Here is a 56,151-nt window from a genome sequence, read left to right as displayed (position 1 = left end):
CCTGCGCGAGGAGATCCAGGAGTTGCTCCCCCGGGCCCTGGAGATCCGGATCGACCCGGAGCTGTTGGCCGCGCCGGGCAGCGGCGCGCGCATCGCGCAGCGGTCGGGGCGCTCGCCCCGGGAGTTGTTCGCCGACTACCTGGACAGCCGGGGTCACGCCGACGAGGGTGTCCGGGAGCTCTTCGACGAGCTTTTCGAGGAGGTCGAGCACTGATGCGTCCGATGCGGTTGGACATGGCCGGCTTCACGGTCTTCCGGGACGAGACCACTGTCGACTTCACCGACGCCGACTTCTTCGCGCTGATCGGCCCCACCGGTTCGGGCAAGTCGACCGTGCTGGACGCGATCTGCTTCGTCCTCTACGGCATGGTGCCCCGCTGGGGTGGCGCCCGGGGGTTGGCGAACGCGCTCGCGCCGTCGGCGACCGAGGCGCGGGTCCGGTTGGTCTTCGAGTCCGGCGGCGCCCGTTACGTGGCGACCCGGGTGGTCCGCCGGGACGGCCGGGGCAACGTGAAGACCGCGAACGCCGGGTTGCAGCTGATGCCGGCCGGTTTCGACGTGACCAAACTGGACACCGGTCTGAGCCCGGACGACCTCGGCGAGGTGGTGGCCGGCACCCCCGCCGAGATGGAGCAGGCGGTGCTGGAGGCGGTCGGGCTGCCGTACGAGCAGTTCACCAGCTGTGTGGTGCTGCCACAGGGGCAGTTCGCCGACTTCCTGCACGCCAAACCGGCGACCCGGCAGCAGATCCTGGTCAACCTGCTGGGCCTCGGCGTCTACGAGGACGTCCAGAAGAAGGCGACGGCGCGCGCCGCGCAGGCGGAGGCCCGGCTGGAGGCGGTCGACCAGGTGCTCGCCGGGTTGACCGGTGTGGACGACGAGGCGTTGGCCGAGGCCGACGCCCGGGTGGAGCGGATGGCCGAGCTGGCGGCGGCGGTGGCCGAGGCGGTGCCGGAGCTGGCGGCGGCCCGGGTCACCGCACGGGAGGCCGCGGCGGCGTTGACCGTGCTGGACGACGAGCTGACAGTGCTGACCGGGGTGCGCGCGCCGGGTGGGGTGACCGCTGTCGCTCGCGCGGTCGCCGCGGCGCGGGCCGACGCCGAGGCGGCGGCGTCCGGGGTGTCGCTGGCCGAGGAGCGGGAGGACAAGCTGCGCGGTGAGCTGGCCGCCGCCGGTGACGAGAGCGCGCTGCGACTGCAACTGCGGGCGTACGACGATCGGGATCGGCTGTCCGGCGAGGCCGACGCGGTCCGGGCGACCGTGCGCGCGGCGAGTGACGAGCACGCCACCGCGGTGGCGGCGCTGGCCGCCGCGCGGGTGGTCGCCGAGCGGGCCGACGCCGAGCTGGAGGCGGCCTTCCGGGCGCACGAGGAGGCGAAGGCCACCGACCTGGCGGTGAGCCTGCGGGTGCACCTGCATGCCGGTGCGGCGTGCCCGGTGTGCGAGCAGCCGGTGGCCGAGGTGCCGGCGGTGCCGGCCGATTCGGCGGTGGCCGCCGCGACGGCGGCGGGCAAGGCGGCGCGGGCCGCTTTCAAGGCCGCGCAGGCGACCGTGCAGGAACGGGACTCGGCGGCGCGGGAGCTGGAGCGGCTGCTGGTGCAGGCGCGAGCCCGCCAGGAGCAGATGGAGGCTCGGCTGGCCGAGCTGGACGGGCAGCTCTCCGGCGCGGCCGAGCCGGCCGTGCTGCGCCGGGAGTTGGCCGAGCACGCCCGGTTGCGGCGCGCGCTGGAGGAGGCGGCGACAGCGGTCCGGGCCGGCCGTGAGGCCGCTCGGCAGGCCCGGGCCGGGGTGGACGCCGCCGAGGAGCGGCTACGGGCGGCGTGGCGGGCCTTCGACACCGCCCGCGACGGGTTGGCCCGGTTCGGCCCTCCGGCGACCGACCGGGACGACGTGGCTGTCGCGTGGGGGGCGCTGACCGGGTGGGCGACCACCGAGGCGGACCTCCGCCGCGCCGAGCGGGCCGGTCGGGCCGACGCCGTCGCGGAGGCCGAGTCGGTGGCCGACGGGGTGCAGCGGGGCATCGCTGGCATCTTCGCCGCCGCCGACGTGCCGGTCGGGGACGACCCGGTGCACGCGGCGACGGTGGCGGTGGAGCGGGCCGACGCCGACCGGCGGCGGCTGCACGAGCGTCGCGAGCAGGCCGGTACGTTGCGCGAGCAGCGGGTGGGCCACGAGCGGGAGGCGCAGGTGGCGCGCGCGCTCGCCGGGCACCTGCGGGCCAACAACTTCGAGCGGTGGTTGCTGGCCGAGGCGTTGGACCTGCTGGTCGACGGCGCGTCGGGGATCCTGCGGGAGCTCTCCTCCGGTCAGTACGAGCTGGTGCACGACAAGGGCGAGTTCGTGGTGGTCGACCACCACGACGCGGGGTTGCGCCGGGGCGTGCGCACCCTCTCCGGCGGTGAGACGTTCCAGGCGTCGCTGGCATTGGCGTTGGCGCTCTCCGAGCAGTTGGCCGGCATGTCGACCACGGCGGCGAGCCTGGAGTCGATCGTCCTGGACGAGGGTTTCGGCACGCTCGACGCCGCCACCCTGGACACGGTGGCGGCGACCCTGGAGAACCTGGCGGCCCGGGGCGATCGGATGGTCGGCGTGGTCACCCACGTGCCGGCGCTGGCCGAGCGGATCCCGGTCCGGTTCGAGGTGCGCAAGGACGCGCGCTCGTCACGCATCGAACGGACCGGCCGGTGAGCGCGAGGAGTGCGGCGCACGGGAGCAGCGCTGTCGCTGGCGAGGGGCCGGCCCGGTGAGCGACGCCGCGTTCTTCGTGGACTCGTGGGATCCGGCGTACGGGGCGTCGTTCGAGGCGTCGACCGCCGGGCCGGCCGCGCCGAGCAGCGCCCAGGTCGACGCGGACGTGGAGTTGCCCGCCGTGGACTGGCGGGCGATCGGGGTACGCCCCGGGGTGCGGGCGCCGGACGTGGTGCTGCTCGTCGACGGGGTCCGGCGCATCGACGCCAGCATCTGGACAGCGGAGGCCGACGGTCTGTCGTTCCCCGGGTTGGCCGCCTCGTACGCGGCCGGGGTGGTCCGGTGTGACCTGGGGCGGGGTGCGGCGCAGTTGGCGGGCACCCGGGTTGGTCGGGGCCTGTTCACCGCGAGCCCGTCGGCGCAGGACGTGGTGGCGGGCGCGATCCGTTACCCGGTGCACCGGGTGGGTGGCACCGGTGAGCTGGCGAAGTTGCCGGCCGCCGTGCAGGGTCCGCTGACCGCGTTGGAGGTGGCGGTGTCCGACGCCGCCCGGGTCGACGGTGACCTGTTGGTGGTGGACGGCCCGCTGCGCAGTCGTCGGCAGTTGCCGCGCACCCTGGGCTACATCAAGACGCAGCACAGTCAGTACCTGGACGCCCGGCTGACCGCTGTGGTGACGGGTATGGCGTCGGGTGAGCGTTCCCCGGTGTTCCGGCTCGGCACCGCCTGGGGCGGTTGGTCGTGGTATTTGCGGCTGCCGGTGGCGACCGGCGCGCCGTGGGCGGGCGTCGTTCGGGTGGAGTGCTCCACCGACCTGCCCGTCGAGGCGGCGATCGAGCTGGCCGACCTGTCGCTGGTGACCCTGCCGCGTTTCGCCTCCACCCCGTACAAGGATCCGCGGGCCCCGCAGAACCTGATCCCGATCGCCGGCCTGGAGCGCCGACTGCGGGCCCTGCTCGGCGATTCCCGGCTGCTGCACCGTGCGTTGACCGCTGCGGCCCACGCCGCCCGATGAGCGCGGACACTGGTTCCGATGGGGCGTAAACGGGCGGGTGACCGTGTGGTCGAGCAGGTGGACACCGGGCTGGCGGAGCTGGTGCCGGATCCGGACCGGGCCGGCTCGTGGACGCTGTTGCTGGACGGCGCGCCGCAGTCGCACGTCGACCTGACCGACCCCACCCACCTCGAGTTCGAGTACGTGCGGCGGTTGGCTGCCGCGGTGGATCTGCTCGCGCCGGCAGGTGAGCCGCTGCGGGTGCTGCATCTTGGTGGCGGCGCGCTGACCCTGCCCCGGTACGTCTCCGCCACCCGACCCGGGTCGACCCAGCGGGTGTCCGAGGTGGACGGTGCGCTTGTCGAGCTGGTCCGTCGGGCGTTGCCGTGGCCGTCGGACGCCCGGTTACGGGTCCGGGTGGAGGACGCCAGGGCGGTGCTGGCGTCCGCCCGGGAGGCCAGCTACGACGTGGTGGTCGCCGACGTGTTCGCCGGTGCGCGTACGCCGGCCCACCTCACGTCGGTGGAGTACGCCGCCGAGGTGGCCCGGGTGCTCCGCCCCGCCGGTTGGTACCTGGCGAACCTGGCCGACGGCCCGCCGTTGCGGCACGCCCGTGGGCAGGTCGCCACGGTCCGTTCGGTGCTGCCGCAGGCCTGTCTGGTCGGGGACGCGGCGGTGCTGCGTGGGCGCCGGTACGGCAATCTGGTGCTGGTCGCCGGGCGGTCCACACCGCCGGTGCCGGAGCTGACCAGACGCGCCGCCGGTGACTGGTTCCCCGGCCGGGTGGTGGCCGGCGACGACCTGGACCGCTTCGTCGGTGGCGCGCAGGTGGTTCGGGACGCGGACGCCACCGGCTCCGATCCGCCACCGCCGGGGCGGTTCTCGGTACGCCGCTGACCGTCCATCCGACAGCGGCGGGGAAGTTTTTTCGTCGTTTGTTGATCCGCTGGGGCTGGCGCTGCGTACCACCGGGCGGCCCATCTCGTGGGCCGGCGTTGGTCACGGACATCCCGGAGGTCTGCATGCACGCGGTGGCGGCCGGTTGGCATGGCGACGCGGTACGCGCTGACTGGTTGTCGGCGCGACCCTCGTCACGGTCGACCTCGTCTGCCCGAGGGGTCGACGCACGGGCGTCGACTCGCCAGAATGGTCCGGTGACGCCGCGACCGGCGCCCGGACGCCATCAGGCGACGACAACCGAGGCCAGCCACTCCGACCAGTTGATCCGTCAGCTCTACGCCGAACACGCCGGCCCGTTGCTGATGTTCGTCATGCGCCTCACCGGGGGGGACCGGCAGCGCGCGGAGGACATCGTCCAGGAGACGCTGCTGCGGGCCTGGCGCAACGCGCACCGGCTGGGCACGCAGGGGCAGGGCTCGTTGCGGCCGTGGTTGGTCACTGTGGCCCGCCGCATCGCCATCGACGAGCACCGCAGCCAGGAGGCCCGGCCGCCGGAGACGTACGACCGGGACCTCACCGCGTTCGCCGAGGCGGACAGCACCGACCGGGTCCTGCGCACGATGACGGTGGCGGACGCGCTGCGTACGCTCAGTCAGTCGCACCGGGAGATTCTGATCTCGACGTACTTCCGGGGGCGGACGGTGCCGGAGGCAGCCGAGGAGTTGGGCCTGCCGCTCGGCACCGCCAAGTCGAGGGTCTACTACGCGCTGCGCGCGCTGCGCACGGCTCTGCAGGAGCGGGGGGTGACAGAATGAGCCGGCCGGACCACATGGACGTCGCGGCGTACGCGCTCGGTGTGCTCGACGAGCAGGACACTGAGCGGTTCGAGGAACATCTCGCCACCTGCTGGGCGTGCGCGGCCGAGTTGGAGACGATGGTGCCGGTCGTCGGGCTGCTCTCCGACATCGACGGCGAGACGATGATGGCGCTGGAACAGACGGCGACCGACCCGGCCCTGCTGGATCGGACGCTCGGCGCGGTCCGGGCCGACCGGCGACGTAGCCGGTTTCGTCACATGCTCGCGACGGCCGCCGCGGTGGTGGTCTTCGGCGGTCTGACCGGGTACGGCTTCGTCAGCGTGACCGGCAACGATCAACCGCCGGGGGTGCTCGCCGAGGCGACGCCGAGCGCGCCCAACGACCCTCCGACGAGCGTGCCGACGGCCGCGCCGAGCGGCCCGGGTGTGGGCGGCACCGAGGTGGAGGGCGACCAGGTCGAGGCGACCGACCCGACCACCGGTGTGCAGACCACTATGTTCCTGGTGACCAAGGACTACGGCACCCGGATCAATTTCAGCCTGCGGAAGCTGCCCGGCCCGCGCATCTGCCGACTGGTGGTCGTACGCAAGAACGCCACCACCGAGGTCATCTCGACCTGGTCGGTGCCGGAGGGCGGCTATGGCACCAACACCCGGCCGCAGGGTCTCGAACTGAGCGCCTCGACGTCGGCTCTACCGAAGGACATCAAGCAGCTCCAGGTGCAGTCGGTGGATGCCAGCGGCGTGGCGAGTCCGCTGGTCACCGTACCCATGTAGGCGCGCCTGCCGCATCGGCGCCGGTCATTGTCACAATGACCGGCGCCGATCTGTCGTTGGGTGAAGGGTCCCTCGCGGGTGCGTACGCATGGCAGCCCGAAACGGTTCAATCGATTTAAGTGAAATTGACCACTGTTACTACTTCAACCTTGACAGCCCAACCGCCGTACCTATGGGTGAACTGTCAAGAATGAGGAGGGCACGTGGCACAGATGAAGCGGACCGTCATCGTCGCGAGCGCGATGGTCGCACTAACGGCCTGCGCTCCCGCGGGTTACGACGGGGCGAACTCGAGCGCGGCTGAGCCGGTCGCCGTCGCCGCGGCCGAGCCCACCGCGACGGTTGAACCTGAGGCCTCGGCTTCCGCGGAGGCACCCGCCGCCGACGCCCCGCCCGCGGACGTCGACCTGACCGAGAAGTTGGTCGGTAAGAGCGTCGCCCGGATGGGCAAGGTGGTCACCGACCAGGACGGCTGGATCCTGTACCGCTTCGACAAGGACACCGCCGACCCGCCGTCGTCGAACTGCGTCGACAAGTGCGCCGAGGTGTGGCCCCCGGCCCTGACCGACGGCAACCCGGAGCTCACCGGCGTCTCGGACGACAAGGTCAGCAGCGTGACCCGGCAGGACGGCACCCGTCAGCTCACCGTCGGCGGCTGGCCGGTCTACCGCTACATCGGTGACAAGAAGCCCGGCCAGTGGAAGGGCCAGGCTGTCGGTGGCACCTGGTTCGTGGTCCAGCCGGACGGCAAGAAGAACCTGAGCTGCCTGCCCAAGGGCACGCCGAAGGCGGTCGCACCGCCGGCGGACAGCGGCTCGAACGACGCCGGCGGCTCGGGCTACTCGTACTGAGCCTGGTCGCCCACGAGGGCACGGTGGTCGGTCGTCGCCGGGGAGGGCGCGACCGGCCACCGCCGTGTCCGGGGTGGGTTCCCCGAACAGAGCGGTACGGCGGTCGCCAGCCCTCACCGTCACCTGGCAGAGTAGCGGGGTGACCGAGACCGGACCCGCCGCGACCAGGGTGCTGCACCCGCCGGTCGGCTACCGGCTGATCGCCTCGGTCCGTGCCCTCACCTTCAGCCCGTACGATCCGTGCGCCCGGGTGGCGGCCGGCACCTTCTGGTGGGCCACCCGCACCCCGGACGGTCCGGCCACGCTCGCGCTGCGACCGGCCGGCGGCGAGTTGCTCGCCGAGGGGTACGGACCCGGCGCCGAGCACGTCCTCGCCCGCGCCGACGCGATCGCCGGGCTGCGCGACGACCTGACCGGCTTCACCGAACTGGCCGCGGCGCACCCGCTGGTCGCCCGGCTGGCCCGGGAGCACCGGGGGCTGCGGATGCCCGCCACCGGGGAGGTCTTCCCCCGACTGCTGCGCGCGGTCTTCGAGCAGAAGGTCACCGGCAAGGAGGCCTACCGGGCGTACTCGGCGATGGTGCGGCACTTCCGGGAGCCGGCTCCCGGCCCGTTGCAGCCGCTGCTCCTTCCGCCCGCGGCAGCCACCGTCGCCGCGGCCCCGTACTGGGTGTTCCACCCGTTCGGGGTGGAGCAGCGCCGAGCCGACACGCTCCGTCGCGCCGCCGCGCTCGCCGACCGCCTGGAGCGCAGCACCGACGCAGCCGACGCCACCCGCCGGCTGACCGCGATTCCCGGCATCGGGCCGTGGACGGCCGCGGAGGTGGTCCGGATCGCGTACGGCGACCCGGACGCGGTCAGCGTCGGCGACTACCACATCCCGAACACGGTGGCCTGGGCGCTCGCCGGCGAACCGAGGGGCGACGACGCCCGGATGATGGCCCTGCTGGAGCCGTTCCGAGGTCACCGGGGCCGGGTGTGTCTGCTGCTGGAGGCGGCCGGCATCCGGGCACCGAAGTACGGCCCGCGCGCCCCGATCCGCTCGTTCGCCCGGTTCTGAGTCGCTGCGGCGCGAGGGTGTTCAGCGCCCCTCGCACAGCCGCCGCAGGGTACGGCCGAGCCACCAGGCGTACGTGTGCTGCACGGCCCTCACCGCCGGGCCGCCGGCACGGGTGAACCAGCGGTCCGGAAGGCTGAACGCGCGGACCTCGAACCAGACCGCGCCGGCGTCGTCGCGGACGACCTCGAACGCCTCCTCACCCCGCTCCGGGTGCCCCGGCAGGGTGCCGTAGCCGAAACCGGCCAGCGTGGGCGAGTCCGCGCTCCAGACCACCTGGCACGGCCCCCAGAGGCGGGCCGGGCCGACTCCGAGGCCGGAGGTCACCAGCACACCGGTGGTGGCCCGCGGCGCGTCGGTGCGGATCCGGACACCGGCGGCGCGGTGCAGCCGCCAGCTCAACACCGCGTCGGCTGCGGTCTCGAAGCAGCCGCCGGGCAACGGATACCGGTGGCGCAGGTGGTGGTACCCGCCGGGCAAGGGCCCGTGCCGGGTCGACCCCACCTCCGGGTACGTCAACTCGGCCACCGTTGCCCCCTCGACCTCGACCGGACAACGGTCAGGGTACGGCCGGTGCGGTCGGGCCGCCCGTCGATGGCAACGGCGGCTGTGGTGTGCTGCCCCGATGAACGCAGAGGCGAGCATCGTTGCGGCCGGTGTCGTGGACGCCGGCGAGATCCTCACCGTCCAGCGCGCCGCGTACCTGACCGAGGCGCAGCACTACAGCGATCCGTTCCTGCCTCCGCTGACCGAGACGGTGGACGAGGTCGCGGCGGTGCTGGCCGGCCCGAGCATCGTGCTCGCGGCCCGGTTGGGGCACCGGCTGGTCGGCTCGGTGCGGGCCCACCTGGACGGGGACACGGCGCACGTCGGCCGCCTCTCGGTCGCCCCGGACCAGCAGGGGCGGGGTGTCGGGGCGCAACTGCTCACCGCCATCGAGCGGGCCTGCGCCGGCCGGGCGGCCCGCTTCACCCTGTTCACCGGAGCGGACAGCGCGCGCAACCTGCGGTTGTACGAGCGGCACGGCTACCGGATCGTGGCGCACCGCACGGACCCGAACGGCATCCCGTTGGCGGTGCTGGAGAAGCCGGCCGTCAGCCCCGCTCGCAGCGACGTCTGAGCCCGTCGGCCTCCATCCGCACGTAGCGACGGAACAGCCCGCCGTACAGCCGGCCGATCAGGCCGGCCAGCGGGCCGGACTGGCTGAAGGCCAACTCGACGCGGGTACGCCCGTCGGGCAGCGCCAGCAGCCGGTGTTCAGCAGTGGTCCGCACACCCGGCGCGTCGGAGACCCAGACGAACTCCCGCCGGTCGGTCAGCTCGGTGACCCGCCAGAGGGCCGGCCGCAGCTTCGGCTGGGTCAGTCGCGCGGTAGCGCCGACGGTCAGCGGCCCCGGCTCGCCCCGCTCGGCCCGGGTCACCGAGTCCGTCCACTCGGGCCAGCGGGGCACGTCGACAAGCACCGCCCAGACCTGCTCGGCGTCCGCGGCGATCTCGGTGTCGGCCTCGAACCGCATGGTGTCCCCTCCCCGGCGACGCCGCTCGGCACCGCCACGGGTGCAGACGAGGCTGCCGAGAGCATTGTGACAGCGCGGTTCACCGCTGTCGGTCCCTCCTCAGTGGAGGCACCCGGAACTTCCGGTCGCCCGTTGCCGCGCGCGGATCAGGCGGCCTCGCGCAGGTCGGCCAGGGTGAGCGGGGTACGCCGCCGCAGCAGCTCCTCCAGCTCCGGCACCGAACTGACCTCGCCGAGCACGTTGCGGCCGCCGCCGAACCGCTCCGGGTAGCGGCGGGTCAGCCGGAAGCGGTAGCGGCCCCGGATCAACTCGACGCTCACCCGCCACCGCCCGCAGCAGCCACAGACCCACTCGGACACCTCGCGAAAGTAGCTCTGACCTGGGGGTATTTGATTCGCCCGGTCGGGACGAGCGGCGCGCGGGGGGACACGCCACCCCGTCGTGCACGGTGATCTGCCTCACGACTGTCGGCACCGTCTGATTGACTGGTCGGCGTGGACCTGCCGATCAACCCGCCGGTCGAGCCGATGCTGGCCAAGAGCGTTCCCAAGCTGCCCACCACGCCCGGGGTGACCTACGAGCCCAAGTGGGACGGGTTCCGGTGCATCGTGTTCCGCGACGGCGACGAGGTCGAACTGGCCAGCCGGGGCGGCAAGTCGATGACCCGCTACTTCCCCGAGGTGGTCGAGCAGGCCCGCCGGCAGCTGCCGCCTCGGTGCGCCGTCGACGGGGAGTTGATCGTGATTCGGCGCGACGGGCCGAGCGGCCAGCCCCGGCTGGATTTCGAGCTGCTGGCCCAGCGCGTCCACCCGGCCGCGTCCCGGGTGAAGATGCTGGCCGAGACCACCCCGGCCGACTTCGTCGCGTTCGACCTGCTGGCGATCGGTGACGAGGCCCTGCTCGACCAGCCCTACCCGCGCCGCCGGGAGCGGCTGGTCGAGGCGCTGGCCGGGGTGCGCCCGCCGGTGCACGTCACCCAGGTCACCACCGACCCGGACACCGCGCGGCGCTGGTTCAACGTCTTCGAGGGCGCCGGGCTGGACGGTTTGATCGTCAAGCCGGCCGACCTGCCGTACGAGCCGGGCAAGCGACTGATGTTCAAGGTCAAGCACGCCCGCACCGCGGACGCGGTGGTCGCCGGCTTCCGCTGGCACAAGTCCGGCCCGGTGGTGGGCTCGCTGCTGCTCGGCCTGTACGACGACGCCGGGGTCCTGCACCACGTGGGCGTGAGCGCGTCGTTCAGCATGGCCCGCCGCGCCGAGTTGCTCGACGAGCTGGCGCCCTATCGGGACATCGCCGGTGAGCACCCGTGGGTGCACGGCGACCACGAGCGTGGCCAACGCATCCCCGGTGGGGTCAGCCGGTGGACCGGCACGAAGAACCTGGAGTGGGAGCCGGTGCGCCCCGAACTCGTCGTCGAGGTGGGCTACGACGCCATGGAGGGCGAACGGTTCCGACACACCGCCCAGTTCGTCCGGTGGCGCCCGGACCGCGACCCCCGATCCTGCCGCTACGACCAGCTCGACCGGCCGATCCGCTTCGACGTGGACCAGGTGCTGCGCGGCGACCCGACGGCCACCGTGGACCGAGCCGCCACCGGCTCGGCGTAGCCTGGCCCGTCGACCCGATTCCGGAGGACCACGTGATCCGCACCGCCGACCAGCCTCGGAGGGCGTCCAGCCGCCGGGGCCGTCGCACTCTGGCCGCCTTCGTCGTCGCCGCGCTGCTCACCGCCGGTTGCACCCTGCCGGCCTTCGCGCCGCGCACCGAGGTGGAGGGCGCGGCCGCCCCGACCGGCAGCGCACCGAACTGGCGGCCCTGCCCGGAGGTGCCCGACGAGTTGGTCGGGCGGAGCGCACCGAACATGCGCTACGAGTGCACCCGGATTCAGGTGCCCCGTGACTGGGGCACCGGCAACGGGGCGAGCGCCGGCCCGGGTGCCGGGCAGACCTTCGAGATCGCCCTGCTGCGCGCCCGGTCCACCAAGCAGCGCGACCGGGTGGGCTCCTTGGTGATCAACCCAGGCGGCCCGGGTGGTTCCGGTGTCGACACCGCCGTCTACCTCTCCTTCGGCGCCCAGTTCGGCGGGCTGCCCGCCTCGATCACCGAGCGCTTCGACATCGTCGGCTTCGACCCACGCGGGGTCTCCCGCTCCAGCCCGGTGAAGTGCATCTCCGACGCCGACCTGGACGCCAGCTTCGGCTTCGACCCGGATCCGGCGAGCCAGTCGGCATTCGACGGCTTCGTCGGTCTGAGCCAGCGGATCGGGCGGGGCTGCGGCGACCGCTACGGCGACCAGTTGCCGCTGTACGGCACCGAACAGGCCGCCCGCGACATGGACGCGGTACGCGCCGCCGTGGGCGACGACAAGCTCACCTACCTGGGCTACTCCTACGGCACCCTGCTCGGTGCCACGTACGCCCAGCTCTACCCCCAGCGCGTGCGGGCGCTGGTGCTCGACGGCGCTGTCGACCCGCAGCAGCGGCTCGTCGAGGGCTCGGAGAGCCAGGCCCGCGGCTTCGAACGGGCCTTCACAAACTTCACCCGCTGGTGCGCGGCGAACGCCGGCCGCTGCCCGATCGCCCCGGACGCCCGCGCCGCTGTCACCTCGGCCATCGACAAGGCCAAGGTCTCCCCGGTACGCGGCGACGACGGGCGGGAGGCCACCGCCGGCTGGGTGTTCTACGCCGTTATCTCCTCGCTCTACACCGAATCCGGCTGGCAGGAGCTGGCCCAGGCGATCGACAAGCTCGCCGAGGGCGACCCGAAGGACGTGTTCCGACTCGCCGACGCGTACGCCGGCCGGGAGGACAACGGGCACTACTCGAACCTGTTCGACGCCAACCTGGCCATCAACTGCGCCGACGAGACGGAGAAGCCGAGCCGGCAGCAGATCCGGCAGTTGCAGTCCGAGTGGCGCGGAAAATACCCGCTGTTCGGGCCGGCGTTGGCGGTCGGCATGCTGAGCTGCGTCGAATGGCCGGGCGGGCGTGACCCCTACCCGACCGGGAAGGCGAACGGCGCACCGCCGATCGTGGTGGTGGGCACCACCGGCGACCCGGCGACGCCGTACGAGCAGACCCCACGGCTCGCGTCGATGCTGGGTGTCGGTCGGGTGCTGACCTGGGAGGGCGAGGGGCACACCGCGTACCCGCAGACGTCCTGCATCACCAACGCTGTCGACGCCTACCTGATCGACCTGACCGTGCCCCCGGAGGGGAAGCGCTGCCCGCCCCGCTGACCGGCTGGGTCGGCGGCGGCGGGGGCAGATCGATCCCCTGCCGGGCGGCAAGCTCCTCCAGCAGCGCCCGCATCCGGCGTACGTCGGCCTTGAGCTGTTCCTGCTCCTCATGCTCGAAGGCGTTGTCGTCGACGATGAGCCGGCTCGCGAAGTGCGCGGTGATCAGCGGGATGACCAGCAGCACCATGGTCGAGATGAGCAGCGCGGCCAATGTGCGGCCCGCCCAGGTGGTCGGTGAGATGTCGCCATATCCGACGGTGGAGGCGGTCACCACAGCCCACCAGACGGCGTCGGCCGGGCTGCGCTGCTCGACCTCCCCGTAGATGATCCCAGCCACCACGATCATCAACAGGTATGAGGTGATCAACGTTCGGGGCGAGTTCGCGAACCACACCAACGCCCGGTATATCCAGCGGAACGGCAGCAGCACTAGCTCCATGCCGCCCCATGCTGCCCGTCGCCCGCAAGCGGCACAGACCCATCCGCCGGTTTCGCTGTGCCAGGATCACCGGCATGACCGACGTGATCTACCGCGAGGCGATCCGGGCAGACCTACCCGCCGTCATCTCCCTGCTGGCCGACGACCTCCTCGGTAAGGCCCGCGATTTCACCGAGGTCGACGAGGCGTACAAGAGGGCGTTCGCGGCCATCGACGCGGACCCGCGCAATCAGCTGATCGTGGCCGAGCAGGCCGGCGAACTGGTCGGCTGCCTGCAGATCACCTACATCCCGGGCCTGGGTCGGCACGGCAGCGAGCGATCCTTGATCGAGTCGGTCCGGGTCCGGTCCGACCGGCGCGGCCAGGGACTGGGCCGGGACCTGATGACCTGGGCGGTCGACCAGGCCCGGCAGCGCGGTTGCGCGCTGGTGCAGCTCACCACCGACAAAACCCGCGAGGACGCGCACCGTTTCTACCTGAGCCTCGGCTTCGTGGCCAGCCACGAGGGCATGAAGCTCGCGCTCTGACCAGCCGCGCTGACGCTCGGGCGGCCTACGCTACTGCTACACACACGCTGTGGAGCTGATGCCGTAAACGAGTCACCCGTCCGGCGATTCGTTCACGACATCAGCTCCACAGCGAGCGCGGACCGCCATCCCCCGTCGCCAGCGCGCCCCGGAGAAAGCCAGCGCACGGCGGGAGCCAGTGCCCGACGTCACCGTTGTCGGAGCTCCGGCCACCGCGGGCACCGTTGAGCGCCCGCCCCTCCGGCGGCGGTCAGCCGTCCACCAGGCGGCCGTCGCGCAGAACCAGCACCCGGTCGGCGAGGTCGATCAGGGCCGGGTCGTGCGTGGCCACCAGGGCCGTCATGCCGCGGGCGTGCACCACCGCGCGCAGCAGATCCATGATGGACCGGCCGGTCTCCGAGTCGAGCTGACCGGTGGGCTCGTCGGCGATGAGCAGGTCCGGCTCGTTGGCCAACGCGCGGGCCACCGCGACCCGCTGCTGCTGCCCGCCGGAGAGTTCGTACGGGCGCTGCGCGGCGTGCCCGCCCAGGCCGACCAGCTCCAGCAGCACCGCGACGCGCTCCTCCCGCTCCGCGGCCGGTACCTGGGCCAGCCGCAACGGCACTCCCACGTTCTCGGCGGCGGAGAGGATCGGCACCAGTCCGAAGGTCTGGAACACGAACCCGACGGTGCCGCGGCGCAGCCGCAGCAGCTCCGCCTCCCCGGCGGAGGTCACCTCGTGCCCGGCCACCACCACCTGGCCGCTGTCGGGTCGGTCCAGCCCGCCGATCAGGTTCAGGAGCGTGGTCTTGCCGGCCCCGGACCGACCCCGGATGGCGACCAACTCGCCCCGGTTGGCGCTGAACGACACGTCCCGCACAGCGTGCACGGCGTGCTCGCCCCGACCGAAGGTCCGGCTCACCCCACTGACCCGGACCACCTCGTCGGGGTGCACCCCGGGCGCACCGCCGAACCCGGCCGCGCCGGTCACCACCATGTTCTGCCGGCTCATGCCCGTGCCCCCCGCTCGTCCGAGGCCCGGTCGCCGGGCCGTACCTGCACATGGTCCGGCTCCAGGTCGAGCCGGACCCGCTCCTTCAGCGAGAGCGCGTCGACGAACGCCGCCGGCAACTGCATCCGACCGTTGCGGTCCAGCACCGCGTACTCCTCGCTGACCAGCTCGGTGTTGCCGTCCGCGTCGATCCGCGCGGTCCGGCGTACCTCGGAGGCGGTCCGGCCGTCGCGGATCGCGACGGTCCGACGGACCTGCGTGGCCACGGCGTGGTCGTGGGTGACGACCACGATGGTCACGCCCAGCTCCGCGTTGATGGTGCGCAGCGCCGCGAAGACCTCCGCGCCGGTCGCCTCGTCCAGCTCACCGGTCGGCTCGTCGGCGAAGAGCACCTCCGGGTCGTTGGCCACCGCCACCGCCACCGCGACCCGCTGCTGCTCGCCACCGCTGAGCTGCCCGGGGCGCCGGTCGGCGCAGTAGCCCACACCGACCAGGTCGAGCAGTTCCCGGGCCCGCTTTCGGCGGGCCTTGCTGCTGCGCTTGCCGGCCAACTGCATCGGCAGCTCGACGTTCTCCAGCGCGTTGAGGTACGGCAGCAGGTTGCGACCGGTCTGCTGCCAGACGAACCCGACCAGCTGCCGGCGGTAGCTCAGCCGTCGCTTCGCCGAGAGCGAGAGCAGGTCGTAGTCGGCCACCCGGGCGATGCCGGCGGTCGGGGTGTCCAGGCCGGAGAGGATGTTGAGCAGGGTCGACTTGCCCGAACCGGAGGCACCGACGATCGCCACCAGCTCGCCCCGGTCGATGACCAGGTCGAGCCCCTGCAGGGCGACCACCTCCACCCCCTCGGTCTTGAAGATGCGCACCAGGCCGTCGCAGACGATGTGCCCGCGAAGGCGGTCCTGCCCGCCGGCCCGCTCGGCGGCGCGAAGCGCGGCCCGCTGTTGCAGGGCGGCCAGGTCAGGCACCAGTGGAGTCTGGGCGGTAGCGGTCATCTCAGCTCTCCTCTCCGAGCCGAAGCACCTCTCCGAGGCGCAACCGGCGGTTGTTCAGGGCCTCGACGGCGACCGCGAAGCCGAGGGCGACCGCCCCGAGCGCGAGCACCGCGGCGACCAGGCTGGGCTCGAAAGCCACCCGGACCGGCACACCACTGGTGAACGCGGACAGGCCGAGCACCGGGTTGAGCAGCAGGGGCAGTACCGCACCGACCAGCGCGCCGGTCAGCACCGACACCGCGACCAGCGGGGTCAACTCGACGAGCAGCAGCCCTCGCCACTGCCGGCGGGACAGGCCGAGGGTACGCAGCCGGGACAGCACCTGACCCCGGGCGCGCGCTCCGGCCAGCACGGTGAACGCGATGGCCGACAGCCCGAGCACGGTGCCGCCGACGGCCCCGGCCACGAAGCCGAAGGCCAGCACCCCGTTCGCGCCGCCCTCGCCGAGGTCCCGGCGTACGTCGGCCCGGGTGTCGACGGTGACCCCGATCAGCCGTTCCCGACCGGTGACCGTGCCGTCCCGCTGGTAGCGCTCCTGCCCCTGGTCGCCGGCGACGCGTAGCGCCTCGGCGTCCAGCGAGTTCCCGGCGATCAGCAGGCTGGTCGGCACGGGTGTGGTGTTCCGCGTCGGCAGGGCCTGCCAGGGCAGGATCACGAACCGGCTGGCGTTCGCCGCCAGCATCGGGAAACCGTCGGCGGTGCCGGCCACCCGGAACTCGTACCTCTGGCCCTGCACCGGAATGAAGGCGGAGTCGTCCAGCCCGGCCTTGGCCAGGTCGGCGGCGACCGCCGGCGAGACGATCGCCGGCAGCGGCCCCGGGCCGGGCGCGGCGGCGCGCAGCGCGGCCGGAACCGACACGTCCACCTGCGATTCGCGGGCCACCTTGTCCAACCCCGAGCCGTCGACCAGCAGCACGTCCGTCTGGCCGATGAAGGCGTCGGTGCCGGCCTCGTCGGACGCCAACCGCTCATCGTCCTCGTACAGCACCCGGGTGACGGCCCGGACCCCCGGCAGGCGGCCCAGCTCGTCGATGGTGTCGGGTGCGAAGCGCTCCCCGCGGATCACCGCGTCGGCGGGCACGATCTGCGCGGCGGCCCGTTCCCGGCTGGCGTCGACGCCGGCGGCCACGACCGCGCAGAACGCGGCGGTGCCGATGGCCAACACCACCACGACCAGCGGGACGGCGACCGCCGAGCGTCCGGCGCGGGCCGTGCCGAGGAAGGCCACGCTGCCCCGGGTCCGCGCGGCAAGCCGGCTGACCAGCAACAACGGCCAGGGGTACGCGCGCAGTGCCAGCACGGCCGCCGCGACCGCCAGGAGCACCGGCACCGACACCAGGAGCGGGTCCACCTCTCCGAGGGTCAGGCCACGCCGACGCAGCAGCACCGCCGCGAGCCCGGCCAGGAGCAGCAGGGAGACCTCGGCGGTGAGTCGACGGGCCGACGGGCGCACCCGGATCAGGTCCCGACGAGCCGCTGCGCCGGCCGGTACGGCCAGCGTCGCCACCGGCAGCGCGAGTGTCACCAGCACGGTCGCGGCGACGAGGTAGGGCGTGGTCGGGTCGGGGGCACCGGGAAACAGCGTGCCCAGCCACCAGCCCAGCACGGCGGCGATCGGGACCACCAGCACCGATTCGGCGAGGCTACGCCGGGCGCCGGCGGTGGCCCCGCCGCCACGGGCACGCAGCAATGCGAACTCCGAGCGACGCCGTCTGGTGGCGAGACTGGCCGCGAGCACGATGAGCCCCGCCAGGGTGGCCAGGACGCCGGCCGCGATCACCGCGAGCAGCGTCCGGACGGCGTTGATCTGGGCGGCGAACGCGCGCAACGGGACATCGACGCCCTGGGTCAGGCTGAGCCCCGGCGGCTTGTTGCGCTGCATCACCTGCAGGCCGTCGATCATCTGGTCCAGCTCGCGTGCGTCGATCCGGTCGACCCCCAGTCGGTACCGCCAGGTGGACTGGATCGCCCAGCCCTCCGCGGCCCGCTTGTTGAAGGGCGACTGCGCGACGACGCCGACGATGACGAACGGCTGGCCATCACCCTGCGGTTCGATGATCCGCAGTAGCTGTGGGAGCCCGTCCCAGATGCCGTTCGCGCGGTCGACGGGGCGGAACAGCCCGACGACCATCAACGGGACACCGTCGACGAGTCTGCCCTTCTCGTCGGTTCGGCCGATGCGCAGTTGGCTGCCGGCGCGCAGGTTGAGCTTGCCGGCCACGTCGACGTCGAGCGCCACCTCGATCGGCCGGTCGGGAACGTAGGTCTCGCTCGGCCAGGTCCCCTCGACGAGGGTGCTCGCTCCCTGAATGTCGGGCATGGCCCGCAGGCCCATGTCGACCAGCAGGTTGCGGGCCGCCAGGTCCGGCCCGACCACCCGAGCCTCCGCGGTCTCGACGCTGTACCACCGCTGCGTCACCGCCGAACGCACCGGCGGCGGCATCTCCGCGGCCAGGGCGTCGAACCGCTCGGCGGCGTCGCCCATCGCCGTCCGTCGCGACGTCGCGGGCTCCAGGCTGGTGGTGTACGAGATGTCCCGGCGCGCGGCCGGCTCGCTGTTGAGCTGCGCTCGCAGCCCCTGTTCGGCGAGCCGGTTGACCAGCCGGGGCACTCCACTGATCAGCAGCGTGACCACCAGGGTCAGCACCGCCAGCAGCAGGAACTGCCCCCCGTACGCCCGGACCCGCCGGACGGCCGCCCCGACGCTCATCGTTCTCCCCCGATTCGCAGCTGAACCGCCGCCACCCGCTGACGGATGCCTGCGGCGATGAACGCGCTGAAGGCGAGCGCCGCCAGCAGCAGACCGACCGCGGTCAGGCCGATCGGCACCCACGGCAGCACGAACGCCGCCGGGGGTGTCGGCCGACCGGCGGCCGGGGTGAGGATGACCAGTGGGGCCATCGTCGCGCCGACCGCGGTGCCGAGTAACAGCCCGACGCCCACACCGATGCCGGCGAGGAACGTCTGTTCGGCGAGCAGCGCCCGGGCCATCAGCCGGGGCGTGGCGCCGAGGGTGTGCAGGACCGCGAACTCGCCGAGCCGACGCCGGGCGGTGGCCCACACGTCCACCACCAGGCCGACGAGGGCGAGGAGCACCGCGCCGAGCGCGGCGGCGAGCATGCCGGTACGCGAGCCGCGCCAGTACGGGTCGTCGGCGGCCGCCTCGATGACCGCCTCCCGGTTGAGCACTGTGACGCCCGGGAGCGCGCCGACCGCCTGGGCGGCGGCATTCGCGTCGGCAGCGCCGACCCACCATTCCGGTACGGGTCGCACCGCGCCGCTGCTCCGGATCATCGCGTCGACCGCGGCCGGCAGGTCCAACAGCACGCCGGCAGCGGTGCTGGTCGTCGGCACGGCGCTCAGCTCGCCGACGAGGTGCACCGGCATCGTCACCCCGGGGAGCGTGAGGTCGACGGTGTCGCCGACGTTCAGGCTCAGGGCTTCGCGTACCTGGGGGGTCATCAGCACCGCTGCGGGCTTGTTCTCCCCGCCCGCCACGACGGAGAACCGGGTGGGCGGCTGGTACGCGAACTGCCCGCCGGGAATCACCTCAACGGAGTGGACGGCGGCGAAGCCGGCAGCGGTGGTCCGGACCGGCGTGGACTCCACGCCGGGGGCCGTCAGCATCCAGTCGCCGGTCAGCGGGTCGGGTCGGGTCGTGCCGTCGGCGTTGACCACCGCCAACCCGTCCACCTGGAGTCGGTAGGCGTTGCCGGCCGCCAGCCCGCCGTCGGCTTCGAACCCGGCCAGCCGCAGCCGCGCCCCGCCCACGTCGGGCAGTTGCACGGAGAACCGGGTGGCCCGGCCGTCACCGTCGGCGTTGGCCGCCGGCAGCCGCAGGGCGAGCCCGTCGGAGCTGGTGACCAGCAGCGTCACCGCGACCTTCACCGACCGGGCGGCGCTGCTCACCGGGGTACGGACCGTGCCGGTGATCGCCCGCGCCCCGGCGGGCAGTTCGACACCGGCGGGCGTCCCGCGCTCATCGATCATGCGCTGGTACTGCTCCGACACCGATGCGTCGCCGAGGCGGTCGGCGAGCCGGACGACGCCTGGGGCGCTGGCCGGGTCGACACCAATCACTGTCGCCGGCAGGTTCTCCCGTCCGACCCGGATCTCGTCCCGCCACGTCGGCAGCGCCCGGTCCACGCTCGGTAGCGCGGCGAGTTCACCGGCCCGGGTCGGTGGAGCGCCCCCGGTCCGTTCGGTCACCCGGAGGTCGGCGCCGACCGTGTGGCCGGCCTGCTCGACCTGGGACCGCTCGCCGGTGCTGATCAGCGACCAGGCCAGGGTGCTGCCGCCGACGGCGAGGGCGAGCAGCAGCACCGGGCCGGCGTGCGGACGCCGGCCGGCCTGCCACATGCCGAACATGGTGGCGGTCCAGGGACGTCGGTCGACGAACCGCTCCGCGAACCGGGTGAGCGGCGGGAGCACCCGCAACGCCAGCACGGCACCGGCCAGCACGCCGAGCGTCGGGGCGGCGACCAGCAGCGGGTCGAGCCCGAGCTGTCCACCCGAGCCGGCCAGCGGGGAGGCGTACCGGCGTAGCTGCACCCAGGCGAGTACGGCGAGCGCCACGAGCACCAGGTCGACGCTGGCGCGTTGGACGCTCGCGGCCCGGTTCGGCCGGGATCGGGCCGCCATGTCAGCGACGTACGTCCCGGCGCCGCGCAGCGTCGGAAGGACCATGGCGACGAGGCAGCCGGCCGCGGTGGCCGCTGCCGCCGCCCAGACCAGGGTGGTGTTGCCGCCGGCGGTGTAGAGGTCACCCGACCCACCGGGTCGGATGTACCGCAACGCCTCACCGGCGATCAGCGGACCGAGCACGGCGGCCGGGGCGACCACCAGGGTCGCCTCCCGGGCGGCCAGGCCGGCCAACTGCCGACGGGCTGCGCCGCGGGCGCGCAGCAGCGCGGTCTGTGGGCGACGGTCCTCGTGCAGCAGCGCGGCGACCAGCACCAGCGCGTACCCGGCGAGCACCAGGATGAGCAGCAGCGGGGTGGCCAGCGACGAGCGACCCACCAGGTCGGCGCGACCGATCCGGTCCAGCAGCTGCGGCATCTTGGTCACCGTCTGCCCGGAGCTGCCCAGTTGGGCGGCCTCGGGCACTGCGGTGACCGCCTCGGTGAGGGCTTTCCGAACGGCGGGCAGGTCTGCGGTGTCGACGGCGCCGAGGTCCGGTTGGGCCAGCCAGGACGCCGACACCGAGCCCGGGAAGGTGGCCGCGAAGTCGGCCGGGTCGAGCGTGAACGGCCCGTACGAGGTGCCGGAACCGGCGCTGCCCGCCCCCACGCCGGGGGCCAGCAGCCAGTACGCGTCCGCCGGGTCGCGGGGCCGCCAGGTGCCGGCGAGCACCAACTCCCCGCGTCGTTCGGTGGCCCGGTCGCGCACCGGGACGCGTTCGCCGACGGTCAGGCCGAGGGCGCCGGCGACCCGCTCGGGCAGGCTCACCTGGACGGGGTTCGCTCCGGGGCTGGGCCAGGCTCCGCTGGTCAGCTCCGCGTGGCCGGCGAGGTCGGCGAACGTGGCCAGGTTCGCGAAGACCGGTTCGTCGGCCGTACGCGGGATCTGCCCGAGGTCGCCGGTCAGTTCCCGGCCGGTGCCGTAACGGGCGGCGGTGACACTGACCGGGACGCCGCCGAGCCCGGTGGCGAACTCGGCTCGGACCGCCTTGTCCCGGGTGGCGAACTCGGCCGCGTCCCGCCCACCCGAGCCGCTGACCAGAAGGCCGCGCTCCTCGGCGGGTGAGGCGGCGACCAGTGCCCGCTGCCCGGCGTCCACCGCCCGACGGTTGTAGTCGGACAGCCCAGTGACCAACGCGACGGCGACGAGGGCAGCGATCACCGCCGCGACCAGCAACCCTCGCGCCTCGCGGGCCCGCCTCCACACCAGCTTCATCCGACGCCTCCCCTGGCCCTGGTGGGCCGACGACCATCAAGACAGGCCACCTACCGGGAAAGGTTCGCGCCCGTTACATGATCGTTATTACGGAGAGAGTTGTCGGGTGGGACGGCTAGTTGCGGCCTCGACGGTTGCGGATGCCGAAGACCACCGCGCAGAGCACCAGCATGACGCCGATGAGCTGCAGTCCCGGGGAGTCGTCGGCCCCGCCCAGCACCACGACGGTGATGCCGAGCGCCACCGAGAGGACGACGCCGACGATCAGGACGTACCTCATGGGGTTTCTTCCTCGACCCACTCCAGCAGGTCTCCGGGTTGACAGTCGAGCACTCGGCACATCGCTTCGAGGGTGCTGAAGCGGACCGCCTTGGCGCGGCCGTTCTTGAGCACCGCCACGTTGGCGGGGGTGAGCCCGACGCGCTCGGCGAACTCTCCGACGCTCATCTTTCGCTTGGCCAACTCCACGTCGATGCGGACGACGATGGGCATCAGATCACCGCTTCCATGTCGGTCCGCAGGGTGGTGGCCTGCCGCAACAGCGCCCGCATCACCACCATGAGGAGCCCCAGCACGCTGACGCCCACTGTCAGCAGGAACAGCAGTAGCGGCAGCCCCGGGTCGTCCGCGTTGAACCCGACCCAGAGGAAGACAGCCACCAGCACCACCCACGCCGCGGCGATGGCCCAGACGATCGCGTCCACCCACTTGAGGGACGCCTCGGTGAAGATGCGGTCGTTCTTGACCAGGCTGAGCAGCTGCCAGGTCGCGACGATGACCACCTGGACGCAGAGCACCCAGAAGACCGTCACGGCGGTCGCCGGCCACCTGAGGTGGGCGTCCTGCGGCGACTGCTCGGCCATGTACCTGAACTGCCCGGGCAGCGAGAGGGTCTGGAACACCACAAGGACCCCGAACAGCACCACGAGGAAAACTCGGAGAGCGGCAACCGCTCGATGCTCAGTAACCATGCATCGAGTTTCGCTCGCTAGCTATCGAAAGTCAATCGGTTGTCTCGGTCGAGGCAGCCCGGTCACGGAAGCGTCGGCTCAGGTGCCGGCTTCGCCTTCTGGGGGTAGAACGTCTCGTGACGGGCCAGCATGGCGACGAACTCACCGATCTTGCGCTCGCGGGTCTCCGCCCGTTTGACAGCGTTGAGGCGATGGATGAGAGCGAACCGGTTGGCCTTGGTGAGCACGTCGAGCATCGCCTGGGCGGCGGGCTCGGCGGCGATGGCGGCGAGCAGGTCGGCCGGCACCTCCGCCTCGGACGGCGGAGCGTAGGCGGCGGCCCACCGCCCATCCGCCTTCGCGGCGTCCACCGCGGCGCGGCCCGCCGGCAACATCAGCCCCTGCTCCTCCAGCCGGGCCACGTTCGCCACGTTGCGTTGGGACCAGACACTGCGCGCCCGGCGCGGGGTGAACCGGATCCAGGACGACTCCTCATCCCGCTTACGGGCCTGACCGTCGATCCAGCCGACGCACAGGGCCTCGTCGACCGCCTGCTGCCAGGTCAGCGTCGTGACCGTGCCGCCCTTCCTGGTCAGGGCGAGCCAGACACCGGGGGATGTGGCGTGGTGGGCCGACAACCACACGCGCAGGGCGTCGGCGTCCGCGACGATCAGCTCATCCAGCTCGGCGCTCGTCATGCCGGCAGGCTAACCCCCGGGTCCGACAGCCGGCGGTGCTGTCCGGCTCAGGCGCGCAGGTTCCGCCCCGGGTCGTTGATCTTCCGGCGGAAGGCGAGGTACGCGCTCAGGTTCACGAGGAGCATCACCAGCCCGATCATCGAGGCCAGGAGCCCCGCGTCGAGGCTCGGCAACGCCACGAAGGTCAGGGCGGCGAGCACGATGGCGAAGATGTTGAGGAAGGTGAAGGCCAGAACCAGTTCGTTGAGCAGGCGGGAACGGCGGTCCTGCAGCCGGCCGACCAGTTGCTGGTGCAACGTTCGGACGAAGTCGAGCCGCTCGTCCAGCGTGGTGAGGACGAGACGAAACTTCCACTGCTGCTCCAGGGCGTTCCACACCGTGCCACCGGCCGCGTCGAGGTGCGCCTCCACCGACGAATATCCGAGCCGGAACAGGCGGATGCGGTGGTAACCGGTGAGGATGCGCTTGGCCTGCTCTTCGAGAACGCTCATCGAGACGTCGGCGCGCCCCGGGTCGATCTGGGACAGCTCCGCCGACAGCACCGCGTCGTAGCGCAGGGCCGCCGCCCAGCAGACGTGGTGAACCCCGGTCAACCGCGACAACAGCAGGCCCGTACGGGACCCGAAGTCACTGACCACCGCCGTGGTGTGCGAACCGACCCGCAGCACGCCGTCCCTCGCCCCGTCGGGCGTGCAGTCCACGCCGTCCGGGGTCAGCGCCTCGGCGATGGCCCGCCGCCGCGCCGGATCGCAGCCCGGGCCCACCCGGACGGCGAAAGTGGTGTTGGCCCAGAGGACGAACACCTCGTCCGCCCCGACCGGCGCCGGCAGGACGGCTCGCAGCAGCCGGGTCACCGCGGGCACCATCCGCTGCACCGGCGGGGCAACGTCGGCGACCACGTCGCCGGTGACACCGATGATGCCGTCCGGCAGCTCGTAGGTGACGCACAACAGACCACAGTCGACGTTCCAGAGGCTGATCCGGGCCGAGACCACCTGCCACGCGCCAGCGCTCGTGGTGGGCAGCAGGGAGGCGTCGACCTCCTCGCCGGCCACCCGCAGGACCTCCGGGCCACCACTGATCTCCACGGTGGGCCGGGGCATGCTGGCCAGCAGCTCGTCGAGCAGCCGTTGACCGTAGGGCTGCAGGGCGAGGTCGTTGAGGCCGTCGGTGACGTGCCATCCCGCCGGCACGTCGCGCCGGGACCCGGTTTCGGCGGACAACTGACACGGGAAGTAGGCGATCACGCGTATCGACGCGACGTCCGTGAGCATCAGCGACCCTCCCCCGACGAGCCTCTGCAGAATATCGACAACGTCAACTGTCTCGGCCGGCGCGGATCCGCCCACCGAGGTCGCTGAACGGGCCGAGATGGCGCAGCTTGCCGGGGTTCACGACGAGGCGCGGATATCAACCGTCGCCCGGAAGCCGGGGCCGGGGCCGGGTGGTGACGATGCAGCGTCTGATCGGCCTACGTCCGTCGGTGGTAGTGGTTGCGGCGCGGGAGTTGGTCGGGGTCGATCCAGGCCGGCGGGATGAACTCCGGGTGCCCGTCGTCTCCCAGTCGGACGACCCAGTCGCTCTGGTGGACGTGCCGGTGATGGTGGCCGCAGAGCAGCACCGCGTTGTCGAGGCTGGTCGGGCCGCCGTCGGCCCAGTGCCGGATGTGGTGGGCGGCGCACCAGCGCGCCGGCCGGTCGCAGCCGGGGAAGGCGCAGCCGCCGTCGCGCAGCACCAGGGCCCGCCGCAGCGGCCCCGTGATCAGGCGGCGTTGCCGGCCCACGTCGAGAACCTGGCCCGCGCCGCCGAGCACTGTCGGCAGGACGGCGGCGTCACAGGCGAGCCGGCGCACCGTATCGGGAGTGAGCCGCGGACCGACGTCGAGGGTGCCGGCGCCCAACTGCCGCGTCAGCCCGTCGTAGTCTGTGGTGACGACAATCTGGGCCGGGTCACCACCGTTCTCGGGCAGTTCACCGGCACGAAGCGCCAGCCGGCACACGTCCGCGAGGGCGTCGTGGCGACGCTGCCCGGCACAGCGGGTGTCGTCGGGCCCGAGGGGTGCGCTGAGCGGGTCGATGGCGGCGCGCAGCAGGGCGGCGGACTCGGCGTCGAGGGTGCCGCTGAGTCGCAGCCGGCCGTCGGCATGGGTGGAAATGGTGACGTGCCGGTCGCGGGCCGCGCGGGCGGCCTCGGCAGCCAGGGCCGCCGCAGCGGCGGCGTCGGCGAGGTCGGGGGCGACGTGGTCGAGGATGCGGGTGCCCAGCCGACGTAGCAGGGTGGGATCGAACTGCCCGGCCCACTCGACGAGCACGCCGACCGCCTTGTCGGCCACCTCGACGCCCGCCGACGCCGACACCGTGGCGGCCGTGTCGGCGATGACCCGGGCCTGCTCCACGCTGACCGCCGCGCCCGCCAGGGCGTCGCGCACGGCGGGCGGGGCCACGTCGAGCGAGGCGGCGAGGCCGACCAGCCGGCGCGCGGCCGAGACGTCGAGGCGCAGGCGATGCCGCAGCCACACGGTCGTCGAGGAGGCACCCTGCGCGACTGCTGTGCCTCGACCGTCCAACTCGCGGACCGCCGCCAACTGCACCGCCGCCAGCCGCTGCTGCAACCGGTGCGTGGCATCGAGCACCGCGATCAGATCGTGCTCGGCAAGTGCCCAGGCCGGGGCGTCGGTGCAGGCCGCCACCGCACCCTCCGCCCGCGCCAACTCATCGATCACAGTCAGAATCTAGAACAGGTGTACGACAACAAGCGGCCACGCAGATCGAGGACGCCCGCCCACCCGATCCGGGCCCGGGTCAGCCCTCGGCCAACTCCGGCCGGTGCTCCCGGATCCAGGCCACCACGTCCGACCTCCGCCAGACCTTGCCCTGGACCAGGTCGGCCACGGGTTCCGGGAAGTTCCGATGGCTGGTGATCACATAAACGCGCTGCTTGCTGATGCCACCGAGCATCGCGCGAATCTCCGCAGCGCCTACCAGATCCATATGCCGGACGTTAAACAGATGACCTGGCTCCTTGACCCGGGGCAACTTACCGGTCACCGTAAAGGGCATGTCTACGTCGAGTTGGAGGCCGGCTGGAGGCGGGCCGCTGAGCAACCTGCACCCGGTGCACCAGCACCTGCCACGCCGGCCCTCGTGGCTCTGTCGGGTGTGCGCCGCCGCCTGGCCATGCGCACTCGCCCGGATGTTGCTACGAGTGCAGTACGGGTCGGATCGGGTGGGGCTGTCGATCTACCTGGCGAGCCAGTTGTTCGACGCGACGGCCGACCTGTACCAGCTCAATCCCGAGCCGGGACCCGACCCGCAGGAGCTGTTCACCAGGTTCCTGGCGTGGACGGCCCCGCCACAACCGTGAGGCGGCGGGGCGGTCACGGACCGTCGGGGGTGCGCTTGGCGCGGCTGGGCTGCACCCGCTTGGGCTCGCCGGGCATCTTCGGGTGGTCCGGCGGGTACGGCAGGTCGCCCTGGCCGGCGGCGACGTCGCGCTCGGCCCACTCCAGCAGCGGGGTGATGTCCCACGGTGCGTCGTCGATCCCGGCGTGCGGGTCACCTCGCTCGGCGAGCCGGGCCGGCACGGTGCGCAGGTCGAAGTCGTCCGGGTCGACGTCGGGTAGCTCGTCCCAGGTGACCGGGGTGGAGACGGTGGCCCGCGCGTTGGCCCGCAGCGAGTACGCGCAGGCGATCGTGCGGTCGCGCGCCATCTGGTTGAAGTCGACGAAGACCCGGGTGCCGCGCTCCTCCTTCCACCAGGCAGTGGTGACCAGGTCGGGGTTGCGGCGTTCCACCTCCCGGGCCAGCGCGATGGTGGCCCGGCGCACCTCGGTGAACGTCCAGCGGGGTTGGATGCGCAGGTAGACGTGCACGCCCCGACCGCCGGAGGTCTTCGGCCAGCCGGTCGCGCCCAGCTCGTCGAGGAGCGCGCGGACCTCGCCGGCGGCCCGCGCGGCGTCGGCGAAGTCGGTGCCGGGCTGCGGGTCCAGGTCGATGCGCAGCTCGTCGGGGCGGTCGACGTCGGCGGCCCGCACGGGCCACGGGTGGAAGACGATGGTGCCCATCTGCGCCGCCCAGGCCACGTGCGCCAGGTCGGCCGGGCAGAGCTCCGCGGCGTTCCGACCGCTCGGGAAGGTGATCTGGGCGGTCGTCACCCAGGGCGGCACCCCCCGGGTGGGCACCCGCTTCTGAAAGAAGGCCTCGCCCTCGACGCCCTCGGGGAAGCGTTGCAGGGTGGTGGGCCGGTCCCGCAGGGCGCGCATGATCCCGTCGCCGACCGCGAGGTAGTAGTGGAAGACGTCCGCCTTGGTGAACCCCCGCTGCGGGAAGATCACCCGATCCGGACTGCTCAACCGGACGGTGTGCCCGGCTACTTCGACCTCGGCGGCCGCAGCCTTGGTGCCACCCATCCCGCGACCTTATGCCACGCCCCCGACGTTCGACGTACCGTTGACGGGTGAGTCTTGACGACAACGAGCTGCCCCGTACCGACGAAGAGTGGCGGGTCCGACTGACCCCCGAGGAGTTCCACGTTCTCCGGGAGGCCGGCACCGAACGCCCGTGGACGGGCGAGTACGTGGACACGAAGACCCAGGGGGTCTACCACTGCCGCGCCTGCGGGCTGGAGTTGTTCTCCAGCGACACGAAGTTCGACTCGCACTGCGGCTGGCCGAGCTTCGACGACGCCATCCCGGGCCGGGTCAAGGAGATCGAGGACCGCAGCCTCGGCATGGCCCGTACGGAGATCCGCTGCGCCCGCTGCGACAGTCACCTCGGGCACGTCTTCCACGGCGAGGGCTTCACCCCGAAGGACACCCGGCACTGCGTCAACTCGGTCTCCATCAAGCTGGAACCCCGCTGAGCGAGGAGCCGCTCAGGGCGTACCCCTGAGCAGTTCGACCTCGGCGGTCCGGGACTGCTCGATCCGGCGGGCCAGGTCGCGGACCTGCTCGTTGCGGCCGACACCGACCTGGGATCTGGCCAGGTCGGCGGCCCATCGTTGGTGGTCGGCGAGCACCTCGCGCAGCACGCGGTCGACGTCCGCGTCCGGCGCGGTCCGCAGCCGGTCGAGCGCGGCGTCGTCGCCGTGCCCGTCGTGGTGGTGTGCGGCCGCGCTGGCGCCCGGCCCGGCCGTGGGCAACCAGCCGCGCATGGCGGCCAGCTCGTCGGCCTCGGTCGCCTCGACGGCGGCGGCCAGGGTGCGCAGCGCGTCGTCGCGTACCCGGTCGCGGGCCAGCTGGACGATCTGCAGGGTGCGTTCGCTGTGCCCGACCATGGTGCTCAGGAACACCACGTCGATCCCGCTCATCGCGTCGGCCCCGATCGGGGACCCGGCACCCGCGGACCCGGCCGCCGCCGAGCCGGCCGGGGACGTGGGTGTCGGCTGCGGCAGGGTCGACGGGCTCGACGTGGGCGGTCCGGCGCAGGCTCCGGTGAGCAGCAGGGCCGCGACGAGGAAGGCCAGCGGGGTACGGCGGGGCATGCCGGTTGCCTCCGTTCACGCGAGAGCGGCGACACGGGTGCGACCAGGGGCCGCACCCGTGCGGTCAGACCTGGAGCCAGAGCGCCGGTACGTTCGGCGGCTCCCAGCCCGGGATCGCGGTGTGCGCCTGCCGGCAGCGGTACGTGGCTCCGCCGTAGGTGACCTGGTCGCCGACCTGGTACGCCCGGCCTGTCGCCCACGTGCCGCCCTGGGTGGGCGGGTTGGTCGGGGTGGGGGTCGGGGTCGGGGTGGGCCGTGGGGTGGCGGTTGGGGTCGGCGTCGGGCTCGGGGTCGGGTTCGACCCGCCGCCACCGATCTGCACGTCGATGCAGGAGTAGAAGGCGTTCGCCGTGTCGGAGATGTTCCACACCGCGAGGATCTTCTGCCGGCCCGAGAAGCCGCCGAGGTTGACGTTGTGCGACACCGTGGCGCCCGGCTGCTGGTTGTTGCCGTTGACCACGCCGACGCGGGTGTTGCCGATCCAGTACTCCCAGTTGCTGGTGGCGTGCCGGGCCGTGTTCACCCAGGTAAACGTCAGCGAGCTGCCCACCGAGGTGGCCGGCCAGCCCCGGCTGTCGTCGTTGAGGACGGCGAACTGCGAGATGCCGGCATTGCAGCTGCGCAGGCCCTTGGGCCCTTCGACGCTCTGCGGCTCGTACTTGATCTGCCCGCAGTCGGGCACCCGGCCCTGCGCGCAGAGCGCCTGCCGGCTCGGTGGGGCGGAGACGTAGCCGTGCGCCTGCGCGGGGGCGGCGACGGTGAGGGTGGCGGCGACGGCGCCCGCCGCCACCAACGGGACGGTGATTCTTCGACGCATCGGGGCAGCTCCTTCTTCAGGTGCGGTGAGGTGCCCCTCAAGGTAATTTAAACTTTGTTAACAGTAAAGACTCTCATCGATAAATCCATCGATGATGGCAGTTTTCTTCTCAGAGTCGGAGCAGGCAGCCCCCGTCGTCGACCTCGTCGGCCGACTCGTCGTCCAACCAGACGCCGCCGGTGCCGAGGTAGCGGAACCGGTACTCCCCCGGCGGCAGCTTCACCGCCACCGTCCGGGTGCCGTCGCGGCGGGTCACCAACTCATGTCGACCGGGCTGCCAGCCGTTGAACGAGCCGACGACACTCACCGGGCCGGGCGGGACATCGCGGGGCAGGCAGAAGGTGACCCGGGTCTGGTTGCCGAAGAGCCTGTTGCGCTTGATCACGGTGATCCTCCGGGGGTTGCGGCGGTTCACCAGGAACAACGGGCAACACGCCGACGCCGACACGCCGCCGTCGCGGTCGGGCGTCGAGGTTCCGCCCCTACGCCGGTGCCACCTGGAGGACTCTGTAGGCACTTGTCCATTTAACGGAGGTTTTTCGGTGGCAACCTGCGAGGTCTGCGGCAACGACTACTGGATGGCGTTCGAGGTGCACACCGTCAGCGGCGACGTGCACACCTTCGACTCGTTCGAGTGCGCGATCCACCGCATGGCACCGATCTGCGAGCACTGCCAGGTCAAGATCTCCGGGCACGGCGTCGAGGTCAACGGCCGCTTCTTCTGCTGCGCACACTGCGCCCGCGCCGTCGAGGGAGCGGTGGGCGCGGAGATCCGCGACGCCGTCGGCGCCCGCCCGGCCTGACCACGCCCGGCCGCCGCCACCCACCTCGCACCGGACCGGGCGGATTTCCGGCGAACCCGTCCGACCTACCATCGGTGGATGCCCCAGCAGACCACCGAACTCCGGACGGCCTCCTTCGCCGACCTGAACGCCCGCACCCTCCACGACCTGCTCAAACTGCGCATCGACGTGTTCGTGGTGGAGCAGAACTGCCCGTACCCGGAGCTCGACGGGCGGGACGTCGAGCCGGGCACCCGGCACGTCTGGCTCACCGACGGCGGCGCGCCGCTGGCGTACCTGCGGATTCTGGCCGACCCGGACGGTGTCGCCCGGATCGGTCGGGTGGTGGTGGCCCCGGCGGCGCGCGGCGGCGGACACGCCGGCCGGCTGATGACGGCGGCGCTGGAGGTGGTGGGCAACCGGCCCTGCGTGCTGGAGGCCCAGTCGCACCTTGTCGCGTTCTACACCCGGCACGGCTTCACGGTCAGCGGCCCCGAGTACGTCGAGGACGGCATCCCGCACACGCCGATGCGACGCGAGGCCATTGACGCCTGACGATCGAGCTGGCATGGTGCCGGTTAGAGCCGTCGCGGGAGCCAGCGATCAGGCACGGGAGTGGGCAACTCCCGGTGATTCCGGGTGTCGACGTCCGACCTCATCCCCCCGGGGGCTCCATGTCCACTTTCACCCGATCACGGCGGGCGCTCTGGGTGTTCGCCATCGTGGCGACCACCGCGCTCCTGTTGACGACCGCACTGACCACCATCCTGGCCAAGCCCGCCTCGGCGCACGGGTCGGTCGTCGACCCGGCCTCCCGTAACTACAGCTGCTGGCAGCGCTGGGGCGGCGACTTCCAGAACCCCCGGATGGCCACCGAGGACCCGATGTGCTGGCAGGCCTGGCAGGCCGACCCGGCCGCCATGTGGAACTGGAACGGCCTGTTCCGCGAGGGAGTCGGGGGCAACCACCAGGCCGCCGTCCCCGACGGCCAGCTGTGCAGCGGCGGACGCACCCAGAGCCCCCGCTACAACTCGCTGGACACCGTCGGCGCCTGGAAGACCACATCGGTGTCGAACAACTTCCGGCTCCGCTTCTTCGACCAGGCCAGCCACGGCGCCGACTACATCCGGGTGTACGTGACGAAGCAGGGCTTCAACTCCGCCACCCAACCGCTCGGCTGGGGCAACCTGGAGTTGGCCGGCCAGATCGGCAACACCCCGGCCTCCCAGTGGAACCCGGACACCGGTGGTGTCTCGATCCAGATTCCGGTGAGCGCGCCGGGACGCACCGGACGGCACATCGTCTACACCGTCTGGCAGGCCAGCCACCTCGACCAGTCGTACTACCTGTGCAGCGACGTCGACTTCGGCGGCGGGTCGACCACACCTCCGCCCACCACGCCCCCGCCGACGACCCCGCCGCCCACCACACCGCCACCGACCACGCCCCCGCCGCCCACCCAGCCGCCGGCCGGTGCCTGCACGGCGACGTACCAGGTGACCGGTCAGTGGTCCGGTGGCTTCCAGGCCGACGTCAAGGTGACCGCCGGCGGATCACCGACCCGGGGCTGGTCGGTGAGCTGGAACTACGGCAACGGTCAGCAGGTCACCTCGTCGTGGAACGCGACGGTCAGCACCAGCGGCACGCTGGTCACCGCACGTAACGTCAACCACAACGGCACACTTGCCGCCGGAGCGAGCACCACGTTCGGTTTCCTCGGCTCGTGGAACGGCAGCAACCCGGTTCCGCTGGTCTCCTGTACGACGACCAGTTGATCCCCGTCCGGCGCCGCACCCGGGCGGGGGTGCGGCGCCGGCCGGCAGAAATGCCACCCAACCCCCGTGCCCCTCGTCGATCAAGAAGTTGTGGTGGTCGACAAAGCACCCGCGGGTTCCCAAAACTGGCACCACAACTCCATGACCGACCAGGTCGGGGCAGCCGGTGCGCCGATCTTGCACTTTCGGTTGCCAGATCGCGGCCTATGCCCCTTTAGCCCGGACAGAAAGTGCAAGATCGCGGGGGCGAGGGCGAGGGCGAGGGCGAGGGCGAGGGCGGGGGGTGGGGGCGGGGCCTGTCAGACCAGGCAGTTGACGATCTCGGCTACTGAGCGGCGGCGGCCGGTGTAGAAGGGGACCTCTTCGCGGACGTGGCGGCGGGCGCCGGAGGCGCGCAGGTCCCGCATCAGGTCGACGATCCGGTGCAGTTCGTCGGCCTCGAAGGCGAGCATCCACTCGTAGTCGCCGAGCGCGAACGAGGCGACGGTGTTGGCCCGCACGTCCGGGTAGCCGCGGGCCATCTTGCCGTGCTCGGCCAGCATCTCGCGCCGCTCGGCGTCGGGCAGCAGGTACCACTCGTAGGAGCGGACGAACGGGTACACGCAGATGTAGGGGCGAGCCTCCTCACCGGCCAGGAACGCCGGAATGTGGCTCTTGTTGAACTCCGCCGGCCGGTGCAGCGCCATCTGCGACCACACCGGGGTCAGCGCCCGGCCCAGCGTGGTACGGCGGAACCGCAGGTAGGCGTCCTGGAGCGCGTCGGGCGACGCGGAGTGCCACCAGATCATCACGTCCGCGTCGGCGCGCAACCCGGAAACGTCGTACACGCCCCGGACCACCACGTCCTTACCGGCCAGCTCGTCGAAGAGGGACACCACTTCGCCGGTGACGTTGTCCCGCAGCGACGGCAGCGGGGAGCTGGCCCGGAACACCGACCACATGGTGTAGCGGATGCTGTCGTTCAGCTCCCGCAGCCGGGCCGCGTTGGTCTGCTCGGTCATCTCGCCGATCCTCCCAGTGCTGTGATGATCTCTTCGGCCGCCGTCTCGCCGGAGCGGACGCAGACCGGGATGCCGACGCCGTCGTAACCGGCGCCAGCAAGGACCAGTGTGGGGTGCGCGGCTCGCAGCGCCGTCCGCGCGGCGCCGAGCCGGTCGGCGTGCCCCGGCGCGTACTGCGGCAGCGCACCGCCCCACCGCTGCACGTGCCCGTCGACCGGGGCGGGCAGCGGGGTGCCGAGCACCGCCGACAACTCCCGGTGCACGGTGGCCGCCAGGTCCGCGTCGGGACGCTGCAGGTGCGCCTCCTCGCCGTACCGGCCCACCGAGGCGCGCACCAGGGCCAACCCGTCCGGCTGGCGCAGGTGCCCCCACTTGGTGGTGAAGAAGGTCGCCGCCTTGATCAGCAGGCCCTCGGTGCTCGGCACCAGGAAACCGGACAGCTCGGGTAGTCGCGGCTGCGGCAACGCCATCGTGACCAGCGCGACGCTGGCGTAGTCCAGCGCACCGACGCCCGCCGCCACCGTCGGCGCGGGGCCGGCGAGCAGCCGCGCCGCCGGTCGCGCCGGCACGGCCAGCACCACCGCGTCCACGTCGACCACCGACGACTCCAGCTCGGCGCGTCTGCCGCCGCGCCGCGACCCGGAGCCGTCGTCAGGGACGCGGGTCGGGCCGACGGTGAGCCGCCAGCCCGTGTCGGTCGCTGTCAGCTCGCGCACGGCGGCGTCCCGCCGTACCGTCGCGCCGCTGGCCGTCACGGCGGCCTCGACCAGGGTGCTGAGCCCACCGGCGAGGGTGCCGAAGACCGGGGCGCCGGGCGCGCGCGGCGCGGCGGCCTGCGCGGCCCGGACCGCACCGACCAGGGTGTGCTCCACCCGGGCCGTGCGGGCCAGCGCCGGCATCGTCGTGACCAGGGAAAGATCGTCGGCGCGGCCCGCGTACACGCCGCCCAGCATCGGGTCGACCAGCCGCTCGACCACCTCGTCGCCGAAACGGGACCGGACCAGCGCGCCCACCGAGACGTCCGCGTCCGGCCCGACCAGCGGCCGACCGCCGTCGGTGTCGGCGTCCGCGGCCGGGCGGGCGACAGTGGCCACCCGGTCCAGATCCCCGGGTACGCCCACCAGGGTGCCGCCCGGGATGGGGCGCAGCCCCCCGTCGATGACCAGCGCGGCCTGCCCCACAGTGGGGTGCACGATCTTCTCGGCCAGACCGAGGCGGCGGGCGAGGGCCACCGCCGCGCTCTCGGCGCCGGTCGGGTCGCGCATCAGGAAAGACTCCGCGCCGAACTCCACCGGCTGACCGGCCAGCTCCCCGGTGCGCAGCTTGCCGCCCAGCGCGCCGGACTGCTCGTACACCGTGATCTCGGTGCCGGCGGGTGCGCGGTCGCGCAGGCGGACCGCGGCGGCCAGCCCGGCGATCCCGCCGCCGACCACCGCCACCCGCCAGGGCCGCCGCATTCCGGTCAGCCCTGGTCGGCTCGGCGGCTGGACAGCTCGTGCACCAGCGCGACCACCCGGGTCAGCACCTCCGGGTCGGTCTCCGGCAGCACCCCGTGGCCGAGGTTGAACACGTGCCCGGGGGCGGCCCGGCCCTGCTCGAGGATGCGGCGCACCTCGGCCTCCACCACCGGCCACGGCGCGAGCAGCACGCACGGGTCCAGGTTGCCCTGCACCGCCTTGTCCGCGCCGATCCGGCCGGTGGCCACGTCCAGCGGCGTACGCCAGTCGACGCCGACCACGTCGGCCCCGGCCTCGCCCATCGCGCCGAGCAGCTCGGCGGTGCCCACCCCGAAGTGGATCCGGGGCACCCCGGCGGGCGACCGCTCCGGCTCGGCGCGTCTGTCGCCGCGCTCCGACCCGGAGCAGTCGTCTGCGAGCCCGCTCAGCACGGTGGTCGAGTGCGGCAGCACGAAACGGCGGTAGTCGGCCTCAGAGAGTGCGCCGGCCCACGAGTCGAACAGCTGCACGGCGGAGACGCCGGCCTCGATCTGCACCCGCAGGAAGGCAAGCGTCACCTCCGCCAGCCGGGCGCACAGCGCGTGCCACAGCTCCGGGTCGCCGTACATCAGGGCCTTGGTCTTCGCGTGGGTGCGCGACGGCCCGCCCTCGACCAGATAGCTGGCCAGCGTGAACGGCGCACCGGCGAAACCGATCAGCGGGGTGTCGCCGAGCTCGACCACCAACTGCCGGACGGCCTCGTCGACGTACGAGACGTCGTCACGGGTGATCCGGCGGATCCGCTCCACGTCGGCGGCGGTGCGGATCGGCTCGGCGACCACCGGGCCGGTGCCCGGCACGATGTCCAGGTCGATCCCGGCGGCGGCGACGGGCACCACGATGTCGCTGAACAGGATCGCCGCGTCCACGCCGTGGCGACGCACCGGCTGGAGGGTGATCTCGGTGACCAGCTCCGGGCGCCGGCAGGACTCCAGCATCGGCACGCTCGCCCGGATCTCCCGGTACTCCGGGAGGGACCGGCCGGCCTGGCGCATGAACCAGACCGGGGTGTGCGGAACGGGCCGACGTCGGCAGGCCCGGATGAAGGGCGAGTCGGCCGGTCCGCCGGGGCGGGATTCTCCGTCTCGGGCGACAGTGCCCGTGGTGTCCGTGGTCATCGCCGCAATCGTGCCACGCCCACCACTCCCAACCGGGTGGGGGTGAGAGGAAGGGCACCGTTCCTTACGCCCGGTGCCCTTCACGAGCGTCGGCGCGCCGTCGAAGCGGGCGACGGACGGCGGCATAGGCTGCCGACATGGCCCCCCCGATCGCGCTCCCGGAGACGTTCGCCCGCGCGGTCGCCGGGCTGCGGTCGGCCGCCCCCCGGCCGGAGATCACCCTGGAGGAGGTCGGTGCCCCCCAGCGGTTGGCCCCGTACGCGTTCGCGCTCGCCGCGACAGTGCTGCGCGACGACGACGAGGTGGCGACCGGTCGGCTGATCCTGCTGCACAACCCGGTCGGGCACGAGGCGTGGCAGGGCACCCTGCGGCTGGTCACCTACGTGACAGCCGAGTTGGAGGTCGATCTGGCCGCCGACCCGCTGCTGCCCGGGGTCGGCTGGACGTGGCTGACCGACGCGTTGGATGCCCAGGACGCCGGCCACCGGGCGATCGGTGGAACGGTGACGCAGACCATGTCGACCCGGTTCGGCGATCTCGCCGGGCCACCGACCATCGGTGACATCGAGATCCGCGCGTCCTGGACGCCGGTCGACGACGACCTGACCCCGCACCTGCTCGGCTGGTGCGCCCTGCTCGCCTCCACCGCCGGTCTCCCCCCGCCGGGCGTCACCGCCCTCGCCGACCGCCGCCCGGCCGGCGCAGCCTGACGTTCGGCCCTCGGGAGGACACCTTGCGGACACCTGATCGACACACGCCGGACCGGCTGCACCCGCCGGATCTCCGCGCGCACTAGGGTTGGCAGGTGACCGACGAACCACCCCTGCGCCGTCGGCCCACCGAAGAACTTCCGGGAAACGCACCCCAGCACCCGCCGTCGGCGCAGCCGCAGCCGGCGGGCGAGGGGGTTGACCCGGCCGACGGTGGGCCCGTTCCGCTGATCGCCCCGCGTGACGGCACCCCCGATCCGGTGGCCGCCCCGGCCGAGCTTGCCGAGGTCGTGGCCCGCTTCGCGGCCGGCACCGGCCCGGTCGCGCTGGACGCCGAACGGGCTTCCGGCTACCGCTACAGCCAACGGGCCTACCTCGTGCAACTTCGCCGGGCTGGTGCGGGCACGGCGCTGATCGACCCGCTGCCACTGCCCGACCTCAGCGCGCTGGACGCGGTGATCGGTGAGGCCGAGTGGGTCCTCCACGCGGCCAGCCAGGATCTTCCCTGCCTGGCCGAGGTGGGGTTGCGTCCACGCCGACTCTTCGACACCGAGCTGGCGGCTCGGCTGGCCGGGTTCGAACGCGTCGGGCTGGCCGCGCTCACCGAGCAGCTGCTCGGGTTCACCCTGGAGAAGCACCACTCGGCCGCCGACTGGTCGAGCCGACCGCTGCCCGAGTCGTGGTTGACGTACGCCGCCCTCGACGTGGAGCTGCTCACCGACCTGCGCGACGCGCTGGACGCCGAGTTGACCCGGCAGGGCAAGTCGGCCTGGGCCGCGGAGGAGTTCGCCGCGCTGGTCCGCACCGGGGCACGCCCGCCCCGGGTTCGGGCGGAGCCGTGGCGGCGCACCTCGGGCATCCACCGGCTGCGGGGGGCGCGGGCGCAGGCCCGGGTCCGCTCGATGTGGTACGCCCGGGACCAGATCGCGTCCCGGCGCGACGCCGCTCCCGGTCGGGTGCTGCCCGACTCGGCCATCATCGCCGCGGCCGAGCTGGACCCGAAGGACGAGAAGACCCTGCTGACCCTGCCCGGCTTCGGCGGTCGGTCGGTCCGTCGGCTGGCCCGCACCTGGCTCGCCGCGCTGGACGACGCCCGGCAGCTCCCGGAGGATTCCCTGCCGGTCTCGCCAGCTGTGGAGGGCCCGCCCCCGCCGCACCGCTGGGCCGAGCGGGACCCGGTGGCGGCCGGTCGGCTGGCCCGCTGCCGGGAGGTCGTGATCCGCATCGCCGGTGAGCACAACCTGCCGCCGGAAAACCTGATCACTCCGGATTCGGTCCGCCGGCTGGCCTGGACCCCGCCGGAGGAGATCACCGAGGAGTCGGTGGCGGAGACCCTGCGCGGCCTCAAGGCCCGCGAGTGGCAGATCGCCCTCCTCATCTCCGACCTGACCGAAGCCCTGACCCCAAAAACCCCAACCCCCTAACCCCACCCACCCCACCCCGCCCCGTTGATCATGAAGTTATTGCCACCGACATCGGCGTGTCCTGGCAATAACTTCATGATCAACGGGGTGTTGGCGCGCCTCCGGTGTGGGGTGGGCCACAGCGGGGGGTGGGGGACGGGTTTGGTTACTGGCGAGTAGCATTCGGGGCAACGTGCCCCTCGGCTAGGAGGCTCAAGTGCCCCGTGAAGTTCGCGACGTCGTCTTCGTCGACGGCGTCCGTACCCCGTTCGGCAAGGCGGGTGGCATGTACGCCAACACCCGCGCCGACGACCTGGTGATCCGCTGCATCCGGGAACTGCTGCGCCGTAACCCGCAGCTGCCCCCGGAGCGGGTCGAGGAGGTCGCCATCGCGGCCACCACCCAGATCGGCGACCAGGGCCTCACCATCGGCCGCACCGCCGCCCTGCTGGCCGGGCTGCCCAAGACCGTTCCCGGCTTCGCCATCGACCGGATGTGCGCGGGGGCGATGACCGCGGTCACCACCGTGGCCAGCGGCATCGCCATGGGCGCGTACGACATCGCCATCGCCGGTGGCGTCGAGCACATGGGCCGCCACCCGATGGGTGAGGGCGTCGACCCCAACCCGCGCATCATCGCGGAGAAGCTGGTCGACCCGTCCGCGCTGGTGATGGGCTCCACCGCGGAGAACCTGCACGACCTGGTCCCGCACATCACCAAGGCACGCACCGACGCGTTCGCGCTCGCCTCGCAGCAGAAGACCGCCAAGGCGTACGCCAACGGCAAGCTCCAGGACGACCTGGTGCCGATGTCGATCCGCGACGCGGAGGGCGGCTGGGGCCTGGCAGGAGTGGACGAGGCCCCGCGGGACACCTCGCTGGAGAAGTTGGCCACCCTGAAGACCCCGTTCCGCCCGCACGGCAAGGTCACCGCAGGCAACGCGGCCGGCCTGAACGACGGCGCCACCGCGAGTCTGCTGGCCGACGAGGCCACCGCCCGCGAGCTGGGTCTGCCGGTCGCCATGCGGTTGGTGTCGTTCGGCTTCGTCGGAGTCGAGCCGGAGGTGATGGGCGTCGGCCCGATCCCGTCGACGGAGAAGGCGCTGCGCCTCGCCGGGCTCAGCATCGACGACATCGGCCTGTTCGAGTTGAACGAGGCCTTCGCCGTGCAGGTGCTCGCCTTCCTCGACCACTTCGGCATCGCCGACGACGACGCGCGGGTCAACCCGTGGGGCGGTGCGATCGCCATCGGTCACCCCCTCGCGTCCTCCGGTGTACGGCTGATGACGCAGCTGGCCCGCCAGTTCGCCGAGCACCCGGAGGTCCGCTACGGCCTCACGGCCATGTGCATCGGCATCGGCATGGGCGGCACGGTCATCTGGGAGAACCCGCACTGGACGGAGGGCGCCAAGTGAGCGCGAGGAGTGAGCCGGGCCTGCGAGCCCCGCAGTCGCGAACCGAAGGTGGCACAGTGAAGGCACCGAACGAGGTCGTCACCCGGGCCCTGCTGCGCCAGGTGAACGTACCGGGGCTGGACCGTCCCGCCGCCCTGATCACGCTGGACAACGGCTTCGACCACACCAAGCCGAACACCTTCGGCCCGGGTGGGTTGGCCAGCCTGGACGAGGCGATCACCGCAGCGCTCGCCGCCGACCCGGCGTTCATCGCGGTCACCGGGAAGCCGTACATCTTCTGCGTGGGCGCGGACATCGTCGGCCTGCCGCAGCTCGCCGACCGCGCGCAGGCGCTGGAGATCGGCCGGCTCGGTCACCGGGTCTTCGCCCGGCTCAAGGACAGCACCGTTCCCACCTTCGCGTTCGTCAACGGCGCGGCGATGGGTGGTGGCCTGGAGCTGGCGCTGCACTGCCACTACCGGACGCTCTCCGGGGGCGCGGCGGCCCTCGCGCTGCCCGAGGTGTCCCTCGGTCTGGTGCCGGGCTGGGGCGGCACCCAGCTGCTGCCGAACCTGATCGGCATCCCCGCCGCGACCCAGGTGATCATTCAGAACCCGCTGATGCAGAACAAGATGCTCAAGCCCAAGCAGGCCGCCGAGCTGGGCATCGCGGACGTCCTGTTGGAGCCGGCGGACTTCCTGGAGCGGTCCCTGGAATGGGCTGCGGGCGTGGTCCGGGGTCAGGTCACCGTGACCCGACCCGAGGTCGACAAGGACATGTGGGCGGGCGTGCTCTACTTCGCCCGGGAGACGCTGAACCAGCGGCTGCACGGTGCGGTCCCGGCCGCGTACAAGGCGCTGGATCTGCTGGAGGCGGCGAAGGACGGCGACTTCGCCGCCGGCACCGCCGCCGAGGACGAGGCCCTCGCGGACCTGGTCTTCTCCGAGGAGCTGCGCAGCGGCCTGTACGCGTTCGACCTGGTGCAGCGGCGAGCCAAGCGCCCGGCCGGCGCACCGGACAAGGGCCTGGCTCGCACGATCACCAAGGTCGGCATCGTCGGCGCGGGTCTGATGGCCAGCCAGCTGGCGCTGCTGTTCGCGCGCCGCCTCCAGGTGCCGGTGGTGATGACCGACCTCGACCAGTCCCGGGTGGACAAGGGCGTCGGTTACGTGCACACCCAGATCGAGAAGGCGGTCACCAAGGGTCGGATGGACAAGGGCACCGCCGCCAAGCTGTACGGCCTGGTCAGCGGCACTGTCGACAAGAGCGCGTTCGCCGACGCCGACTTCGTCATCGAGGCCGTCTTCGAGGACCTGGGCGTCAAGAAGCAGGTCTGGGCCGAGTTGGAGAAGGTCGTCTCTCCGGAGGCGGTGCTCGCCACCAACACCAGCTCGCTGTCGATCACCGAGATGGCCGCCGAGTTGGAGCACCCGGAGCGGGTGGTCGGCTTCCACTTCTTCAACCCGGTGGCGGTGCTGCCGCTGCTGGAGATCGTCCGGGGCGAGCGTACCGACGACGTCACCCTGGCCACCGCGTTCGCCGTGGGTAAGCAGCTCAAGAAGTCGAGCGTGCTGGTCAAGGACGCTCCGGCGTTCGTGGTGAACCGGCTGCTCACCCGCTTCCTGGGCACCGTCTTCGCGGCCGTCGACGCCGGCACCCCGCTGGACGTGGCGAACAGCGCACTGGACCCGCTGGGCCTGCCGATGCGCCCGCTCGCTCTGCTCCAGCTGGTCGGGCCGGCCGTCGCTTACCACGTGGGTGGCACCCTGCACGCCGCGTACCCGGACCGGTACGGCGTGAGCGAGAACCTCAAGCGGATCGCCGACTCCGGTCGGCCGATCGTGGTCGACGACCAGGTCAACGAAGAGGTGGCCGAACTGCTCGTCGTCGGTGACCAGCCGTTGACCGCCGAGCAGGTACGGCAGAACGCGCTGGACGCGCTCGCGCAGGAGATCCGGCTGATGCTGGACGAGGGTGTCGTCGCCGAGGCGCAGGACATCGACCTGTGCATGATCCTGGGCGCCGGTTGGCCGTTCCACCTGGGCGGCGTCACGCCGTACCTGGACCGGACCGGCACCTCCGAGCGGGTCACCGGCCAGCGGTTCCTGCCGCGTGGCGCGGCGAGCCTGCCCGCCTGACGAGATCGCAGCACCACCGTCGCGGTGGTCGGACCGTCCCTGTCGGACGGACCGGCCACCGCGACCGTTTGTGATCAGAAGATTGCGGGATGCGGGTTTCCGCGGGGACGGCGGCGGGCATCGCGCCGGGTTAGGATCACGCGTTTTGCAACCCCATCTTGGAGCTGACTGATGTCTCAGCCGCCGGCCAATCCCTACGGCCCGCCGCACGATTCCCCCGACCCGTCGCAGCAGCCGGGCCAGCAGCCTGGCGGGTGGCCGCCGCCGCAGCAGCAGGGACAGCCGCAGCAGCCCGGTGGTTACCCGCCCGTGCAGCCGGGCTTCCCGTCCGCGCAGCCTGGTTCCCCGTACCCGCAGCCGGGTCAGCCGTACGGTGACCCGAACCTGGCCGGCGGTCCTCCCCCGGCGAAGAAGTCGAACGTCGGCAAGATCGTTCTGATCGTGTTGGCAGTGGTGCTGGTGCTCTGCGTCGGCGGCGCGGCGATCACCTGGCTCGTCGTCAAGGACGACGTGGGCGCCGTGGTGGACGCCAGCAAGACCCGGGTCGTCGCGCCGACCACCCTCGCCGGGCGGCCGAAGCTCACCAACCCGGAGCTCCTGACGGCCGCCGAGCAGGCGGTCGCCGGGATGAAGACGGCGGCGGGGAACGAGACGAGCACGGTCGCCGCCTTCTACGGCGACCCGACCAAGCAGGACCTCGTCATGATCGCGGGCGTGTCCGGGCTGCTGTCGGACCCGAAGAAGGAGCTGGACGCCTATGTGGACGGCCTGTCCAAGCAGCTGACGGTGGACACGATGACGGCCGTCGACGCCGGCCCGCTCGGCGGTGAGGCGCGTTGCGGCGACGGCAAGGCCGAGACCGTGCCGCTGGGCATCTGCGTCTGGGCCGACCGGGGCAGCCTGGGCATGGTCGTGATGTACTTCAAGTCCGCCGACCAGGCGAAGGCCGAATTCACCACGACCCGGGGCCAGGTCGAGCAGCAGTCCTGATCCGTACGAGACCGGGGCACCGGCCACTTGAGGGTGGCCGGTGCCCCGTGCCGTACGTCGACCGTCAGGCCGGTTCGGCAACCTCCGACGTGGCGAGCGCCGCTGCCGCTGCCCGCGCCGCCGCCGCTGCCGCCCGCTCGGCGGCGTTGCCGAGGACGCAGAACTCGTTGCCCTCGGGGTCGGCGAGCACCACCCAACCTCCACCGGTGGGGCTGACGTGGTCGGCGACGAGCGTCGCGCCGATGCCGAGCAGTCGCTCGACCTCCTCGGCCCGGGTCCGGTCGGCGGGTTGCAGGTCCAGGTGCAGCCGGTTCTTCACCGTCTTGCCCTCGGGCACCGCGATGAACAGCACCTCCGGGCCACCTGGGGGCAGAAGCATCGCCTCCGGGTCGCCCGGGAAGTCGTCGGGCTGCCGGGGGCAGTCGAAGACCTGCGACCAGAAGCCGGCGAGGGCGTACGTGTCGTGACAGTCGATGCTGATGTTGTGGATCGTCGAACTCACAGTGGTCCTCCAGGGTGGCGACGTGGTGCGGCCCCGTGTACCCGGCGCACCACGCAGGAACTGGTTCCCCTTCGAGTGGGCGATCAGCGCCCGACCCGTGCGGGGCGCTCCGCCTCCGGGACGTCAGCCGGCGCTGACCCGGGGCGCGGAGCCGATACTGGTGGACATCGACGCACCCCCTTCCCTGTCGAGCTGACGACGCGATCTTGCCATCGGCCGAGCGAGGTGCGCAACCCCGATCAGACGGCGGCGGACACCGCCGCGGCGTCCGACGACGGGAGGGTGACGGTGACCTCCAGGCCCCCGCCGGGCTGCGCGACCACCCGTACGGTGCCGCCGTGCGCGGTGCAGACCGCCCGGACGATGGACAGCCCCAGGCCGGAGCCACGGGCACCGGTGCGTTCCCGGCCACCACGGCGGAACGGCTCGAACAGCCCCGGCACGTCGGCCTGGTCCACCTCGAACCCGGTGTTCCCCACCACCAGCCAGGACCGGTCACCGTCGGTGCCGGTACGCACCCAGAGCCGGCCGTGCAGGTGGTTGTAGCGGACCGCGTTCTCGATCAGGTTTCCGGCCAACCGGTCGAGCAGCCCCGGGTCGCCGACGACCGGCGCGGACTCCAGCGACGTCTGCACCCGCAGGCCGATCCGTTCCACCTCACGGCGCATCGCCGACAGTGCGTTGGCAGTACCCGCGGCGAGGTCACACTCGGTACGCCGGCCGAGCTGCCGCCCGGCCTGCGCCTCGCTGCGGGCCAGCACCAGCAGCGCGTCCACCAGGCCGTTGGCCCGCTCGGAGGCGTCGCGGACCACTGTCGCCATCCGTCGGTACTCGGCGGCATCCGCGTCGTCGTCGCTGAGCGTAACGTCGATCTCCGTGCGCATCACCGCGAGCGGGGTACGCAGCTCGTGCGAGGCGTTCGCCACGAAACGCTTCTGGGCTTCGAAGGCGGACGCGATCCGGTCCAGCATGGCGTCGAACGTCTTGGCCAGCTCGGCCACCTCGTCGTCGGCGCCCGAGTAGCCGATCCGCTGGTCCAGGGTCGCCTCACCCAGTCGCTGGGCGGTCGCCGTGACCTGGTGCAGTGGGCGCAGCGCCCGACCGGCCACCGCGTACGCGCCGGCCACCCCGACCACGCTGATCGCCAGCAGCGCGACCAGGCCCTTGGCCAGCAGTTCCCCAGAGGCGGCATCGACCAACTGCCGCTGCCACTCGGCGGCGTCCATCCGCCGGCCGTCGGAGAGCAGCACGATCGTGCCGGGCACCAACTCGTCGGTGGGTCGCAGGGCGTCGCGGACCAGCAGCCAGGCCAGCAACACCAGGATCGCTCCGGCACCGACCAGCAGCACCCCGTTGAGCAGGGTCAGCCGCAACCGCAGAGTGGGTCGCAGCCGGCGGCTCACGCGCTCACCTCGGCGGTGCGATAGCCCGCACCGACCACCGTCTCGATCAACGGCGGGTCGCCGAGCTTCTTGCGTAGCGTCATCACGGTGACCCGGACGATGGTGGTGAACGGATCGGTGTTCGCGTCCCAGACCCGTTCCAGCAACTCCTCGCTGGAGACCACCGCGCCGCGCGCCTTGAGCAGTTCGCTGAGCACGCCGAACTCCTTGTTGGTGAGGTCCACCGGCACACCGGCGCGGGTGGCCACCCGGCGGGCCGGGTCGAGCACCAGGTCGGCCAGTTCGAGCACCGGCGGCGCCGCCGGGGTGGCCCGGCGGCCCAGCGCCTGCACCCGGGCGACCAACTCGTCGAAGGCGAACGGTTTGGGCAGGTAGTCGTCAGCGCCGAGCTGCAACCCCTCCACCCGGTCGGCCACCGTGCCGCTGGCGGTGAGCATCAGCACCCGGGTCAGCGCGCCGGAGGCCGCCAGGTCGGCGCAGATCTGATCGCCATGGACGCCGGGCAGGTCGCGGTCGAGCACGACCACGTCGTACCGGGTGACGAACGCCGCCTCGTGGCCGGCGTCGCCGTCGTACGCCACGTCGACCGCCATGCCCCGCTTGCGCAACCCGCGCGCGATCGCGTCGGCGAGGTTGCGCTCGTCCTCGACCACCAGTACCCGCATCCCGGCCTCCTCGCTGCTGACCACCGACAACCTAGTGCCGGCCGGCAACCCATCGTCCCTCGCCGCCCGCGCCACTCGGCGTTGCGGGCCACCGCGGCGTACGCGATGCTGGCCGGCGGTATCGAGCGACGGACGGACGGGCATGACCACTGCGGCACCACCCACCCGGCGGGACATCGCCTACCGGGCTTTCCACCTGCCGGCCGACCTGACCAGCGGCAGCGGCGACGGCCTGCTCGCCGGCGGTCGAGGGCTCGTCCTCGAGGGCGTCGCCGAACGGGGCACCTGGACGTCACCGCCGGTACCTGTCGGCTTCGCCGTCGCCGAGGTGGTGCCGTCCTGGACGGCGGACACCCCGGACGGCTGCTGGATCGAGGTCGACCTGCGCGGCTGGCACGACGACGCGCCCAGCACCGACTGGTACCGGCTGGCCCGCTGGGCCGCCGGCGACGACACCGTACGGCGCACCTCGCTGCCCGGACAGCGCGACAGTGCCGCCCGGGTCGACACCGACACCCTGATCGTGACCGGAGCGACGGTCACCGGTTGGCAGACACGGGTGACCTTGTGCCGGCGAGCCGGCAACCCGACCGGGCCGGTGCTGCGCAGCATCGGCGCGGTCGCCACCGGCCCCGCGACCCTCGACCAGGGGTACGCGGGGGAACCCGTCCCGTCCGCCGCCTGGGGCCGGGTGCTGGACGTGCCCCGCTACTCGCAGCGGCTGCACGCCGGCCGGTACCCGCAGTGGGGTGGTGGCGGGGACTCCTGGTGCAGCCCCACCTGCACCTCGATGGTGCTCGCCTACTGGGGCGCCGAGCCGACGCCGGACCGGTACACCTGGGTGGAGCCGTCCGGCCCGCGCCCGGTGGTGGTCCACGCCGCCCGGCACTGCTACGACCACGCGTACGCCGGGGCCGGCAACTGGCCGTTCAACACCGCGTACGCCGGTCTGCACGGGGTGGACGCGTTCGTCACCCGGCTGCGGTCGCTGGTCGAGGCGGAGGAGTTCGTCGCCGCCGGCATCCCCCTGATCGTCTCCGCCGCGTTCCGGGCCGACGAGGTGCCGGGGCTCGGGTACGACACCGGTGGGCACCTGATGGTCCTGGTCGGCTTCAGCGCCGACGGCGACCCGGTGCTCAACGACCCGTACGCCCCGGACGACGACGCGGTCCGTCGCACAGTGCCCCGGCAGGCGTTCGAGGCGGTCTGGCAACGGGGCAGCGGTGGGGTGGCGTACGTGCTGCGACAGACGTCGGTGCCGCTGCCCCCGCCACCCGCCCAGGCCAACTGGTGATCAGTCGGTCAGTTTCCAGAGCTGGTACCCGCCGGCCGCACTGCACACCAGGTAGCCGGTGATCGCCTGACACTCCCCGGTGGCGTCGGGCAGCACGTCCACGATGCGTACCTCTCCGGCGCCGACGTCCAACTCGCCGACGAGCACTCCTGCGTCGGGGTGCCGCCGTATGCCGACCAACCGGCCGCCGGGACCGAGTTGGTACAGCTCCCACCGGCCCAGGTCGGCCACCTGCTGGCCGGTCAGCGCATCGAGCACGATGTACTGCTCCAACGGACCGATGCCGCTGATGTTGGCCATCAGCCGGCCGTCGGTCGGCCAGGCCCACCCCCACTGGGTGCTGCTCCAACGCACCTGGCCGGTTGCCGGGTCGAGCGCCTGTAGTTCGTTGTTGCCGGTACGCACACACAGGACGGGGCCGCAGTCCAGTGCGAAGTCGACGTGCAGCCGGGCGCGGGTCCAGCGGGCCTCAAGCTGATCCAGCCCGTACGCGGTGACAGTGCCCGAGCCTCTGTCGATGGCCAGCAGCAGGTCCTTCGTCAGGTCCAGGCCGACCCGACCACCGTCGGGCGGGCGCAGGTCGGCGCGGGCCAGCACCGCGCCGGTGATCGCGTCGCGTACCTCGACCGGCCCGTCCACCTCGCTGAGCACCACCCGGTCCACCCCGCGCTCGGTGCCCCGCACAGTCGTCTCGGCGCTGGTGCCGGAGAGCTGCCAGCGCACGGTGCCGCAGCACGGATCGACCACGCGCAGAGTGGACGGTAAGGTCTCGCCGCCGCTACGCAGCAGCACGTTGCCGTCCTTCAGCTTGGAGACGGTGCCCGGCTGCTGCCACCGGTACGCCCCGGTCGCCCGGTCCAGCGCCACGGTGGTCGTCTCCCGACCCTCCGGGCCGATCTCGTAGCCGGTGGCCAGCAGCATCCCGGCCAGTGGGGTCATCCCCCAGTACCTGGCCTCCGCCGACAGCGGCGCCTGCCAGACCGGCTCGCCGCCGGGTAACCGATAGGCGGACACCCGTGCCCGTCGGGTCGTGGTGTTGGTCGGCTCCAGGACCAGGAGGAGGTCACCGTCGACCATGACGTCGGACCCGGACCGGACCGGCAGCGTCACCGGGGCCGGCCGGGCTGGTGTGACGACGGAGCCGGCGAGCGTGACGAGCGCGAGCACCACGACCAGCGCGAAGCGCAGCGGACGACCATGAGCGCGGGGCGGGCGGGGCACCGGGTCCGGGTCCGGGTCGTGCCGCAGCTCACCGAGGTCGATCACCGGCCCGGTCATCGCGTCAACCGCCACAGCGCGGTGGTGCCGTCGAGGCGCTGGCAGAGCAGGACCGGCAGGGACGCCTGGCAGCTGCCGGCGATGCCCGGCAGCACGTCGACGATTCGCGTCCGACCAGCCACCAGGTCCAGTTCGGCGACGACCATCCGACCGTCGTCACCCCGCCGCACACCGACCAGCGGATCGTCCGGCCCCAGCACCGGCATCAGACTCCACACGCCCAGTTCGATTCGTACCTGCCCGGTGGTCGCGTCCCGCACCGCGTACCCCTGGCCGGGCCGGGCCATCAGCAGCCGACCGTACCGGACGTCGGCCAGGACGTCCTGGCCCGGTTCCGACCATTGCACCGAGCCGGTAGCCGGGTCGAGCACCTGGAGGCCGCCGGTCTGCGGCACCGCGCAGAGCAGACCACCGCATTCGAGCACATGCGACACCAACGTCACCTCCGCCGTCCACCGTGGTTCCAACTCGGCCAGCCCGAAGCTCACCAGCCGGGTGCTGCCCGGCGGAACGAGCAGCAGCAGGTCGTCGACGATCTGCACCCGCTGGTACGCCGACCGGTCCCCGGGCAGCGTGTCGATGCTGCGCAGCAGCTGGCCGGTGCCGGCGTCGTGCACCTGCACCTCGCCGGTCGGTTGCAGGAGCACGAACCGGTCGACCTGCCCCTCGGAAGTGAGGTGGTAGGTGGGGCTGGCGGCCGGCGGGAGCGGCACCGACCAGAGCACCAGGCCGGTGTCGGGCTCCACCCCGCTCATCGCGCCCGACCCGTCCTCCCGGCCATTGGTCACCAGCAGGACACCGCCGGGCGTCGGCTGGGGAGCACCGGGATGCTGCCAGCGTTGCCGGCCCGTCGCGGTGTCGAAGGCGGTGGTCTGGAACAGCCGGTTGGGGGCGTTGACCGCCATCGCCAGCACCAGACCCCGTTCGACCCGGACGTCGAGGTAGTCACCCGTGCGGGCCAGCGGCGCCTGCCACCGCCGCCGCACCCCGACACCGGTCGGTGCCGGCTGGGCGTACGCGGTCAGGTACCGGTCCCCGTCGGGTGTCGGCGGATCGACCACGTAGACGACGTCCCCGGCCAGATACGCGGTGGCCATCCGCGACGCCGGCACCACGCTCACCGTTCGCTGCGTCGGCGGCGCGGCACCAGCCAGCATCACCAGGCTGAGAAGCAACACGGACGCGCTGCGCAGCGGGCGACCGACGGCGCGCGGGCGGCGAACCGGAGGTGCCGACGCGGGCTCGTCGCTGATCTCGCCCAGCTCGATGATCGACAACGACCGTCCTTCCGTCACCAGGTAAGGCTGGCCGACGAGTCACCGTCCGGCAAACCGACCGTCGGCGCACCGGCCCGGCAAAAGTGACGGAACCCCGCCTGTACGATGGCGCGTCGTGGCTGTGCCGGTGGTAGATCCTTCGCTGAATCCCGTGACCGACGCCGACCCGGTCGAGGCCGAGTCGACACGGCGGCCTCGACGCCGTCCGGGCCGAGCCGACCTGTTGGCCCTCGGAGCCTATGTGCTGCTGGGCGTCTTCGTCTGCCTCAACTACTGGGGTGACGTCAACGGCCGGGTCTCCTCGCACCTGCCCACCGACCACAGTTGGTTCGAGTGGCTGTTCGCGCACGGCGAGTACTCGGTGCGGCACCTGGAGAACCCGCTGTTCACGGCCCGTCAGAACGCCCCGGACGGGGTGAACATGATGGCCAACACCTCGCTGCTCGGGGTGACCCTGCCGCTGGCCCCGCTGACCATGCTGCTCGGCCCCCAGGTGATGTACGCCGTCTACCTGGGCGCGGCCCTGGCGGCCACCGCCGGCACCGGGTACTGGATGCTCTCCCGCCACCTGGTGCGCTCTCGGGCGGCGGCGTTCGTCGGCGGCGCGTTCCTCGGCTTCGCGCCGGGAATCATCCACCACGCCAACGGCCAACCGAACTTCGTCTCCAACTTCCTGCTCCCGCTGATCGTGGTGCGGGTGCTGACCCTGGGTGAGCCGGGCCGGTGGCGACGCAACGGCCTCGTGCTCGGCGCGCTGGTGGCGTACCAGATCTTCATCAACGAGGAGATGCTGCTGCTCACCGCGCTGGCCTGCCTGGTCATCGTGCTGGCGTACGCCGTGCAGCGGCCGCGGGCCACCCGGGCCGCCGCCGGCACCTTCCTGGCCGGGCTCGGCGTCGCCGGCGGGCTGGCGCTGGTGCTCACCGCGTACCCGATCTGGTTCCAGTTCAACGGTCCGCAGTCCTACCGGGGCCTGCAGGGTGGCGTGTTCCACAACTGGGGCGAGGACCTGGTCGCCTTCGTCACCTTCGCCAGGGACACCTGGGCCGGTGACCCGGCGGTGGAGAAGACGATCGGTCTGACCGAGCAGAACACCTGGTTCGGTTGGCCGCTGGTGCTGCTCTCGGTGGTGGCTCTGGTGCTGCTCGTCCGCCGCTCGCTGGCCGCCCGGATCGCCGCGGTGCTCATCGTGGTGTTCAGCGTGGCCGCGATCGGGCCGTTTGTGCGCTTCAACGGTGTGGAGACCGGCGTGCGCGGCCCGTGGTCGTACGTGTCGGACGACCTGCCGCTGGTCGAGATGATGATGCCGACCCGGTTGACGCTGGTGGTCGCGGCCGCGGTGGGCGTACTGCTCGCGTTGACCTGGGACGCCGCGCACCGCCAGGGGCGCGCGGTGGTTGACCGGCCGCGGGTGCCGGCCCAGCGCGTCGGCGAAGCGACCCCGGCGACGTCCGGCGACGAGCCGGCCGCGCCGGCCGCCTCCCGCCGCCGCTGGCTGCGCCCGGTGGGGTACGCGGCGGTCGCCCTCGCCGTGCTGCCGCTTTTCCCCCGCCCGCTGCCCGCCCAGCAGATCGACCCGCCGCCGCACTTCATCACCGCGGGCGGCTGGCGACCGTACGTGCCGGCGGGTCGCACCCTGGTGCCGGTGCCGATCCCGAGCAACGTGCACGGTCTGCCGACGCTGCGGTGGAGTGCGCTGACCGGGCAGGAGTTCCCCGTTCCGGGCGGCTACTTCATCGGCCCGAACGAGCTGGGTGAGGGGGTCTTCGGTGCCCCGAACCGACCGACCAGCACCCTCATCTACTCGACAATGGACAGTGGCACGGTTCCGGCGCTGACCGACGAGAACCGCCGCCAGGCCGTCGAGGACCTACGGTTCTGGCGGGCGTCGGTGGTGGTGCTCGGGGCGCACCCCCGCGAGGCGGTGCTCCGGGACCTGGTCACCGCCCTGATCGGGCCACCGCAGCGGGTCGACGACGTCTGGGTCTGGGACGTGCGCGCCCTGGTGGGTTAGTCAGCCGACCCGGTCCCGGACGTCCCACAACCATCCGCCGTCGACCGGCCGGCCCGGGCCGAGCAGGTCGTCGACGGTTCGACGGACCGGGTCACCGTGCTCCAGGTGCCCGAGTACGACCACGGCGGCACGCCAGTGCCGCAGGTCCTCGACCGCCTGGCGGCGGTCGGCGTCGTCGAGCACCGGCACCACGCCGGTCTCGGCCACCTGCCGCAGCAGCACCGACGTGGGGCGGTCCGGCGTGCCCCAGCGGGCCGCCGGGTCGTCCGGGCCGCTCGGGCCGATGAAGTAACCGCCCGGCGCGGCGAACCCCAGGGCGGTACGGGCGGACCAGAGCATCACCGGGCTGCGCCCGGCACCGGTGACCGGGGGCACCGCGACCACCGTCCGACCGGGCGGCACCAGTGGACGCCAGCCACCGGCGGCGAGAAACTCCGGCACCGGCGCGACCGGCACCACGCGGATCGGCGTCGGAAACAGGGGCAGCAACGCGGCGGCGACCGCGCCGGCCCACAGCAGCCGCACCGGTAGGCCCGGCGCCACGTTCGGCCCCCGCGCGGCCCGGACCCGGTCCACTGACAGCGCCACCAGCACCCCCAGCACCGGTACGCAGACCAGCGCGAACCGGGCCGGCACCGCGAGATCGAGCAACGGCAACCCACCGACCAGCCGGTACAGCCCCGGAATGCCGGTGGCCGCACCGTCCACCCGCAACTCGTCGCCGAGCGAGAGCAGGGCGAAGACCACGCCGCAGGCGGCCAGCGCCCGGACCAGCGGTCGTCGCCACTGCCAGATCACGATCACCACGGCGAGCACCAGCAGGCCCGGGCCGAAGAACGAGTTCTCCTCGGTCGGATTCGGCGAGAGCAGCCCCGGCAGCCAGTCGTCACCCAGCACGGTCTGCCGGGCCGACGCGGTGAACGAGGCGACGTCCAGTTGGAAGCCCTGCGTGGCGAACGCCATCCCGGAGTAGTGCTGCGGGCCGTAGAACTGGAACCACAACGGGTACGCCAGCGGCACCCCCGCCACGCCGGCCGCCACCGCGAGCCGACCGAAGAGGGCCGGCGCCAGCCGCCGTGCGGCCACCCGGTCGGCGAGCGCGTAACCCAACGCGAAGACGCCGGCCGCGAGCACCAGGAAGACCAGCACCTCCTCGCCGATGAAGACCTGCCAGACGAGCAGCAGCCCCAGGGCGACGCCGGGCCGCCACACGCCGTCTCGTGCCGTCTTCGAGGCCGGCCGGAACACCAGGGCGAGGATCGCGGGCACCAGGAACTGGGCGGCGATGTGCAGGTGGGCCCCCGCTTGGGCGATCATGCCCGGGGCGAAGCCACAGATCAGCCCACCCACCGCGGCCGGGGCCCGGGTGCCGACCAGCCGGCGGCGCAGCAGCACGTACCAGGCGGCTGCGGTCCCGGCGAGGCACCAGACGACCGCCACGCAGAACGCCACCTGCGAGCCGAAGAGCACTGTGACCGGTGTGAGCGGGACACCCAGACCGAGCACCGACGTGTTCGCCATCAGGTTGACCCCGTCGGGCGCGTTCAACGCGGTGCTGAAGAGCGGGTTCTCCCCCTCGACCACCGCATGCGCGGCGTGAGCCAGCATCCACTCGAAGAGGATCTGGTCACCCGCCTGGTGGAACAGCCGCCACGGGTGACCCCACTGCCCGCTGGTCACCAGCACCGCGAGGCCCAGATAGCCGGCCACCACCAGCGCGTCCCGCAGCCAGGCCGTGCGGGACGCGCCGACCGTCGCCGGAGGCGAGATGTTCGGGGACGTCGTCCCGGTGGTCATCAGACCGAACGGTCGGTGAGCGTCCGGACGTCCCAGACCCAGACGTCCAACTCCTGGCGGCCCGGACCGACCAGTTCCTCGACGGTACGGCGCAGTGGCTCGACGTTCTGCTGCCGCACCGGCAGCACCAGGATCGCCGCCCGCCAGTGCCGCAGCTCGTCGGCGAAGCGTCGACGCTGCCGGTCGTCAAGCTTGGGCGTACGCCCGGTGGTCGCCACCTCCTCCAGCATCTGACCCACCCCGCTGGGGCGACCGCCGAACCGGCCCGCATCACCGGTGTTGCCGTTGCGGGGCGCGAGGAAGTAACCGCCTGGGATCTTGAAGTCGAGGTTGGTGGCCGCCGCCCAGCGCATGCCGTGCGTGTTGCCCATGCTGGGCACCGGGATCGGCACCAGCGTCTGGTCCGGCCCGACGTACGCCCGCCACCGGTCCGCCGTGATGAAGTCCGGCACCGGCGGCCGGGAGACCATCCGCAGCGGCATCGGTGCGATCGGCAGCAGCGCGAAGGCCAGGCCCGCGGCGGTCAGCACCCGGACGGTACGGCGGTCGGCCGGGCGTAGCGCCCAGGCCCGCTCCACGGCGAGCGCCAGCAGCAGGCCGATCACCACGCTGGTGATGAGCCCGAACCGGGTCGGCACCACCGCGTCCAGCAGCGGCAGGTGGACCAACCACTGCCACGGCCCGGTGATCAGCTCGCGGTCCCACCAGGACACCCGCTCGCCGAGGGAGAGCACGGCGAAGAACACGCCGGTCGCCGCGAGCGCCCGAACGATCAACTCCCGGCGCAGCCAGACCACGATGCCGATCGCCAGCATCGACAGGCTCCAGCCGAAGAAGGCGTTCTCCTCGGAGTAGTTCGGCGCCAGGTTGATGTTGGCTCGCTGGTTGCCGCCGAGGGTGGGCGAGCCGGGGGCGAAGAAGGCGGCGATGTCGTTGCCGTAGTCCTTCACCGCGTCGCTGAGCCCGTGGTAGGCCATCGGCCCGGCGAACTGCACGTAGAGCGGGTACGCCAGCAGCGCCCCCGCCAGCAGCGCGCAGGTCACCACGCCGGCGCCCAGGGGTCGCCAGGCCGCTCGCCACCGGGCCGGCTCCTGGGCCAGCACCGCCAACAGGAAGACCCCGCACGCCATCGCCGTGAAGAGCAGGATCTCCTCGTTGATGAACGCCTGCGCGGTGACCAGCAGGGCGAGCAGGGCCCCGTCCCGAACCGGCCTCGCGGAGCGGGTGAGCACCAGCACCCGCCACACGATGAACGGCAGCAGGAACTGGCTGATGATGTTCGGGTGCCAACTGGCGTGCGAGAGCATCGCGGGCGAGAACCCGCAGAACCAACCGCCGACCGCCGCCGCGAGCGGGGTACGCACCAGGTGGCGGGAGAGCATCAGGTACCAGGCCATCGCGGTGCCGGCGAGACCGAGCGTGACCAGCACCACGAAGGAGACCGCCGGCCCGAAGAGCAGCGTCACCGGGACCATCGGGATGCCCAGCGCCAACACGGCCGTGTTGGCCATCAGGTTGACGCCGTCGGGGTAGTTGAACTGCTCGGTGTAGAACGGGTACTCGCCGTGCAGCACCACGCGCACCGAGTGGGCGAGGAAGAACTGCACCTGCGCCGGGTCACCGGTGTAGAGCGAGGCCACCCGACCGGAGGGGTCCAGCCAGATCCGGCTGGTCACCCAGAGTGCGGCGAGCAGGAACAGCCCGCCCACCGCCAGGTGCTGCCGACGCCGGGTCCACCGTCGCCACCGTGCTCGCGTCGGGACCGCGCTCTTGGCCGGCGCTTCGGGTTCGGCGGGCGCTCCGCTCTCGGCTGGCGCTGCGGGCTTGGCAGGTGCTTCGGGCTTGGCCGGCGCTTCGGGTTCGGCGGGCGCTCCGCTCTCGGCTGGCGCTTCGGGCTCGGCCCGCGCTGTGGTGGGGGCGGTCAGCGCGGGCGGGCCGGCGAAGAGGCCGGCCGGTGTGCGGTAGCTCACCAGCTCGGCGGAGTCGGCTACCGCCTCCGGGTGCGGCGCGGGCAGGGCGCGGGACTCGGCAGGCGTCACAGTCGGCGGAGTCTACCGGAGCAACCAAAACGCCCTAAACCCCCGGTGGTGTCCATTGTGGTGCTTCGGGTGCTGGCCAACTGAGGCGCCGCATCGGACATCTCGTACTATGGCGCTTTCCGACAGCGACGGCGAGGCGATCGGGGGCGGGCCAGGTGACTCCAGGCCGTCGGTACGGCAGGGCGCTTCCCGTCCTGCTGAGCGCGCTGCTGGCCGGCACGGCCTGCGGTCCGGTTGCCGAGCGGAAGCCGCAGGACCTCCGGGTCGGGTACGACAGCCTGGACGGCACCCTCGCCGTGTGGCCGCCCCGGGGCGACCTCTCCAGCGACGCCACGGCGACGTCCGCGGTCACCGCGGCGGTCCGGAGCTGGCGGTCGCCGGCCGACGACCGCGCGCACCTGCCCTCGTCCGGCATCCTCTTCTCCGGTCGGGTCGACGGGGCCCCGGTGGCACTGGTGGCCGCCGACGTGCCCGGCGAAAGCGCGTCCTGGCTTCTGCAACTGACTCGCGAGGGCGACCGGTACACGGTGACCCGCGCCACCGAGTACACCGACCCGGGTTACCTCGTCTACTCCGACGTGCTGCCGGTGCAGACGGCCGGCGGCCGGCGTTACCTGGTCTCGGCCCGGGTGCAGAGCCTCCTCGGGCCCAAGGACCGGACGTTGACCATCGCGGACGGTCTCAGCGCACCGGTCGACGTGCCGTCCTGCAATGCCGTCAGCGTGACCGCGACCCTGCGAACCACGGAGTCGCTCCCCCGCGGTCGGGCCGCCGACCGACTGCTCGACCTGGGCACCGGCACCGTCGACCCGCGCTACCCGTTGGTCCGCGACGAGTCCGGCACGGGCCGGCGGGCGCTCACCGGTCTGGACACCTGCGTGCTGTCCGGCGACCGGGGCCCCTTCGGCAGCATCCCGCGCCGAATCGGGGACCGGGACGCCCCACGCTCGGTACCGACGTCCTGGCCGATGGCGAAACTCACCGTGCGCTCGCTCGGCGAAGTGGCCCTCGGCGGCGGCGAGCCAGCCGAGTTGCAGCAGCTCAGCTGGGACACCGACGCCGGCGCGATGACGGCGGTGATCTATCGACCGGCCGACGGGAGCGCGCCCGTCGTCTCACCCGCCGACCGGGCCACCCCGTTGCAGGCGTACCAACTGCCGGTGCCCGGTCAGCCCCTGGTGGTGTTGAGCTGGCGGGCCACCCGGGACAGCTCCCTGTCCGTCCCGCCGGGCACTCCCCTGCTGGTCGAGCGCCCCGGCCTGGTGGTCGTCCCCACCCCGTCCCGCTCCCAGACCTACAGCCTCGCCAACACCGACAAGACCCACTACCGCTCAATCTCCCCCCGCTAGCCCCTAGGTTCTGTCTCGCGGATCATGAATCTCGCTCGTTAGGCCTGTGTGGCACGAGGCGATCTGACGAACCATGAGTGGGCTGTGCTGGCGCC

Annotated in this window: 54 protein-coding genes (1 of these 54 only partly in view); 25 read left to right on the top strand and 29 right to left on the bottom strand. The window is 72.5% G+C overall.

Annotated features, from left to right (window positions below):
- The 8 genes from ACIBEF_RS14780 to ACIBEF_RS14745 all read left to right on the top strand — a co-directional run.
- Positions 1-214, top strand: partial view of an exonuclease SbcCD subunit D gene (locus ACIBEF_RS14780; protein ID WP_396793859.1) — the end only. It extends 935 nt beyond the left edge of the window; 214 of the gene's 1,149 nt are visible here — the last part of the coding sequence; the start codon falls outside the window, past its left edge; its stop codon occupies positions 212-214.
- On the top strand, positions 214-2,688 hold the full coding sequence (locus ACIBEF_RS14775; RefSeq protein ID WP_396793858.1) for an AAA family ATPase: 2,475 nt from the start codon (positions 214-216) through the stop codon (positions 2,686-2,688). Before ACIBEF_RS14780 ends, ACIBEF_RS14775 begins: the two co-directional genes overlap by 1 nt.
- Positions 2,689-2,743: 55 nt before the next feature.
- Positions 2,744-3,703 carry a hypothetical protein gene (locus tag ACIBEF_RS14770; protein ID WP_396793857.1) on the top strand — a complete coding sequence of 320 codons (960 nt, stop codon included), beginning with the start codon at positions 2,744-2,746 and terminating at the stop codon, positions 3,701-3,703.
- Between the two features lie 18 nt (positions 3,704-3,721).
- Positions 3,722-4,579 (top strand): spermidine synthase, encoded by an 858-nt coding sequence (locus ACIBEF_RS14765; RefSeq protein WP_396793856.1) that lies wholly within the window; start codon positions 3,722-3,724, stop codon positions 4,577-4,579.
- A 125-nt stretch (positions 4,580-4,704) separates the two neighbouring features.
- Entirely contained in the window at positions 4,705-5,397 is a 693-nt protein-coding gene (locus ACIBEF_RS14760; protein ID WP_030488630.1) for a sigma-70 family RNA polymerase sigma factor, read from the top strand.
- Positions 5,394-6,176: an anti-sigma factor family protein gene (locus ACIBEF_RS14755; protein ID WP_396793855.1), complete on the top strand. Its 783-nt coding sequence runs from the start codon at positions 5,394-5,396 to the stop codon at positions 6,174-6,176. Before ACIBEF_RS14760 ends, ACIBEF_RS14755 begins: the two co-directional genes overlap by 4 nt.
- Before the next feature lie 203 nt (positions 6,177-6,379).
- The gene (locus tag ACIBEF_RS14750) at positions 6,380-7,027 is read left to right on the top strand and encodes a hypothetical protein (protein WP_355009394.1); all 648 of its coding nucleotides are present in this window, start codon (positions 6,380-6,382) and stop codon (positions 7,025-7,027) included.
- Between the two features lie 139 nt (positions 7,028-7,166).
- On the top strand, positions 7,167-8,087 hold the full coding sequence (locus ACIBEF_RS14745) for a DNA-3-methyladenine glycosylase family protein (protein WP_396793854.1): 921 nt from the start codon (positions 7,167-7,169) through the stop codon (positions 8,085-8,087).
- Between the two features lie 21 nt (positions 8,088-8,108).
- Here the strand turns inward: ACIBEF_RS14745 and ACIBEF_RS14740 are convergent, their stop codons facing one another.
- Complete coding sequence (locus tag ACIBEF_RS14740) at positions 8,109-8,612, bottom strand: DUF1990 family protein (protein WP_396793853.1); 504 nt, start codon at positions 8,610-8,612, stop codon at positions 8,109-8,111.
- Positions 8,613-8,709: 97 nt separating this feature from the next.
- Between ACIBEF_RS14740 and ACIBEF_RS14735 the strand changes: the two genes are divergently transcribed.
- Positions 8,710-9,204: a GNAT family N-acetyltransferase gene (locus ACIBEF_RS14735; protein ID WP_396793852.1), complete on the top strand. Its 495-nt coding sequence runs from the start codon at positions 8,710-8,712 to the stop codon at positions 9,202-9,204.
- Here ACIBEF_RS14735 and ACIBEF_RS14730 read toward each other — a convergent pair.
- Together ACIBEF_RS14730 and ACIBEF_RS14725 are read right to left on the bottom strand one after the other, a co-directional pair.
- A complete protein-coding gene (locus ACIBEF_RS14730) occupies positions 9,179-9,601 on the bottom strand; it encodes an SRPBCC family protein (RefSeq protein WP_396793851.1) in 423 nt (140 codons plus the stop codon). The two genes, ACIBEF_RS14735 and ACIBEF_RS14730, sit on opposite strands and share 26 nt — an antisense overlap.
- 146 nt (positions 9,602-9,747) lie before the next feature.
- Positions 9,748-9,960, bottom strand: coding sequence for a hypothetical protein (locus ACIBEF_RS14725; protein WP_396793850.1), 213 nt, complete (start codon positions 9,958-9,960; stop codon positions 9,748-9,750).
- Between the two features lie 135 nt (positions 9,961-10,095).
- On the opposite strand from ACIBEF_RS14725, the gene ACIBEF_RS14720 reads away from it, so the two are divergent.
- Together ACIBEF_RS14720 and ACIBEF_RS14715 are read left to right on the top strand one after the other, a co-directional pair.
- On the top strand, positions 10,096-11,211 hold the full coding sequence (locus ACIBEF_RS14720) for an ATP-dependent DNA ligase (RefSeq protein ID WP_396793849.1): 1,116 nt from the start codon (positions 10,096-10,098) through the stop codon (positions 11,209-11,211).
- A gap of 89 nt (positions 11,212-11,300) precedes the next feature.
- A complete protein-coding gene (locus ACIBEF_RS14715) occupies positions 11,301-12,842 on the top strand; it encodes an alpha/beta hydrolase (RefSeq protein ID WP_396793937.1) in 1,542 nt (513 codons plus the stop codon).
- Here ACIBEF_RS14715 and ACIBEF_RS14710 read toward each other — a convergent pair.
- Positions 12,769-13,281, bottom strand: coding sequence for an ion channel (locus ACIBEF_RS14710; protein ID WP_396793848.1), 513 nt, complete (start codon positions 13,279-13,281; stop codon positions 12,769-12,771). The two genes, ACIBEF_RS14715 and ACIBEF_RS14710, sit on opposite strands and share 74 nt — an antisense overlap.
- Positions 13,282-13,355: 74 nt before the next feature.
- Between ACIBEF_RS14710 and ACIBEF_RS14705 the strand changes: the two genes are divergently transcribed.
- Positions 13,356-13,808, top strand: coding sequence for a GNAT family N-acetyltransferase (locus ACIBEF_RS14705; protein ID WP_396793847.1), 453 nt, complete (start codon positions 13,356-13,358; stop codon positions 13,806-13,808).
- Positions 13,809-14,058: 250 nt separating this feature from the next.
- On the opposite strand, the gene ACIBEF_RS14700 is transcribed toward ACIBEF_RS14705, so the two are convergent.
- From ACIBEF_RS14700 to ACIBEF_RS14650, 11 genes are all read right to left on the bottom strand, one after another.
- Positions 14,059-14,799 carry an ABC transporter ATP-binding protein gene (locus ACIBEF_RS14700; protein WP_396793846.1) on the bottom strand — a complete coding sequence of 247 codons (741 nt, stop codon included), beginning with the start codon at positions 14,797-14,799 and terminating at the stop codon, positions 14,059-14,061.
- Positions 14,796-15,791, bottom strand: a complete 996-nt coding sequence (locus ACIBEF_RS14695) for an ABC transporter ATP-binding protein (RefSeq protein ID WP_396793845.1) — start codon at positions 15,789-15,791, stop codon at positions 14,796-14,798. The genes ACIBEF_RS14700 and ACIBEF_RS14695 overlap by 4 nt, the downstream gene beginning before the upstream one ends.
- 1 nt (position 15,792) lies before the next feature.
- Positions 15,793-18,501: an FtsX-like permease family protein gene (locus ACIBEF_RS14690; RefSeq protein ID WP_396793844.1), complete on the bottom strand. Its 2,709-nt coding sequence runs from the start codon at positions 18,499-18,501 to the stop codon at positions 15,793-15,795.
- Positions 18,498-21,686 carry an FtsX-like permease family protein gene (locus tag ACIBEF_RS14685; RefSeq protein WP_396793843.1) on the bottom strand — a complete coding sequence of 1,063 codons (3,189 nt, stop codon included), beginning with the start codon at positions 21,684-21,686 and terminating at the stop codon, positions 18,498-18,500. Before ACIBEF_RS14685 ends, ACIBEF_RS14690 begins: the two co-directional genes overlap by 4 nt.
- A 115-nt stretch (positions 21,687-21,801) precedes the next feature.
- A complete protein-coding gene (locus ACIBEF_RS14680) occupies positions 21,802-21,966 on the bottom strand; it encodes a hypothetical protein (RefSeq protein WP_366607196.1) in 165 nt (54 codons plus the stop codon).
- On the bottom strand, positions 21,963-22,178 hold the full coding sequence (locus ACIBEF_RS14675; RefSeq protein WP_030336216.1) for a helix-turn-helix transcriptional regulator: 216 nt from the start codon (positions 22,176-22,178) through the stop codon (positions 21,963-21,965). Before ACIBEF_RS14675 ends, ACIBEF_RS14680 begins: the two co-directional genes overlap by 4 nt.
- Positions 22,178-22,657, bottom strand: a complete 480-nt coding sequence (locus tag ACIBEF_RS14670) for a DUF2975 domain-containing protein (protein ID WP_396793842.1) — start codon at positions 22,655-22,657, stop codon at positions 22,178-22,180. The genes ACIBEF_RS14675 and ACIBEF_RS14670 overlap by 1 nt, the downstream gene beginning before the upstream one ends.
- A 62-nt stretch (positions 22,658-22,719) precedes the next feature.
- On the bottom strand, positions 22,720-23,334 hold the full coding sequence (locus tag ACIBEF_RS14665) for a YdeI family protein (RefSeq protein WP_396793841.1): 615 nt from the start codon (positions 23,332-23,334) through the stop codon (positions 22,720-22,722).
- A 47-nt stretch (positions 23,335-23,381) separates the two neighbouring features.
- Entirely contained in the window at positions 23,382-24,608 is a 1,227-nt protein-coding gene (locus ACIBEF_RS14660) for a hypothetical protein (RefSeq protein ID WP_396793840.1), read from the bottom strand.
- Positions 24,609-24,805: 197 nt separating this feature from the next.
- Positions 24,806-26,056, bottom strand: a complete 1,251-nt coding sequence (locus ACIBEF_RS14655) for a DUF222 domain-containing protein (protein WP_396793839.1) — start codon at positions 26,054-26,056, stop codon at positions 24,806-24,808.
- A gap of 79 nt (positions 26,057-26,135) precedes the next feature.
- Positions 26,136-26,324, bottom strand: coding sequence for a hypothetical protein (locus tag ACIBEF_RS14650; protein ID WP_357221000.1), 189 nt, complete (start codon positions 26,322-26,324; stop codon positions 26,136-26,138).
- A gap of 67 nt (positions 26,325-26,391) precedes the next feature.
- On the opposite strand from ACIBEF_RS14650, the gene ACIBEF_RS14645 reads away from it, so the two are divergent.
- The gene (locus ACIBEF_RS14645; protein WP_396793838.1) at positions 26,392-26,697 is read left to right on the top strand and encodes a hypothetical protein; all 306 of its coding nucleotides are present in this window, start codon (positions 26,392-26,394) and stop codon (positions 26,695-26,697) included.
- Positions 26,698-26,710: 13 nt separating this feature from the next.
- On the opposite strand, the gene ligD is transcribed toward ACIBEF_RS14645, so the two are convergent.
- Positions 26,711-27,742 (bottom strand): non-homologous end-joining DNA ligase, encoded by a 1,032-nt coding sequence (ligD, locus tag ACIBEF_RS14640; protein WP_396793837.1) that lies wholly within the window; start codon positions 27,740-27,742, stop codon positions 26,711-26,713.
- A gap of 47 nt (positions 27,743-27,789) precedes the next feature.
- On the opposite strand from ligD, the gene msrB reads away from it, so the two are divergent.
- Entirely contained in the window at positions 27,790-28,194 is a 405-nt protein-coding gene (gene msrB / locus ACIBEF_RS14635) for a peptide-methionine (R)-S-oxide reductase MsrB (RefSeq protein ID WP_030336225.1), read from the top strand.
- Positions 28,195-28,206: 12 nt separating this feature from the next.
- Here the strand turns inward: msrB and ACIBEF_RS14630 are convergent, their stop codons facing one another.
- From ACIBEF_RS14630 to ACIBEF_RS14620, 3 genes are all read right to left on the bottom strand, one after another.
- The gene (locus tag ACIBEF_RS14630; protein WP_396793836.1) at positions 28,207-28,815 is read right to left on the bottom strand and encodes a DUF305 domain-containing protein; all 609 of its coding nucleotides are present in this window, start codon (positions 28,813-28,815) and stop codon (positions 28,207-28,209) included.
- A gap of 64 nt (positions 28,816-28,879) precedes the next feature.
- Positions 28,880-29,632, bottom strand: coding sequence for a lytic polysaccharide monooxygenase (locus tag ACIBEF_RS14625; protein ID WP_396793835.1), 753 nt, complete (start codon positions 29,630-29,632; stop codon positions 28,880-28,882).
- A 109-nt stretch (positions 29,633-29,741) separates the two neighbouring features.
- Positions 29,742-30,017 carry an isoamylase early set domain-containing protein gene (locus tag ACIBEF_RS14620; protein WP_396793834.1) on the bottom strand — a complete coding sequence of 92 codons (276 nt, stop codon included), beginning with the start codon at positions 30,015-30,017 and terminating at the stop codon, positions 29,742-29,744.
- A 157-nt stretch (positions 30,018-30,174) separates the two neighbouring features.
- Here ACIBEF_RS14620 and ACIBEF_RS14615 point away from each other — a divergent pair, with 157 nt between their 5' ends.
- The 3 genes from ACIBEF_RS14615 (at position 30,175) to ACIBEF_RS14605 (ending at position 32,189) form a co-directional block, all read left to right on the top strand.
- Positions 30,175-30,435, top strand: a complete 261-nt coding sequence (locus tag ACIBEF_RS14615) for a Prokaryotic metallothionein (RefSeq protein ID WP_355009369.1) — start codon at positions 30,175-30,177, stop codon at positions 30,433-30,435.
- 78 nt (positions 30,436-30,513) lie between these two features.
- Complete coding sequence (locus ACIBEF_RS14610) at positions 30,514-30,969, top strand: GNAT family N-acetyltransferase (protein WP_396793833.1); 456 nt, start codon at positions 30,514-30,516, stop codon at positions 30,967-30,969.
- Positions 30,970-31,088: 119 nt separating this feature from the next.
- Complete coding sequence (locus ACIBEF_RS14605; protein ID WP_396793832.1) at positions 31,089-32,189, top strand: lytic polysaccharide monooxygenase; 1,101 nt, start codon at positions 31,089-31,091, stop codon at positions 32,187-32,189.
- A gap of 299 nt (positions 32,190-32,488) precedes the next feature.
- On the opposite strand, the gene hemQ is transcribed toward ACIBEF_RS14605, so the two are convergent.
- Genes hemQ through hemE form a run of 3 tightly spaced genes read right to left on the bottom strand, consistent with a single transcriptional unit; the run spans position 32,489 to position 35,804 of the window.
- The gene (gene hemQ / locus ACIBEF_RS14600) at positions 32,489-33,190 is read right to left on the bottom strand and encodes a hydrogen peroxide-dependent heme synthase (protein WP_196921722.1); all 702 of its coding nucleotides are present in this window, start codon (positions 33,188-33,190) and stop codon (positions 32,489-32,491) included.
- A complete protein-coding gene (gene hemG / locus ACIBEF_RS14595; protein WP_396793831.1) occupies positions 33,187-34,647 on the bottom strand; it encodes a protoporphyrinogen oxidase in 1,461 nt (486 codons plus the stop codon). The genes hemQ and hemG overlap by 4 nt, the downstream gene beginning before the upstream one ends.
- A 5-nt stretch (positions 34,648-34,652) precedes the next feature.
- Entirely contained in the window at positions 34,653-35,804 is a 1,152-nt protein-coding gene (hemE, locus tag ACIBEF_RS14590) for a uroporphyrinogen decarboxylase (protein WP_396793830.1), read from the bottom strand.
- 137 nt (positions 35,805-35,941) lie between these two features.
- Here hemE and ACIBEF_RS14585 point away from each other — a divergent pair, with 137 nt between their 5' ends.
- The 5 genes from ACIBEF_RS14585 to ACIBEF_RS14565 all read left to right on the top strand — a co-directional run bounded on the left by ACIBEF_RS14585 (position 35,942) and on the right by ACIBEF_RS14565 (position 42,438).
- On the top strand, positions 35,942-36,514 hold the full coding sequence (locus ACIBEF_RS14585) for a DUF3000 domain-containing protein (RefSeq protein WP_357207090.1): 573 nt from the start codon (positions 35,942-35,944) through the stop codon (positions 36,512-36,514).
- Between the two features lie 95 nt (positions 36,515-36,609).
- Complete coding sequence (locus ACIBEF_RS14580) at positions 36,610-37,938, top strand: ribonuclease D (RefSeq protein WP_396793829.1); 1,329 nt, start codon at positions 36,610-36,612, stop codon at positions 37,936-37,938.
- Between the two features lie 196 nt (positions 37,939-38,134).
- Positions 38,135-39,331 carry a thiolase family protein gene (locus ACIBEF_RS14575; protein ID WP_396793828.1) on the top strand — a complete coding sequence of 399 codons (1,197 nt, stop codon included), beginning with the start codon at positions 38,135-38,137 and terminating at the stop codon, positions 39,329-39,331.
- 20 nt (positions 39,332-39,351) lie between these two features.
- A complete protein-coding gene (locus ACIBEF_RS14570) occupies positions 39,352-41,448 on the top strand; it encodes a 3-hydroxyacyl-CoA dehydrogenase NAD-binding domain-containing protein (protein ID WP_396793936.1) in 2,097 nt (698 codons plus the stop codon).
- A gap of 171 nt (positions 41,449-41,619) precedes the next feature.
- Positions 41,620-42,438: a hypothetical protein gene (locus ACIBEF_RS14565; RefSeq protein WP_396793827.1), complete on the top strand. Its 819-nt coding sequence runs from the start codon at positions 41,620-41,622 to the stop codon at positions 42,436-42,438.
- A gap of 64 nt (positions 42,439-42,502) precedes the next feature.
- Here ACIBEF_RS14565 and ACIBEF_RS14560 read toward each other — a convergent pair whose 3' ends face one another.
- The 3 genes from ACIBEF_RS14560 to ACIBEF_RS14550 all read right to left on the bottom strand — a co-directional run bounded on the left by ACIBEF_RS14560 (position 42,503) and on the right by ACIBEF_RS14550 (position 45,008).
- Positions 42,503-42,940: a VOC family protein gene (locus tag ACIBEF_RS14560; RefSeq protein ID WP_366607160.1), complete on the bottom strand. Its 438-nt coding sequence runs from the start codon at positions 42,938-42,940 to the stop codon at positions 42,503-42,505.
- 239 nt (positions 42,941-43,179) lie between these two features.
- Positions 43,180-44,343: a sensor histidine kinase gene (locus tag ACIBEF_RS14555; RefSeq protein WP_396793826.1), complete on the bottom strand. Its 1,164-nt coding sequence runs from the start codon at positions 44,341-44,343 to the stop codon at positions 43,180-43,182.
- Positions 44,340-45,008, bottom strand: a complete 669-nt coding sequence (locus ACIBEF_RS14550; protein ID WP_139586209.1) for a response regulator transcription factor — start codon at positions 45,006-45,008, stop codon at positions 44,340-44,342. The genes ACIBEF_RS14555 and ACIBEF_RS14550 overlap by 4 nt, the downstream gene beginning before the upstream one ends.
- A 142-nt stretch (positions 45,009-45,150) precedes the next feature.
- On the opposite strand from ACIBEF_RS14550, the gene ACIBEF_RS14545 reads away from it, so the two are divergent.
- On the top strand, positions 45,151-46,302 hold the full coding sequence (locus ACIBEF_RS14545) for a peptidase C39 family protein (protein ID WP_396793825.1): 1,152 nt from the start codon (positions 45,151-45,153) through the stop codon (positions 46,300-46,302).
- Here ACIBEF_RS14545 and ACIBEF_RS14540 read toward each other — a convergent pair whose 3' ends face one another.
- Together ACIBEF_RS14540 and ACIBEF_RS14535 are read right to left on the bottom strand one after the other, a co-directional pair.
- On the bottom strand, positions 46,303-47,580 hold the full coding sequence (locus ACIBEF_RS14540) for a PQQ-binding-like beta-propeller repeat protein (RefSeq protein ID WP_396793824.1): 1,278 nt from the start codon (positions 47,578-47,580) through the stop codon (positions 46,303-46,305).
- On the bottom strand, positions 47,577-48,875 hold the full coding sequence (locus ACIBEF_RS14535) for a PQQ-binding-like beta-propeller repeat protein (RefSeq protein ID WP_396793823.1): 1,299 nt from the start codon (positions 48,873-48,875) through the stop codon (positions 47,577-47,579). The genes ACIBEF_RS14540 and ACIBEF_RS14535 overlap by 4 nt, the downstream gene beginning before the upstream one ends.
- Positions 48,876-48,999: 124 nt before the next feature.
- Between ACIBEF_RS14535 and ACIBEF_RS14530 the strand changes: the two genes are divergently transcribed.
- Complete coding sequence (locus tag ACIBEF_RS14530) at positions 49,000-50,871, top strand: hypothetical protein (RefSeq protein WP_396793935.1); 1,872 nt, start codon at positions 49,000-49,002, stop codon at positions 50,869-50,871.
- Here ACIBEF_RS14530 and ACIBEF_RS14525 read toward each other — a convergent pair whose 3' ends face one another.
- Positions 50,872-52,668: a hypothetical protein gene (locus tag ACIBEF_RS14525; protein WP_396793822.1), complete on the bottom strand. Its 1,797-nt coding sequence runs from the start codon at positions 52,666-52,668 to the stop codon at positions 50,872-50,874.
- Positions 52,668-54,383 (bottom strand): hypothetical protein, encoded by a 1,716-nt coding sequence (locus tag ACIBEF_RS14520; RefSeq protein ID WP_396793934.1) that lies wholly within the window; start codon positions 54,381-54,383, stop codon positions 52,668-52,670. The genes ACIBEF_RS14525 and ACIBEF_RS14520 overlap by 1 nt, the downstream gene beginning before the upstream one ends.
- A 479-nt stretch (positions 54,384-54,862) precedes the next feature.
- Between ACIBEF_RS14520 and ACIBEF_RS14515 the strand changes: the two genes are divergently transcribed.
- Entirely contained in the window at positions 54,863-56,056 is a 1,194-nt protein-coding gene (locus tag ACIBEF_RS14515; protein ID WP_396793821.1) for a hypothetical protein, read from the top strand.
- The last annotated feature ends 95 nt before the right edge of the window (positions 56,057-56,151 follow it).

It is taken from the genome of Micromonospora sp. NPDC050795, from assembly GCF_044456785.1.
Classification (GTDB): Bacteria; Actinomycetota; Actinomycetes; order Mycobacteriales; family Micromonosporaceae; genus Micromonospora.
Note: the sequence above shows the minus strand (reverse complement) of the source record. Positions and strands in the feature narration are given on the sequence as shown.

Excerpts from the sequence above, each read along its gene's own strand:
- ACIBEF_RS14665 (WP_396793841.1), bottom strand. The coding sequence starts at position 23,334 with ATGACGAGCGCCGAGCTGGATGAGCTGATCGTCGCGGACGCCGACGCC.
- ACIBEF_RS14710 (WP_396793848.1), bottom strand. The coding sequence starts at position 13,281 with ATGGAGCTAGTGCTGCTGCCGTTCCGCTGGATATACCGGGCGTTGGTG.
- ACIBEF_RS14650 (WP_357221000.1), bottom strand. The coding sequence starts at position 26,324 with ATGGATCTGGTAGGCGCTGCGGAGATTCGCGCGATGCTCGGTGGCATC.
- ACIBEF_RS14525 (WP_396793822.1), bottom strand. The coding sequence starts at position 52,668 with ATGACCACCGGGACGACGTCCCCGAACATCTCGCCTCCGGCGACGGTC.
- ACIBEF_RS14680 (WP_366607196.1), bottom strand. The coding sequence starts at position 21,966 with ATGAGGTACGTCCTGATCGTCGGCGTCGTCCTCTCGGTGGCGCTCGGC.
- ACIBEF_RS14645 (WP_396793838.1), top strand. The coding sequence starts at position 26,392 with ATGTCTACGTCGAGTTGGAGGCCGGCTGGAGGCGGGCCGCTGAGCAAC.
- ACIBEF_RS14605 (WP_396793832.1), top strand. The coding sequence starts at position 31,089 with ATGTCCACTTTCACCCGATCACGGCGGGCGCTCTGGGTGTTCGCCATC.
- ACIBEF_RS14670 (WP_396793842.1), bottom strand. The coding sequence starts at position 22,657 with ATGGTTACTGAGCATCGAGCGGTTGCCGCTCTCCGAGTTTTCCTCGTG.
- ACIBEF_RS14760 (WP_030488630.1), top strand. The coding sequence starts at position 4,705 with ATGCACGCGGTGGCGGCCGGTTGGCATGGCGACGCGGTACGCGCTGAC.
- ACIBEF_RS14550 (WP_139586209.1), bottom strand. The coding sequence starts at position 45,008 with ATGCGGGTACTGGTGGTCGAGGACGAGCGCAACCTCGCCGACGCGATC.
- hemQ (WP_196921722.1), bottom strand. The coding sequence starts at position 33,190 with ATGACCGAGCAGACCAACGCGGCCCGGCTGCGGGAGCTGAACGACAGC.
- ACIBEF_RS14540 (WP_396793824.1), bottom strand. The coding sequence starts at position 47,580 with ATGACCGGGCCGGTGATCGACCTCGGTGAGCTGCGGCACGACCCGGAC.
- ACIBEF_RS14755 (WP_396793855.1), top strand. The coding sequence starts at position 5,394 with ATGAGCCGGCCGGACCACATGGACGTCGCGGCGTACGCGCTCGGTGTG.
- ACIBEF_RS14705 (WP_396793847.1), top strand. The coding sequence starts at position 13,356 with ATGACCGACGTGATCTACCGCGAGGCGATCCGGGCAGACCTACCCGCC.
- ACIBEF_RS14660 (WP_396793840.1), bottom strand. The coding sequence starts at position 24,608 with ATGCTCACGGACGTCGCGTCGATACGCGTGATCGCCTACTTCCCGTGT.
- ACIBEF_RS14735 (WP_396793852.1), top strand. The coding sequence starts at position 8,710 with ATGAACGCAGAGGCGAGCATCGTTGCGGCCGGTGTCGTGGACGCCGGC.
- ACIBEF_RS14625 (WP_396793835.1), bottom strand. The coding sequence starts at position 29,632 with ATGCGTCGAAGAATCACCGTCCCGTTGGTGGCGGCGGGCGCCGTCGCC.
- ACIBEF_RS14565 (WP_396793827.1), top strand. The coding sequence starts at position 41,620 with ATGTCTCAGCCGCCGGCCAATCCCTACGGCCCGCCGCACGATTCCCCC.
- hemG (WP_396793831.1), bottom strand. The coding sequence starts at position 34,647 with ATGCGGCGGCCCTGGCGGGTGGCGGTGGTCGGCGGCGGGATCGCCGGG.
- ligD (WP_396793837.1), bottom strand. The coding sequence starts at position 27,742 with ATGGGTGGCACCAAGGCTGCGGCCGCCGAGGTCGAAGTAGCCGGGCAC.
- ACIBEF_RS14695 (WP_396793845.1), bottom strand. The coding sequence starts at position 15,791 with ATGACCGCTACCGCCCAGACTCCACTGGTGCCTGACCTGGCCGCCCTG.
- ACIBEF_RS14685 (WP_396793843.1), bottom strand. The coding sequence starts at position 21,686 with ATGAAGCTGGTGTGGAGGCGGGCCCGCGAGGCGCGAGGGTTGCTGGTC.
- ACIBEF_RS14690 (WP_396793844.1), bottom strand. The coding sequence starts at position 18,501 with ATGAGCGTCGGGGCGGCCGTCCGGCGGGTCCGGGCGTACGGGGGGCAG.
- ACIBEF_RS14545 (WP_396793825.1), top strand. The coding sequence starts at position 45,151 with ATGACCACTGCGGCACCACCCACCCGGCGGGACATCGCCTACCGGGCT.
- ACIBEF_RS14630 (WP_396793836.1), bottom strand. The coding sequence starts at position 28,815 with ATGCCCCGCCGTACCCCGCTGGCCTTCCTCGTCGCGGCCCTGCTGCTC.
- ACIBEF_RS14765 (WP_396793856.1), top strand. The coding sequence starts at position 3,722 with ATGGGGCGTAAACGGGCGGGTGACCGTGTGGTCGAGCAGGTGGACACC.
- ACIBEF_RS14585 (WP_357207090.1), top strand. The coding sequence starts at position 35,942 with ATGGCCCCCCCGATCGCGCTCCCGGAGACGTTCGCCCGCGCGGTCGCC.
- hemE (WP_396793830.1), bottom strand. The coding sequence starts at position 35,804 with ATGACCACGGACACCACGGGCACTGTCGCCCGAGACGGAGAATCCCGC.
- ACIBEF_RS14675 (WP_030336216.1), bottom strand. The coding sequence starts at position 22,178 with ATGCCCATCGTCGTCCGCATCGACGTGGAGTTGGCCAAGCGAAAGATG.
- ACIBEF_RS14610 (WP_396793833.1), top strand. The coding sequence starts at position 30,514 with ATGCCCCAGCAGACCACCGAACTCCGGACGGCCTCCTTCGCCGACCTG.
- ACIBEF_RS14730 (WP_396793851.1), bottom strand. The coding sequence starts at position 9,601 with ATGCGGTTCGAGGCCGACACCGAGATCGCCGCGGACGCCGAGCAGGTC.
- ACIBEF_RS14775 (WP_396793858.1), top strand. The coding sequence starts at position 214 with ATGCGTCCGATGCGGTTGGACATGGCCGGCTTCACGGTCTTCCGGGAC.
- ACIBEF_RS14700 (WP_396793846.1), bottom strand. The coding sequence starts at position 14,799 with ATGAGCCGGCAGAACATGGTGGTGACCGGCGCGGCCGGGTTCGGCGGT.